The organism is Streptomyces sp. RG80, from assembly GCF_040446465.1.
GTDB lineage: Bacteria > Actinomycetota > Actinomycetes > Streptomycetales > Streptomycetaceae > Streptomyces.
This window is the reverse complement of the sequence record NZ_JBEAAJ010000009.1, coordinates 342067-398121: the sequence shown is the minus strand read 5'-3', so window position 1 is coordinate 398121 and position 56055 is coordinate 342067. Positions and strand designations below refer to the sequence as shown.

51 protein-coding genes and 1 tRNA gene (2 of these 52 cut by a window edge) are annotated in these 56055 nt (G+C 71.8%); 22 read left to right on the top strand and 30 right to left on the bottom strand.

Features of this window, described 5'->3' with window-relative positions; genetic code table 11:
- Positions 1-209, bottom strand: partial view of a YidH family protein gene (locus tag ABKA17_RS31555; protein ID WP_353695702.1) — the 5' portion only. Its footprint begins 184 nt before the window's first position; 209 of the gene's 393 nt are visible here — the first part of the coding sequence; the start codon lies at positions 207-209; its stop codon lies beyond the left edge, outside the window.
- A 63-nt stretch (positions 210-272) separates the two neighbouring features.
- Between ABKA17_RS31555 and ABKA17_RS31550 the strand changes: the two genes are divergently transcribed.
- A complete protein-coding gene (locus ABKA17_RS31550) occupies positions 273-1043 on the top strand; it encodes a hypothetical protein (protein WP_353695701.1) in 771 nt (256 codons plus the stop codon).
- Here the strand turns inward: ABKA17_RS31550 and ABKA17_RS31545 are convergent.
- Both ABKA17_RS31545 and ABKA17_RS31540 read right to left on the bottom strand, forming a co-directional pair.
- Positions 1025-1540: an NUDIX hydrolase gene (locus ABKA17_RS31545; RefSeq protein WP_353695700.1), complete on the bottom strand. Its 516-nt coding sequence runs from the start codon at positions 1538-1540 to the stop codon at positions 1025-1027. The two genes, ABKA17_RS31550 and ABKA17_RS31545, sit on opposite strands and share 19 nt — an antisense overlap.
- A 61-nt stretch (positions 1541-1601) precedes the next feature.
- Positions 1602-2498 carry a DMT family transporter gene (locus ABKA17_RS31540; RefSeq protein WP_353695699.1) on the bottom strand — a complete coding sequence of 299 codons (897 nt, stop codon included), beginning with the start codon at positions 2496-2498 and terminating at the stop codon, positions 1602-1604.
- A gap of 357 nt (positions 2499-2855) precedes the next feature.
- Between ABKA17_RS31540 and ABKA17_RS31535 the strand changes: the two genes are divergently transcribed.
- The 4 genes from ABKA17_RS31535 to ABKA17_RS31520 all read left to right on the top strand — a co-directional run bounded on the left by ABKA17_RS31535 (position 2856) and on the right by ABKA17_RS31520 (position 6861).
- Entirely contained in the window at positions 2856-3806 is a 951-nt protein-coding gene (locus tag ABKA17_RS31535) for an amino acid adenylation domain-containing protein (RefSeq protein ID WP_353695698.1), read from the top strand.
- A 79-nt stretch (positions 3807-3885) separates the two neighbouring features.
- Entirely contained in the window at positions 3886-5415 is a 1530-nt protein-coding gene (locus ABKA17_RS31530) for an APC family permease (protein ID WP_353695697.1), read from the top strand.
- A 110-nt stretch (positions 5416-5525) separates the two neighbouring features.
- Positions 5526-6251 carry a molybdopterin-dependent oxidoreductase gene (locus tag ABKA17_RS31525; protein WP_353695696.1) on the top strand — a complete coding sequence of 242 codons (726 nt, stop codon included), beginning with the start codon at positions 5526-5528 and terminating at the stop codon, positions 6249-6251.
- The gene (locus tag ABKA17_RS31520; RefSeq protein WP_353695695.1) at positions 6235-6861 is read left to right on the top strand and encodes a cytochrome b/b6 domain-containing protein; all 627 of its coding nucleotides are present in this window, start codon (positions 6235-6237) and stop codon (positions 6859-6861) included. The genes ABKA17_RS31525 and ABKA17_RS31520 overlap by 17 nt, the downstream gene beginning before the upstream one ends.
- Here the strand turns inward: ABKA17_RS31520 and ABKA17_RS31515 are convergent.
- The 5 genes from ABKA17_RS31515 to ABKA17_RS31495 all read right to left on the bottom strand — a co-directional run bounded on the left by ABKA17_RS31515 (position 6772) and on the right by ABKA17_RS31495 (position 11775).
- Complete coding sequence (locus ABKA17_RS31515; protein WP_353695694.1) at positions 6772-7890, bottom strand: hypothetical protein; 1119 nt, start codon at positions 7888-7890, stop codon at positions 6772-6774. The genes ABKA17_RS31520 and ABKA17_RS31515 overlap by 90 nt on opposite strands.
- Positions 7891-8024: 134 nt before the next feature.
- Positions 8025-9053 (bottom strand): L-idonate 5-dehydrogenase, encoded by a 1029-nt coding sequence (locus ABKA17_RS31510; protein ID WP_353695693.1) that lies wholly within the window; start codon positions 9051-9053, stop codon positions 8025-8027.
- Entirely contained in the window at positions 9053-9811 is a 759-nt protein-coding gene (locus ABKA17_RS31505; RefSeq protein WP_353695692.1) for an SDR family oxidoreductase, read from the bottom strand. Before ABKA17_RS31505 ends, ABKA17_RS31510 begins: the two co-directional genes overlap by 1 nt.
- A gap of 10 nt (positions 9812-9821) precedes the next feature.
- Positions 9822-11219, bottom strand: a complete 1398-nt coding sequence (locus tag ABKA17_RS31500; protein ID WP_353695691.1) for a GntP family permease — start codon at positions 11217-11219, stop codon at positions 9822-9824.
- 49 nt (positions 11220-11268) lie between these two features.
- A complete protein-coding gene (locus ABKA17_RS31495; protein ID WP_353695690.1) occupies positions 11269-11775 on the bottom strand; it encodes a gluconokinase in 507 nt (168 codons plus the stop codon).
- A 137-nt stretch (positions 11776-11912) separates the two neighbouring features.
- Here ABKA17_RS31495 and ABKA17_RS31490 point away from each other — a divergent pair, with 137 nt between their 5' ends.
- Entirely contained in the window at positions 11913-12614 is a 702-nt protein-coding gene (locus ABKA17_RS31490) for a FadR/GntR family transcriptional regulator (protein ID WP_353695689.1), read from the top strand.
- Position 12615: 1 nt separating this feature from the next.
- On the opposite strand, the gene ABKA17_RS31485 is transcribed toward ABKA17_RS31490, so the two are convergent.
- From ABKA17_RS31485 to ABKA17_RS31465, 5 genes are all read right to left on the bottom strand, one after another.
- Complete coding sequence (locus ABKA17_RS31485; RefSeq protein WP_353695688.1) at positions 12616-12993, bottom strand: YchJ family protein; 378 nt, start codon at positions 12991-12993, stop codon at positions 12616-12618.
- A 19-nt stretch (positions 12994-13012) separates the two neighbouring features.
- Complete coding sequence (locus ABKA17_RS31480) at positions 13013-14356, bottom strand: M1 family metallopeptidase (protein WP_353695687.1); 1344 nt, start codon at positions 14354-14356, stop codon at positions 13013-13015.
- A 74-nt stretch (positions 14357-14430) separates the two neighbouring features.
- On the bottom strand, positions 14431-18282 hold the full coding sequence (locus ABKA17_RS31475; protein ID WP_353695686.1) for a Pls/PosA family non-ribosomal peptide synthetase: 3852 nt from the start codon (positions 18280-18282) through the stop codon (positions 14431-14433).
- A gap of 264 nt (positions 18283-18546) precedes the next feature.
- Positions 18547-20088, bottom strand: a complete 1542-nt coding sequence (locus tag ABKA17_RS31470; protein ID WP_353695685.1) for a pectate lyase family protein — start codon at positions 20086-20088, stop codon at positions 18547-18549.
- Positions 20089-20244: 156 nt separating this feature from the next.
- A tRNA-Leu gene (locus ABKA17_RS31465) sits at positions 20245-20332 on the bottom strand.
- Between the two features lie 187 nt (positions 20333-20519).
- Between ABKA17_RS31465 and ABKA17_RS31460 the strand changes: the two genes are divergently transcribed.
- The 3 genes from ABKA17_RS31460 (at position 20520) to ABKA17_RS31450 (ending at position 23172) form a co-directional block, all read left to right on the top strand.
- On the top strand, positions 20520-21845 hold the full coding sequence (locus ABKA17_RS31460) for a M20/M25/M40 family metallo-hydrolase (protein WP_353695684.1): 1326 nt from the start codon (positions 20520-20522) through the stop codon (positions 21843-21845).
- A gap of 158 nt (positions 21846-22003) precedes the next feature.
- Complete coding sequence (chpH, locus tag ABKA17_RS31455; RefSeq protein ID WP_046256631.1) at positions 22004-22237, top strand: chaplin ChpH; 234 nt, start codon at positions 22004-22006, stop codon at positions 22235-22237.
- A gap of 140 nt (positions 22238-22377) precedes the next feature.
- Positions 22378-23172, top strand: coding sequence for a chaplin (locus ABKA17_RS31450; protein WP_353695683.1), 795 nt, complete (start codon positions 22378-22380; stop codon positions 23170-23172).
- 67 nt (positions 23173-23239) lie between these two features.
- Here the strand turns inward: ABKA17_RS31450 and ABKA17_RS31445 are convergent, their stop codons facing one another.
- Positions 23240-23428: a DUF5703 family protein gene (locus ABKA17_RS31445; RefSeq protein ID WP_030053310.1), complete on the bottom strand. Its 189-nt coding sequence runs from the start codon at positions 23426-23428 to the stop codon at positions 23240-23242.
- A 47-nt stretch (positions 23429-23475) separates the two neighbouring features.
- Here ABKA17_RS31445 and ABKA17_RS31440 point away from each other — a divergent pair, with 47 nt between their 5' ends.
- Positions 23476-24177: a hypothetical protein gene (locus ABKA17_RS31440; protein ID WP_353695682.1), complete on the top strand. Its 702-nt coding sequence runs from the start codon at positions 23476-23478 to the stop codon at positions 24175-24177.
- A 193-nt stretch (positions 24178-24370) separates the two neighbouring features.
- Here the strand turns inward: ABKA17_RS31440 and ABKA17_RS31435 are convergent, their stop codons facing one another.
- Both ABKA17_RS31435 and ABKA17_RS31430 read right to left on the bottom strand, forming a co-directional pair.
- Entirely contained in the window at positions 24371-26638 is a 2268-nt protein-coding gene (locus ABKA17_RS31435; protein ID WP_353695681.1) for a helix-hairpin-helix domain-containing protein, read from the bottom strand.
- Positions 26635-27618, bottom strand: a complete 984-nt coding sequence (locus tag ABKA17_RS31430; protein ID WP_353695680.1) for an aldo/keto reductase — start codon at positions 27616-27618, stop codon at positions 26635-26637. Before ABKA17_RS31430 ends, ABKA17_RS31435 begins: the two co-directional genes overlap by 4 nt.
- Before the next feature lie 178 nt (positions 27619-27796).
- Between ABKA17_RS31430 and ABKA17_RS31425 the strand changes: the two genes are divergently transcribed.
- Positions 27797-28852 carry an LLM class F420-dependent oxidoreductase gene (locus ABKA17_RS31425; RefSeq protein ID WP_353695679.1) on the top strand — a complete coding sequence of 352 codons (1056 nt, stop codon included), beginning with the start codon at positions 27797-27799 and terminating at the stop codon, positions 28850-28852.
- 235 nt (positions 28853-29087) lie between these two features.
- Positions 29088-29876 carry a ferritin-like domain-containing protein gene (locus ABKA17_RS31420; protein ID WP_353695678.1) on the top strand — a complete coding sequence of 263 codons (789 nt, stop codon included), beginning with the start codon at positions 29088-29090 and terminating at the stop codon, positions 29874-29876.
- 29 nt (positions 29877-29905) lie between these two features.
- On the opposite strand, the gene corA is transcribed toward ABKA17_RS31420, so the two are convergent.
- Positions 29906-30901: a magnesium/cobalt transporter CorA gene (gene corA, locus ABKA17_RS31415; protein ID WP_353695677.1), complete on the bottom strand. Its 996-nt coding sequence runs from the start codon at positions 30899-30901 to the stop codon at positions 29906-29908.
- A 62-nt stretch (positions 30902-30963) separates the two neighbouring features.
- Between corA and ABKA17_RS31410 the strand changes: the two genes are divergently transcribed.
- The 4 genes from ABKA17_RS31410 to mshC all read left to right on the top strand — a co-directional run bounded on the left by ABKA17_RS31410 (position 30964) and on the right by mshC (position 34405).
- The gene (locus ABKA17_RS31410) at positions 30964-31650 is read left to right on the top strand and encodes a histidine phosphatase family protein (protein WP_353695676.1); all 687 of its coding nucleotides are present in this window, start codon (positions 30964-30966) and stop codon (positions 31648-31650) included.
- A 67-nt stretch (positions 31651-31717) separates the two neighbouring features.
- Entirely contained in the window at positions 31718-32308 is a 591-nt protein-coding gene (locus ABKA17_RS31405; RefSeq protein WP_353695675.1) for a DUF3090 domain-containing protein, read from the top strand.
- The gene (locus tag ABKA17_RS31400; protein ID WP_353695674.1) at positions 32272-33081 is read left to right on the top strand and encodes an SCO1664 family protein; all 810 of its coding nucleotides are present in this window, start codon (positions 32272-32274) and stop codon (positions 33079-33081) included. Before ABKA17_RS31405 ends, ABKA17_RS31400 begins: the two co-directional genes overlap by 37 nt.
- 94 nt (positions 33082-33175) lie before the next feature.
- Positions 33176-34405 (top strand): cysteine--1-D-myo-inosityl 2-amino-2-deoxy-alpha-D-glucopyranoside ligase, encoded by a 1230-nt coding sequence (mshC, locus tag ABKA17_RS31395; RefSeq protein ID WP_353695673.1) that lies wholly within the window; start codon positions 33176-33178, stop codon positions 34403-34405.
- A gap of 74 nt (positions 34406-34479) precedes the next feature.
- Here the strand turns inward: mshC and ABKA17_RS31390 are convergent, their stop codons facing one another.
- Both ABKA17_RS31390 and ABKA17_RS31385 read right to left on the bottom strand, forming a co-directional pair.
- Positions 34480-35088, bottom strand: coding sequence for a hypothetical protein (locus ABKA17_RS31390; RefSeq protein WP_353695672.1), 609 nt, complete (start codon positions 35086-35088; stop codon positions 34480-34482).
- Between the two features lie 49 nt (positions 35089-35137).
- A complete protein-coding gene (locus tag ABKA17_RS31385; protein ID WP_353695671.1) occupies positions 35138-36868 on the bottom strand; it encodes a S8 family peptidase in 1731 nt (576 codons plus the stop codon).
- A gap of 281 nt (positions 36869-37149) precedes the next feature.
- On the opposite strand from ABKA17_RS31385, the gene ABKA17_RS31380 reads away from it, so the two are divergent.
- Complete coding sequence (locus ABKA17_RS31380) at positions 37150-38106, top strand: SMP-30/gluconolactonase/LRE family protein (RefSeq protein WP_353695670.1); 957 nt, start codon at positions 37150-37152, stop codon at positions 38104-38106.
- A gap of 46 nt (positions 38107-38152) precedes the next feature.
- Here ABKA17_RS31380 and ABKA17_RS31375 read toward each other — a convergent pair whose 3' ends face one another.
- Positions 38153-39145 (bottom strand): PAC2 family protein, encoded by a 993-nt coding sequence (locus tag ABKA17_RS31375; RefSeq protein WP_353695669.1) that lies wholly within the window; start codon positions 39143-39145, stop codon positions 38153-38155.
- Positions 39146-39451: 306 nt separating this feature from the next.
- Between ABKA17_RS31375 and ABKA17_RS31370 the strand changes: the two genes are divergently transcribed.
- Positions 39452-41923, top strand: a complete 2472-nt coding sequence (locus ABKA17_RS31370) for an NACHT domain-containing protein (RefSeq protein ID WP_353695668.1) — start codon at positions 39452-39454, stop codon at positions 41921-41923.
- 1 nt (position 41924) lies between these two features.
- Here ABKA17_RS31370 and ABKA17_RS31365 read toward each other — a convergent pair whose 3' ends face one another.
- The 7 genes from ABKA17_RS31365 to ABKA17_RS31335 form a co-directional block, all read right to left on the bottom strand.
- Complete coding sequence (locus tag ABKA17_RS31365) at positions 41925-42596, bottom strand: FadR/GntR family transcriptional regulator (protein ID WP_353695667.1); 672 nt, start codon at positions 42594-42596, stop codon at positions 41925-41927.
- A 120-nt stretch (positions 42597-42716) separates the two neighbouring features.
- A complete protein-coding gene (locus ABKA17_RS31360; protein ID WP_353695666.1) occupies positions 42717-44012 on the bottom strand; it encodes an amidohydrolase in 1296 nt (431 codons plus the stop codon).
- Entirely contained in the window at positions 44009-44773 is a 765-nt protein-coding gene (locus tag ABKA17_RS31355; protein ID WP_353695665.1) for a nucleoside phosphorylase, read from the bottom strand. The genes ABKA17_RS31360 and ABKA17_RS31355 overlap by 4 nt, the downstream gene beginning before the upstream one ends.
- Positions 44770-45636, bottom strand: a complete 867-nt coding sequence (locus ABKA17_RS31350; protein WP_353695664.1) for an ABC transporter permease — start codon at positions 45634-45636, stop codon at positions 44770-44772. The genes ABKA17_RS31355 and ABKA17_RS31350 overlap by 4 nt, the downstream gene beginning before the upstream one ends.
- Positions 45636-46673 (bottom strand): ABC transporter permease, encoded by a 1038-nt coding sequence (locus ABKA17_RS31345; RefSeq protein ID WP_353695663.1) that lies wholly within the window; start codon positions 46671-46673, stop codon positions 45636-45638. Before ABKA17_RS31345 ends, ABKA17_RS31350 begins: the two co-directional genes overlap by 1 nt.
- Position 46674: 1 nt before the next feature.
- Entirely contained in the window at positions 46675-48204 is a 1530-nt protein-coding gene (locus ABKA17_RS31340) for an ABC transporter ATP-binding protein (RefSeq protein WP_353695662.1), read from the bottom strand.
- Entirely contained in the window at positions 48185-49234 is a 1050-nt protein-coding gene (locus ABKA17_RS31335; RefSeq protein ID WP_353695661.1) for a BMP family ABC transporter substrate-binding protein, read from the bottom strand. The genes ABKA17_RS31340 and ABKA17_RS31335 overlap by 20 nt, the downstream gene beginning before the upstream one ends.
- Before the next feature lie 313 nt (positions 49235-49547).
- On the opposite strand from ABKA17_RS31335, the gene mtnA reads away from it, so the two are divergent.
- Positions 49548-50579 carry an S-methyl-5-thioribose-1-phosphate isomerase gene (gene mtnA, locus ABKA17_RS31330; protein WP_353695660.1) on the top strand — a complete coding sequence of 344 codons (1032 nt, stop codon included), beginning with the start codon at positions 49548-49550 and terminating at the stop codon, positions 50577-50579.
- Positions 50580-50647: 68 nt separating this feature from the next.
- Here mtnA and mtnB read toward each other — a convergent pair whose 3' ends face one another.
- The 3 genes from mtnB to ABKA17_RS31315 are packed head-to-tail and all read right to left on the bottom strand — an operon-like array spanning position 50648 to position 52583.
- Complete coding sequence (mtnB, locus tag ABKA17_RS31325) at positions 50648-51256, bottom strand: methylthioribulose 1-phosphate dehydratase (protein ID WP_353695659.1); 609 nt, start codon at positions 51254-51256, stop codon at positions 50648-50650.
- Positions 51253-51987, bottom strand: coding sequence for an acireductone synthase (gene mtnC, locus ABKA17_RS31320; RefSeq protein WP_353695658.1), 735 nt, complete (start codon positions 51985-51987; stop codon positions 51253-51255). Before mtnC ends, mtnB begins: the two co-directional genes overlap by 4 nt.
- Positions 51984-52583 carry a 1,2-dihydroxy-3-keto-5-methylthiopentene dioxygenase gene (locus ABKA17_RS31315; RefSeq protein WP_353695657.1) on the bottom strand — a complete coding sequence of 200 codons (600 nt, stop codon included), beginning with the start codon at positions 52581-52583 and terminating at the stop codon, positions 51984-51986. Before ABKA17_RS31315 ends, mtnC begins: the two co-directional genes overlap by 4 nt.
- Before the next feature lie 512 nt (positions 52584-53095).
- Here ABKA17_RS31315 and ABKA17_RS31310 point away from each other — a divergent pair.
- The 3 genes in view from ABKA17_RS31310 to ABKA17_RS31300 are tightly spaced (at most 25 nt apart) and all read left to right on the top strand, a layout consistent with a single transcriptional unit that may run on beyond the window.
- On the top strand, positions 53096-54193 hold the full coding sequence (locus ABKA17_RS31310; RefSeq protein ID WP_353695656.1) for a substrate-binding domain-containing protein: 1098 nt from the start codon (positions 53096-53098) through the stop codon (positions 54191-54193).
- Positions 54180-55727 (top strand): sugar ABC transporter ATP-binding protein, encoded by a 1548-nt coding sequence (locus ABKA17_RS31305; RefSeq protein WP_353695655.1) that lies wholly within the window; start codon positions 54180-54182, stop codon positions 55725-55727. Before ABKA17_RS31310 ends, ABKA17_RS31305 begins: the two co-directional genes overlap by 14 nt.
- Before the next feature lie 25 nt (positions 55728-55752).
- Positions 55753-56055, top strand: partial view of an ABC transporter permease gene (locus ABKA17_RS31300; protein ID WP_353695654.1) — the start only. 768 nt of this gene lie beyond the right edge of the window; only the first 303 of its 1071 coding nucleotides appear in the window; it begins with the start codon at positions 55753-55755; its stop codon lies beyond the right edge, outside the window.

The following is a 56055-nucleotide window of genomic DNA, read 5'->3' as shown; positions in this document are numbered from 1 at the left end:
AGCGCCAGCCCGACCCGCCAGGCCCAGCGCAGATCCGGCAGGAACTGATCGACGGCGAAACCCCCGCCGATGAGCGCCAGGGCGGTCCGCAGCCACGCCAGGAAGGTGCGCTCGTTGGCCAGCGAGAACCGGTAGTCGGGCGTACTCCCCTCCTCCCGAACCACCTCGGGCGCGAACCACAGCCGGACGTTCCGCACAAAACCAGTCACGGGCCGACCCTACCGGGGCCCTGACGAGGGGCGTTGTCAGTGCCGCCCGTTACGGTTCGGGGCATGGATCTTCCCCCGTCGCTGACCGGATACGCGGTGCCCGGGCACGGCATCGCGCCGGCCGAGCACCTCGTCGAGGCGCCCGGGTTCTGGCCCGCGTACTACCTCCCGGTCTTCGACGAGTTCGTGGCGGAGCCCGAGCTGTTCGGCGCCGACTCGGCGGACGTCGACGAGGCCATGTCCGACCTGCACTGCGCGGAGGAGACATGGCCGGCGTTCCGCATACCCCTGGCCGGCGGGCATGTGCTGTGGATCGTCCACCGCAACTTCCCGGGCGAGGCCGGCACGGACTATCTGGTCACGCACCCCGACTGGGACCGGCACATGGATCTGGCCTCGCTCGACGGCCATTTCAGCGGACCCGGACTGTCCTGGCCGGAGCTGCTCGCCGTGGCGGAGTCGGCCCCGGCGGAGGCGGAGGGCGTACGCGACCCGGATCTGCGGCTGCTTCTGCTGCTCCCCGCGTTCGGCGACGCGGACACGCCCGAGGCGGAGGCGGTGGAGCGGATCGCCGGCGCGCTGCGGGCGGTCGGGGTGGCCGGGGAGGCGGCGTCCGAAGTCGCGGAGAAACTCCTGGACCACCAGTTCTGGGACCCGCCCACCTGGACGGTGCCGGGTGCCGGCCCGCTCAGCGGCGGTACGTCCGGGCCCGGTGTGCTGCCCGTGTGCGACGGGGCGTGGAGCCCGCGTACGGTGCAGCTCGGCCGGGGGATCAGCGCGGCGCAGGCACGTGCCCTGGCCGCCGCGCTCACGGGTCAGCCGGTCGCCCGGTAGGCGCGGAGCCGCTCGTACGCGTCCAGCCCGTCCGGCACCCACTCCCACTCGCCGAGCCGCCGCTCGACCTCCTCCTCCGGCAGGAAGTCGTACCAGGCGACCTCCTCGACCTGGGGGTTCACCGGCAGCTCGCACCGGACCTCGTAGACCGAGGACCACCAGGTCCTGCCGGCCCCGTCGTCGTACAGGAACTTGAAGAGGAACTCGGGGGCGGGGAGCCCGGAGACCCCGAGCTCCTCCTCGGCCTCCCGCAGGGCCGCGTCGTCGTAGGCCTCGCCCGCGCCGACGACTCCGCCGACCCACATGTCGTACAAGGAGGGGAAGACCAGCTTGTCCGGCGTACGGCGGTGGACGAAGAGGCGTCCCTCGGAGTCGCGGGCCTGGATGAACACGCACCGATGCCGTAGTCCCTCGGTGTACGCCGCACCGCGCGGCGACTGTCCGACGACCCGGTCGTCCTCGTCGACGATGTCGAGAATCTCGTCAGCAGAACTCATGGACCCATCCAAGCAGCCCCTCGTCCCGGGGCCGCGGGCCAGGTCGCGGGGTCCGGCCCGCTCAGCTCGGCTGGAGGTTCCGTGACCGTGCCGGTCGCTCCGGCGTCCCGCAGGGCATCGCCGGGTGCAGGCCCAGCAGCACGATGCCCACCACGACCGCCGCGAGGCCCGCCGCCTCCCAGACCAGGGCGCCCGTGTCGGTGCGCAGGCGGTCGCCGAGGAAGCCCACGCCGCAGATGATGCCGGCGAGGGGCTGGGCGGCGGTGAGGGCCGGCAGGGACATCCGCAGGGACGCCGTCTCGAAGGCGCTCTGGACCAGGACGAGCCCGGTGACGCCGAGGGCCAGCACGGCGTAGGGCTGCCAGCCGGTCAGCAGTTCCACCAGGCCGCCGGAGGAGAAGCGCTGGCCGCTCACCCGGGTCAGGGCGTCCTGGACGCCGTAGAGCAGGCCGGCGGCGACCGCCAGCAGGGCCGGGCCCGCGACCAGGCGGGAGCGCTTCGCGTACGTCGTCAGGAGCAGCGCGAGGCCGATCATCGCGCCGATGATCAGCCAGTGCCGGAAGGGGTCGGCGACCGCCGTGCCGCCGCGCGGCTCGCCCGCGACGATGAACGCCGTCACCCCGCCCGCGAGGAGCAGCAGGCCCGCCCAGCCCTGGCGGCCCAGCGACTGCTTGGTCTGGTGGCGGGAGAGGGCCATCGCGAACAGCAGGTTCGTCGCCAGCAGTGGCTCCACCAGGGAGATCTCGCCCTGTCCCAGCGCGATCGCGCCGAGCACCATGCCGGCCACCATCAGCGCGATACCGCCGAGCCAGCGCGGCACCCGCATCAGGTCCAGGAGCAGCCGGGGCGAGAGGAAGTCGTTCAGGGGTGCCCGCTGAGCGGCGTTCTGCTGGAGGACGAAACCGAAGCCCAGGCAGGAGGCGGCGCTCACGGCGAGAACCAGAACAAGAACCGACACGCTGCGTACCTCGATCACTGGGCCGGGCTGCGGGGCGGGTTAGGGGCCGACTGTAGCGCCCCCGGGCCCGGCTTGCTCCCCGGAGTACCCGGAACCGGGTGGTTGACTCGGTCACCCCGTACGACCGTCCCGCCATGTTCCGACGGCGGGCCCCGCAGCGCCATGGCGTACGCCACACGCACGCCCCGATCCCCGCCGTCGGTGATCACAACTGCCCCATCCGTAACGGAAGTTGAACCGTGTAACACCCGCTCCAGCCTTGACGGGAACCATTGGCTGCCGGTTTGCTGTCCGTGACCAGTTGCCCACACAACCGAACTACGACGTCGAGCAACGTCGCGTGAGGAAGTCTCCGCGGTGTCTCCACCCCCGCCACCACTGGGCCGCAGCCGCAGACGCGCGGCCCAGGCCTTCGACGCCGCCCTCGACGACGCCGAACTCGCCTCTGCCCGCGCCGCGTTGGCCCAGGGCCGCTGGCAGGCCGCCCGTTCCCTGCTCGCCCACTCCGGCGACGACTGGGACCTGCGCGGCCACCGCGTGACCGTCCTCGCCCTGGAGCCCTACAGCGCCGCCTGGACCCGCGACTGGCTGCTCGCCGAACCCGAGTCCGCCGACGCCGCCGTCCTGCTCGCCCTCGCCCAGGTCCAGCGTGCCCTGCGCGGCAAGGAGAAGCCGGACCGCGCCCGCGAGGCCTGCCGTACCGCGGCCGAGCGGGCCCCCGCCGACCCCACCCCCTGGCTCGGCATGCTCATGCTGGAGAAGGGCACGGTCGGCGCCGGGAACGCCGTCCGGATCTTCGACGAGGTCCGCAGCCGCTACGCCGACCACCACCACGCCCACCACCTGATGGTCGCCCGGCTCGCCGAGCACCGCGCCGACACCGGCCCGGACCCCCTCCACGAGGTCTACGACTTCGCGAACTGGGCCGCCGAGCAGGCCCCGGCCGACTCCCCGCTCGCGATCCTCCCGGTCATCGCGCACGCCGAGCGCTACCGCGTCCTCGCCACCGCGGGCCACGAGCCCCCCGACCCGGTCGCCTCGGGGCACTGGGTGGGGCGCCGGGCCCGCCAGGTGATGAAGGCCGCCTTCGACTGGTGGCTGGAGTGGGAGCACGAGGGCCACCCCCGCCGCCTGGTCGACCTCAACTTCCTCGCCCACGCCAAGGTCTGCGAGGGCCGGGGCGCCGAGGCCGCCGCCCTGTTCCACCGCATCGGCGAGCACGCCACCCCGAGCCCCTGGTCGTACCCCGACCGGGACCCCTCAGCCGCCTTCCGCGCCGCCCGCGACAGCGCGCTCGGCACGACGTGAGGCCCCCGACACCGCCCGACGCCCCCGACACCACCCCCCAGCCTCCGACGCCCCCTTCCCCGAAAAGGACGGTCCCCCCGTGACAACCGACAGTTCGAGCCCGAGCAGAACCGACGGCATCAGTACCTTCAAGGGTCAGGAACGGGCCCTGCGCGCCGACCGCCTCGGCACCGGGGGCCTGCTGCTCTCGGTGCTCGCGGCGACCGCCCCCCTCATGGTGGTCGCGGGTGTCATGCCCACTACATTCGCGGTGATGGGCATCGTCGGACAGCCCCTACTCTTCGTCCTCCTCGGCGTGATCCTCGTCCTCTTCGGCATCGGCTACGCCGAGATGAGCCGGCACGTCCACAACGCCGGCGCCTTCTACGCGTACATCTCCCGCGGCCTCGGCGGCACCGCCGGCGCGGGCGCCGCCATGGTCGCCCTCGTCGCCTACAACGCCCTCCAGGTCGGCATCTACGGCATCTTCGGCTTCGAGGTCTCCGGCCTCTTCGCCACCTACGCCGAGATGGACGTCGCCTGGTGGATACCGGCCCTGGTGGCCGCGCTCGTCGTCGGCGCGCTGGGCTGGCTGAAGATCGACGTCAACGCGAAGGTGCTCGGCGTCCTGCTGGTCATCGAGGTGGTCCTGGTGGTCATCTTCGACATCGCCGCCGTCGCCGACCCCGGCAAGGAGGGCCTGTCCCTGCACGCCTTCAACCCGGACACCCTCACCGGCGCGGGCGTCGGCACCGCCCTGTGCTTCTGCATCGCCGCCTTCCTCGGCTTCGAGCAGGCCCCCGTGTACGCCGAGGAGACCAGCCGCCCGCATGTGCTGGTGCCCCGCGTGATGTTCCTGGCCGTCGGCGGGGTCGCCGTCTTCTTCGCGCTCAGCAGCTGGGCCCTCACCGTCGCCACCGGCCCCTCGGCGATCGTCGGCGAGTCGCAGAAGCAGAGCGCCGGGCTGCTCTTCGGCCTCACCGAGTCCCGGCTCGGCGGCACCTTCACCGACGTCCTGCACATCCTCTTCGTGACCGGCATGTTCGCCGCGATGCTCAGCTTCCACAACGTCGTGGCCCGCTACGCCTTCGCCATGGGCCGCGAGGGACTCCTCCCCGGCGCCTTCGGCCGTACCACCGGCACCAGCGGCGCCCCCGGCACCGGGTCCCTGCTCCAGACGGTCGTCTCGGTGGTGGTCGTGGTCGCCTTCGCGGTCGCCGACGACAAGCCGACCGGCGACCCGACCGTCCCCGTCCTGCACCTGTTCACCTGGTTCGGCAACATCGGCGCCCTCGGGGTGATCGTGCTGATGGCGGCGGCCTCCTTCTCCGTGGTCGTCTTCTTCGCCCGGCGCGGTGCCGTCGGCGCCCAGGCCTGGCGCCTGGTCACCTCCGCCCTCGCCGGCCTCGCCCTGCTCGTGATCGCCGGCTACACGGTGAAGGACTTCGACGTCCTGGTCGGCTCCGGCCCCGGCTCGTCCCTGAGCTGGGTCCTGCCCGGCATCATCGGCCTGGCGCTGCTCGTCGGCGTGGTCCAGGGCCTGCTTCTGCGCGCCCGCTCACCCGAGGCGCACGCCCGGATCGGCCTGGGCAACGAGGCGTTCCAGCTGGACAAGGCGGCCTCCTCCTAGGGGCTCGGAAGGCGGCGTCCCCTTAAGAGGGCGTGAGAAGTGGTTACGGAAGTCTGACGGGCACCCGCGAATCCTGGTCCACCGAGGGTCGCGGGTGTTCGAATGAGAAGGTGAACTCCGGACAACCCGAGGAGCAGGGCAGGCCCATCGGCCGCCGTGTCCTCCTCGGCACCCTCGGCCTGGGCGCGCTGGGCGTGGTCGCCGCGCCCACCCTGCAACGCGGCCTGGAGGCCTTCCTCGGCAGCGCGGCCGACAAGGACCCCACCGGCCTCACCGGCCTGCTCCCCAACGGCGGCGGCTTCCGCTACTACTCGGTCGCCTCCTCCGTACCCCACAAGAACGCCTCGGACTACCGCCTCAAGATCGACGGCCTCGTCGACCGCCCGGCCACCTACACCCTCCGCGACCTGCGGGCCATGCCTCAGACCCGGATGGTCAAGGACGTCCAGTGCGTCACCGGCTGGCGCGTCCCGGACACCCCGTTCGAGGGCGTCCGCCTGTCCCGGCTGCTCGACGCCGCCGGAGTCCAGGCCAAGGGCACGGCTATCCGGTTCGACTGTTTCGACGGCACGTACACCGAGAGCCTCACCCTCGACCAGGCCCGCCGCGCCGACGTCCTGGTCGCCCTGCGCATGCAGGACAAGGACATCGGCCACAGCCACGGCGGCCCGGTCCGCCTCTATGTGGCGCCGATGTACTTCTACAAGTCCGCCAAGTGGCTCTCCGGCATCACCGTCACCGAGGACGTGGAACCGGGCTACTGGGAGCGGCGCGGCTACGACGTCGACGCCTGGGTCGGCAAGTCGAACGGGCGGGACGATGAGCCTACGAGCTGAAGCCCCCGCACCCGAGTCGTCCCGCGTCCGGCGCTTCGGCCGCAGCCAGCGCTGGGTGCACCGCACGACGGCCGCCCTGATGGGCGTCTGCGTCCTCACCGCGGCCTGTCTCTACCTCCCCCAGCTCGCCGAACTCGTCGGCCGCCGCGAGCTGGTGGTCCGCCTCCACGAGTGGTCCGGCCTCGCCCTGCCGCTTCCCGTCCTGGCCGGTCTCGTCTCCCGGCACTTCCGCGCCGACCTGCGCTTCCTGAACCGCTTCGGCCCGCACGACCGGACCTGGCTGCGCGCCGCCCTGCACCGCGACAAGCGGCCCTCGGCCCGCCCGGCGGGGAAGTTCAACGCCGGGCAGAAGGTCTACGCGGCGTGGATCGCCGGCGCGACCCTGGTGATGCTCGGCACCGGACTGCTGATGTGGTTCACCCACCTCACCCCGATCCAGTGGCGTACCAGCGCGACCTTCGTCCACGACTGGCTGGCCCTGACGATCGGCATCGTCCTCGCCGGCCACATCGGCATGGCACTAGGGGACCCGGAGGCCCGGCGCGGCCTCAGGACGGGCACGGTGAGCCGGGAGTGGGCCGAGCGGGAGCACTCCCTGTGGCGCCACTGACCCGCTCGGCGCGCCCGGCCCGGACACGACGGGAGCGGGCGCCACGACGCTGAGGGCGTCCTTCGCCCGCACCTCCACGCCCCCGAACCGGACGGCCACGTCGACGACCTTCGGCAGCCCCTCCACCACCGGCACCACCACGTTCAGCAGCAGTCGGTCACCCGCCCGGGAGCCGAGGACCGGCGGCCCGTCCAGCTCCCGGCCGTCGACGAACACCCGCCCGTCCCGCAGCAGTTCGCCATGGTCGAAGTAGGTCCCGGCCAGCTCGACGCCGACCGTCTCCCCGGCCCGCGCCTGACCGTCGTCGCCCGCGTCCACCCGGGCGATCCGGTACGCGCACGCGGGCGGGGCTCCGGAAGCGGCCCTCAGCCGTACGGTCGCGCCGGGGTGCCGCCGATGGAAGTCGAGCAGCCCGCCCAGCACGGTGTACGCGGCACGCCCCTTGCAGGTGTCGGACCTCCCGGCGAGCACGGCGAAGTCCCGCGCCGCGGTCTCCCAGCTGCCGCCCTTGCCCTGTACGGCAAGACAGGCGGAGGCGAGCCCCCGCAGCAGCCGCCACTCGTCGTCCGCCGGTGTCCCGGGGATCACCGTGAGGGCGGTCCGGCACTCGGCGGGGGCGCGCAACCGGTCGTAGAGGCCGGACGGGTCCGGCACACCGTCCGTGTCCGGCGCGTCCGGGCCGGGCGGGAGCCAGGCGGGGACCTCGAGCGGGCGCTTGCTCGGCGAGGGCGTGGGCGTGGGAGCGGGCGTCGGCGTGGGGGAGACGTCGGGGCTGCGCAGCGGCCCGGGAACGGCGCTGGGGCTGATCACATGCCCGTCGGGCTTGGGCCGTGCCGAGACGCCGGGCGGGACGGGTGAGCCGGAACGGCCCGCCGGCACACTGCCCGACGGGGCGGCCGTGACGATCGTGCCCCCGCTGTCGCCCCTGCCCTGCGTGTCCCTCCCGTCACCGGTGAAGGCCGCGGCGGCCACCGCCACCGCTCCGACCACGAGCAGCCCCGAGATACGCACCCCGAGGGAAACCGCCATGACGCCCCCCGACACGGTCACCCCTGGGACGCCGTCCCCAGGGGTCTCCCATCATCGGGCCGACCGCGTCCACAGGGAAGCCGTATCGGCCCCGAAGTCGGTGCGCGGCCTCGGCCGCCCGCAGGGACCGGGACTCAGCCCTCGAAGTCCAGCAGCACCTTGCAGGACACACTCCGGTCCGCGGCCAGCGCGAACGCCGACGCCGCCTCCCGGACCGGCACCACCGCACTGACCAGCCCGTCGAACGACGGCTCGGCCGCGAGCAGTTCCAGCGCCGCGTCGAACTCCCCGTCGAAACGGAACGCCCCCCGCAGCTCGATCTCCCGGCTCACCACCAGGTTCCCGGCGAACGGCGACTGCCCCGGCGGCAACATCCCCAGCTGCACCACCACACCACCCCGCCGCACCAGCCGCAGACACGTGTCCAGCCCGGCCGCGACCCCGGAGGCCTCGACCGCCACGTCCACCTCACCCGGCCACCCGGCATCCGCAGGATCATCGGCCCGTACGAGGGTGTCGGCGCCGGCGACACCGGCGTACCGCAGCGCCTCCGGCAGCAGGTCCGTCACCGTGACCTTCGCCGCTCCGGCCGCCTTCGCCGCCGCGACCACCAGACACCCGATGGGCCCGGCACCGGTGACGAGGACGTGCTTGCCGGCGATGTCCCCGGCCCGCCGCACCGCGTGCAGCGCGACGGACAGGGGTTCGGCGAGGGCCGCCCGGCGCAGTTCCAGGCCCTTGGGGAGGGCCCTCAACTGTGCGGCGGGCACGACCACTTGGGCCGCGAACCCGCCCTGGACGTGCGGGAAGCGCGCCGCGCTGCCGAGGTAGCGGGTGTCCCGGCACACGTTCCGCCGCCCGTCGACGCACTCCGGACACACCCCGCAGGGCGTGGCGGGGTGCACCGCGACAGCCGTACCCGGCACCGGACCCGACGCCCCGTCGCCGTACGACACGACCGTGCCGACCACCTCGTGCCCGAGCACCATCGGCTCCCGGAGCCGGAAGTCGCCGACTCCGCCGTGCCGCCAGTAGTGCAGGTCGGAGCCGCAGACCCCGCCGTAACGGACGGCGACCAGCGCCTGCCCGGGGCCGGGTTCGGGGACCACCAACTCCTCGACCCGCAGGTCGTTCCGACCATGGATCACACAACCGAGGCTCATCACAGCACGCTCGTCATTCCGCCGTCGACGTACAGGATCTGTCCGCTGACGAAGTCCGCGGCGGGCGAGGCGAGGAAGAGCACGCCGCCCACCAGGTCCTCCGTGCGGCCCCAGCGGCCTGCCGGGGTCCGGCGGCGCACCCAGGCGCTGAACTCCTCGTCCTGGACCAGGGGTTGGGTCAGCTCGGTCTCGATGTAGCCCGGGCCGAGCCCGTTGACCTGGACGCCCTGCGGGCCCCAGTCGGCGCACATGCCCTTGGTGAGCATCTTCAGCGCGCCCTTGGTGGCCGCGTAGGGCGCGATGCCGGGGCGGACCACCTCGCTCTGCAACGAGCAGATGTTCACGATCTTGCCGTGGCCGCGTTCCGTCATCCGGCGGGCCGCTTCCCGGCCGACCAGGAAGGCGCTGGTCAGGTTGGTGTCGAGGATGCGGTGCCAGTCGGAGTCGGTGAACTCGAGGAGCGGGGCGCGCAGTTGCATGCCCGCGTTGTTGACCAGGATGTCGAGCGGGCCGACCCGGTCCTCGACGTCCGCGATCCCGGCGGCCACCGAGGCGCCGTCGGTGACGTCGAAGACGGCCGTGTGGACGTCCCCGGGGAGTTCGGCGGTGGCCTTGGTGAGCCGCTCGCGGTCGCGTCCGTTGAGGACGACCGTGCAGCCGGCCTCCGCGAGGCCCCGGGCCAGCGCGAGGCCGATGCCCCGGCTGGAGCCCGTGACCAGAGCGGTCCGACCGCTGATGTCGAACAGAGGGTGACTCATCCCCGTACCCCTAGATGATCAGCGAGAGGAGCAGGACGATGCCGCCCGCGACCACCGAGATGATCGTCTCCATGACGGACCAGGTCTTGATGGTCTGGCCGACGTTCAGGCCGAAGTACTCCTTGACCAGCCAGAACCCGGCGTCGTTGACATGGCTGAAGAAGAGTGAGCCGGCGCCGATGGCGAGGACCAGCAGGGCCGCGTGGGTCGTCGACATGTCGGCGGCCAGCGGGGCGACCAGTCCGGCCGCGGAGACCGTGGCCACCGTCGCGGAACCGGTCGCGAGGCGGATGGCCACCGCGATCAGCCAGGCGAGCAGCAGGGCCGGGATCGACCAGTCCTTGGAGATGTCCAGGATCATCGCGCCCACGCCGGTGTCGATCAGCGTCTGCTTGAAGCCGCCGCCCGCGCCGACGATGAGCAGGATGCCCGCGATGGGCGCGAGACCCTTCTCCACCAGGCCGGAGAGCCGGTCCTTGCCGAAGCCCGCGGGCCGCAGCAGCGTGAAGATGCCGAGCAGCACGGAGGCGAGCAGGGCGATCAGCGGCGAACCGATGACGTCGAAGACCCGCTGCGTGGTGTTCTCGGGGTCGTCGATGACGATGTCGACGAGCGCCTTGGAGAGCATCAGGATCACCGGCAGCATGATGGTGATCAGCGTGGCGCCGAAGCCGGGACGCTTCTCCAGGTCCTCCGAGGCGCGCTGGGGGATCATCTTGTCCGGGGCGGGGACATCGACCCAGCGGGCCGCGTACCGCGAGAACAGCGGACCGGCGATGATCACCGTCGGGATCGCGACGAGCACACCGAGAGCCAGGGTGACGCCCAGGTCGGCCTTGACCGCGTCGATCGCGACCAGCGGGCCGGGGTGCGGCGGGACCAGGCCGTGCATGACGGACAGACCGGCGAGGGCCGGGATGCCGATGCGCATCAGCGAGTAGTTGCCGCGCTTGGCGACCATCAGCACGACCGGGATCAGCAGGACGACGCCGACCTCGAAGAACAGCGGCAGACCGATCACCGAGGCGATCAGGACCATCGCCCACGGCATCGAACGGCCGCCCGCCCTGGCGAGGATCGTGTCGACGATCTGGTCGGCCCCTCCGGAGTCGGCGAGCATCTTGCCGAGGATCGCGCCGAGGGCGATGAGCACGCCCACGCCGGCGACCGTGGTGCCGAGCCCCGTGGTGAAGCTGGCGATGGCCTTGTCGAGCGGCGCTCCGGCGAACGCGCCCAGCGCCAGCGACCCGATGGTCAGCGACAGGAACGCGTGGAGCTTGAACTGGGTGATGAGCAAAACGATGACGGCGATGCCCGCCAGGACGGCGATGCCCAGCTGAGCGTGACCGGCCGAGGTGATCGGCTCGACCGGATCCGCTGCCAGCATCTCGACGCTGAGTCTGGTCACGGGGGTTTCCCTTGCAGGTACGGGGACGGGGAGGGGTGCTGCGGGGGTGCTACCGGAGCTCGGTCAGGGCCTTCGCGGCCCGGCCGGTGATCTCCTCGGGGCTGCCGGAGACATCCACCACGACTCCCGCCTCGTCCTCCTGAAGGGGCTGGAGGGTGGCGAACTGGGAGTCGAGCAGCGCCGTCGGCATGAAGTGCCCCTGCCGATGGGACATCCGGTCCTCGATGAGGGCACGATCACCCGCGAGGTGCACGAAGACGAGCCCGGGAGCGGCGGTCCGGAGCCGGTCGCGGTACGACCGCTTCAGCGCCGAGCAGCTGACCACCCCGCCGAGTCCCGCCCGGCCGTGCGCCCAGTCACCGATGGCATCGAGCCACGGCCACCGGTCGTCGTCGGTGAGCGGGGTACCGGCCGACATCTTGGCGATATTGGCCGGCGGGTGGAAGTCGTCGCCCTCGGCGTACGGGACGCCGAGCCGGGCGGCGAGCAGGGGACCGATGGTGGTCTTGCCGGTGCCCGCTACGCCCATCACCACGACGACATGAGGGGTGTTCATCGCTTCCTCGCTGTCTTCTTCGACGGATGTCGACTGATGTCGACGCCACTGAAACCCATTAGGTACGACGAATTCAAGAGCCTGTGACAAATAAGTCTGACTTTTTGAGTCCGTGACCTGCCGCGTACGCTGAGTGCATGAGCACATCGGGCCGGGGCCTGCACGGACAAGTACTGGAGACCCTCGGTCCCGCGATCACCGCGGGCGAGTACCCGCCGGGCAGCGTTCTGCGCACCGACGAACTGGCCCAGCAGTTCGACGTCTCCCGTTCGGTGATGCGCGAGGCGGTCCGGGTCCTGGAGTCCATGCACCTGGTCGAGTCCCGCCGCCGCGTGGGCGTGACGGTCCGCCCCGAGGCCGAGTGGAACGTCTACGACCCGCAGGTCATCCGCTGGCGCCTGGCCGGCGCGGACCGCCCCCGGCAGCTGCGCTCGCTGACGGTCCTGCGCTCGGCGATCGAGCCGGTCGCGGCGGGCCTGGCGGCCAAGTACGCCACGGCGGAGCAGTGCGCCCAGCTCACCGAGTGCGCGCTGGGCATGGTCGCCCACTCACGCGGCCACCAGCTGGAGGGCTATCTCGTCCACGACATGGCCTTCCACCGCGTCATCCTCACGGCCTCCGGCAACGAGATGTTCGCCCGCCTCGGAGACGTCGTCGCCGAGGTCCTCGCCGGCCGCACCCATCACGAGGTCATGTTCGAGGACCCCGACCCCGCGGCGGTCACCCTGCACGTCCAGGTCGCCGAGGCGGTCCGCGCGGGCGACGCGGTCCGCGCCGAGACCCTGACCCGCGAGATCACCGTGGGCGCGCTCCAGGAACTGGACATCCTGGCGCCCTGACTCACCCCTCGAGGAACTCCCCGTCCACGTACACCCAGGCCCCGTCCACCCGCTCGAACCGGCTCCGCTCGTGCAGCGAGCCGCCGCGGAAGGACGCCCGGAAGGTCACCGTCCCCACCGAGTGGAACGCCGAGCCGTCGCTCGTGCCGAGGATCTCCAGCCCGGTCCAGCGCGTACCGGAGTCCAGATCGAGCCGCGCGGGCCGGGTCCGGGGGTGCCAGGTGCGCAGCAGATAGGCACCGTCCTGCCGCACGAACGCGCAGTACCGGGACCGCATCAGCGCCTCGGCGGTCGGCGCGGCCGCTGAACCGGAGTGGAACCGGCCGCAGCACTTGTCGTAGGGCTCGGGCAGGCCGCAGGGGCAGGAACGCGTACTCATGGGAGGCATTCTCCCGGCCCTAGCCGGCCGCCCGCGTCACCGGCACCGGCAGCGGCGGCAGCGCCGTCCCGTGCACCCACGCCTGGAACACCTCGTCCAGCGGCTCGGTCGAGAAGCGGGAGGCGTGCGCGGTGAACGTCGTCGTGGTCACCGCGCCGTTGCGGTGCAGGCTCGCCCAGCCGCGCAGCATCCGGAAGAAGGCCACGTCGCCCATCGCGCAGCGCACCGCGTGCACGGTCAGTCCGCCCCGCTCGTAGAGCCGGTCGTCGAACATCGACTTGCGCCCCGGATCGGCCAGCTTGAGGTCCTGCGGCAGGGACGACAGCAACCGGTGCGCGGCGCCCGCGAGTTGCTGCGCCGTCCGCCCGCCCGACCGCTCCGACCACAGCCATTCGGCGTACTTCGCGAACCCCTCGTTCAGCCAGATGTGCCGCCAGTCCGCGATCGACACGCTGTTGCCGAACCACTGGTGCGCCAGCTCGTGCGCGACCAGCCGCTCCGAACCCCGCGCCCCGTCCACGTGGTTGGCGCCGAACAGCGACAACCCCTGTGCCTCGACGGGCACATCGAGCTCCTCCTCCGTCACCACGACCGCGTACTCGTCGAACGGATACGAGCCGAACAGCTCCTGGAAGAGGTCCATCATCTGCGGCTGGCGCGCGAAGTCCCGCGAGAACTGGGGGAGCAGGTGCGCCGGGATGTGCCCGTGCTGCGGCACCCCGCCGAGCCCCGGGTCGCCCAGCAGCACCGTCTGGTACTTGCCGATCGACAGCCCCACCAGATAACTGGACGTCGGTGCCGACTGCTCGTACACCCACGTCGTCGTCGACGCCTTCGTGGTCCGGGTCAGCAGCCGGCCACCCGCCACCACCGCGTACGCGGACGGCGTGGTGATCGAGATCTGGTACGAGGCCTTGTCCGCGGGCCGGTCGTTGCACGGGTACCAGGACGGCGCCCCGATCGGCTGGCTCGCCACCAGCGCCCCGTCCTCCAGCTCCTCCCAACCGAGCCCGCCCCACGGGCTGTTCACCGGCTTGGGGTTGCCCGCCCAGTGCACCTCGACCGTGAACGCGGCCCCGGGCCGCACCGGCTTCGCGGGGCGGATCCGCAGCTTGCCACCGCGGTGCGTGTAGTGCGGCTGACGGCCGTCCACCCGCACCCGCCCGACCCTGAAGTCGGCGAGGTTCAGGAAGAACTCGCTCAGCGGCGACCGTCCCGCTATGGCGTTGATCCGGGCCGTGCCCGACAGCCGGTTCGGGCCCGGGCGGTAGTCCAGCGCGAGCTCGTACCGGTGCACCCGGTACCGCGCGTCACCGTTCTCCGGGAAATACGGGTCCGAACCCGCCGACTGCTGAACCGCCACCGCTGTGTCTACTCCCTGCGCCATATCGCCACTCCGCTCCGGTGCACCGCCCTCCCGTACCGAGTGGCCCGCGCTCAGGGACGCCATGCCTCGATCGGGTTGCCGAGCCAACGGGTGTCGTCCGGAACGGACTCCGCGGCCATGACGAGCGACGCGGGACCCAGGGTCGTCCGGGCCCCGATCATGCTGCCGGGCAGCACGATCCCGCCAGGACCCAGCGTCGCGCCCTCACGGAGGACCACAGTATCCGTCCGCAAGATCCGGTCGTGGAAGAGGTGCGTCTGGAGCACACAGCCCCGGTTCACGGTGGCCGCGTCCTCCAGGGTCACCAGATCGGTCTCCGGCAGCCAGTAGCTCTCCACCCAGACGCCCTTGCCGACCCGCGCCCCGAGCCCCCGCAGCCACGCCGTCATCAGCGGCGTACCGGGCACCGAACCGGCCAGCCACGGCACCGCAACGACCTCGACGAACGTGTCCGCGAGCTCGTTGCGCCACACGAAGGAGCTCCACAGCGGATGCTCCCCGCTGCGGTGCCGCCCGACGAGCAGCCACTTCGCCACGACGGAGACCAGTCCGGCCACGGCGCCCGCCACGAGCAGCACCAGGCCCGACAGCGCCCACGCCCAGACCCCCAGCGCACACAGCGCGGCCACCGTCAGCACCCCGATCGCCGCCGAGCAGAACACCGGCACGATCCGGCACAGCTCCACCAGACCGCGCGCCCACAGCAGCCGCGCCGGCGGGTCGTACGTCCGGCTCTGGTCGCCGTCGGCGGCCGCCCGGGGCAGCTTCACCGGCGGCAGCCCCAGATACGAGCTGCCCTTCTTCGCCTTCTTCGGCGTCGCCGACAGCACCCCGACCAGCCCGCCGTCCGGCACGGACCGCCCCGGCGCGGTCATCCCCGAGTTCCCGAGGAACGCCCGCCGCCCGATCTCGGCCCGCCCGATCCGCATCCAGCCACCACCGAGCTCGTACGGCGCGGTGAGCGTGTCGTCGGCCAGGAACGCGCCCTCGCCGACCGTCGTCAGGCTCGGCAGCGCGAGCACCGTCGACACCTCGGCGCCCCGCCCGATCCGCATCCCGAGCAGCCGCAGCCACACCGGCGTGACCAGCCCGGCGTACAGCGGGAACAGGGTCTCGCGCGAGCGGTCCATCAGCTGGGTGACGGTCCAGGCCTGCCAGCCGACCCGGCTGTGGGTCGGGTACGTGCCCTCACCGAGCCCCAGGCTCAGCAGCCGTACGGAGATCAGCAGCAGCACTGCGTAGGCCAGTCCGAACGCCAGCGTCGCCGGTACGAGCGCGAGCAGGGCGCCCTGGAGCGGCCGGCCCGGCGTGAAGAACTCCCGGCCGACCAGGAACGCGGCCACCCCGGCGAGCACCGGCAGCGCGGAGAGCGCGAAGCCCGTCACGCCGTACATCACCCGCCAGTACGTGCCCTTGCGCGGCCGCTCCTTGGGCCAGTTCCGCTTGGCCTTGCCCAGCTTGACCGCGGGCGCGCCCGCCCAGCGCTGACCGGTGGGGATCTGCCCGGTGACCGCCGAGCCCGGCGCCACCTCGGCCCGCTTGCCGACCCGCGCGCCCGGGAAGAGCATGCTGCGCGTGCCGACGACCGCGTGCGCACCGACCTTGACCTGCCCGACCTCAAGCCGGTCGCCGTCCAGCCACCAGCCGGAGAGGTCCACCTCGGACTCCACGGCCGCGCCCCGGCCCAGCTTGAGCATGCCGGTCACCGGCGGCAGCGAGTGCAGGTCCACGTCCGGACCGACCTTGGCGCCCAGCGCCCGCGCGTACCGCTCCAGCCACGACCCGGTCAGCGAGGTCGCCCCGCTGAACTCCGCCAGCCGCTCGGCCGCCCACAGCCGCAGATGCACGCTCCCACCGCGCGGATAGCGACCGGGCTGCACCCCCTTGAGCAGCAGCCGCGCCCCGCCCGCCGCGATCGCGAGCCGCCCGGGCGGACTGAACAGCACCAGCGCCGCCGCGCCGACGAGCCACCAGGAGGCGCTCGGCAGCCAGGCGTACGGCAGGACGTTGCCCAGCGCGGCCAGCACCACCGTCCAGCGCAGCCCGAGCAGCGTGAACAGGGGGATCATGGCGAGGAGTTGGATCACCTGGGCACGCACCGGCACCGGAGCGACGACCCGCGCGGAACCGTCGCCCTGCGCGGACTCCTCAAGCCGCCGGGCCAACTTCCGCAGCACGGGCTGCTGGTAGATGTCGAGGACGGCCGCACTCGGGTAGCGGGCGCGCAGCCGCGTGGTCAGCTGGGCGGCGGCGAGACTGCTGCCGCCGATGGCGAAGAAGTCGTCGCGCGCGCTCGACACGGGGATGCCGAGCACCTCGCTCCACTGCTCGGCGAGCCAGGCCTCGGTGCCGTACAACTGCTCGGCGGGACCGGCGGTTTCGAGACCCTCCAGCGGCCAGGGCAGGGCGTTGCGGTCCACCTTGCCGCTGGTCCGGGTGGGCAGTTCGTCGACCGGCGCGAGCAACGGCACCAGGGCGGCGGGCAGTTCGGCACGCAGCTTCTCGACAGCGGTCGCGTGGTCCCAGCCGTCCTGCGTCACGACGTATCCGACGAGCAGCTGGTTGCCGCTGCGGGCGGTGCGCACGGCGGCGGCCGCTCCGGCGACACCGGGCAGCGCCTGGAGCGCGGCATCGACCTCACCCAGCTCGATCCGCCGCCCGCCGAGCTTGATCTGCTCGTCGGCCCGCCCGAGGAAGACCAGCCCCTCCGGCTCCGCCTTGACGAGGTCACCGCTGCGGTACGCCCGCTCCCAGCCCAGCGACTCGAGCGGCGCGTACTTCTCCGCGTCCTTCTCGGCGTCCAGATACCGCGCAAGGCCGACCCCGCCGATCACCAGCTGCCCGCTGCCGCCCATGGGCACCGGCTCCCCGGCCTCGTCGACGACGGCCAGCTCCCAGCCGTCCAGCGGCAGCCCGATCCGGATCGGCTCCTCACCGGACATGAGCGAGGCACAGGCCACCACGGTCGCCTCGGTCGGCCCGTACGTGTTCCAGACCTCCCGCCCCTCGGTCACCAGCCGCTGCGCCAGCTCCGGCGGACAGGCCTCACCACCGAAGATCAGCAGCCGAACGTCATTGAGGGTCTCCGGCTCCCAGAGCGCGGCGAGCGTCGGCACCGTGGAGACGACGGTGATCTCCTGCTCCACCAGCCAGGGCCCCAGATCGGCCCCGCTGCGGACCTGCGACCGGGGCACCGGCACCAGACAGGCCCCGTAGCGCCACGCCAGCCACATCTCCTCGCAGGACGCGTCGAAGGCGACCGACAGCCCCGCCATGACCCTGTCACCCGGACCTATGGGCTCGTCCGTGAGGAACAGCGCGGCCTCGGCGTCCACGAACGCGGCGGCGCTGCGATGGCTCACGGCGACGCCCTTGGGCTTGCCGGTGGAACCGGAGGTGAAGATGATCCAGGCGTCGTGCTCGACACCGGGCCGGGCGGCGGGAACCTCGCTGCGCCCGGTCACCGTCAGCTCGTGCCCGGCCCCGACGACGGCCCGTACCTCCGCCTCCCCGAACACCAGCTCGGCCCGCTCGTCCGGGTCCTCGGCGTCCACCGGAACATAGGCGGCACCTGCGGCGAGCACGGCGAGGATCGCGACGTAGAGGTCATTGGTGCCGGAGGGGACACGGACCCCCACCCGGTCGCCCAGGCCGACTCCGGCCCCGGCGAGCCGCTGCCGCAGCCGCTCCACCTCGACGGCCAGCGCGCGGTAGGTCAAGGACGTCGTTCCGTCGTCGAGAGCCGGCTCGTCCGGGTGCGACCGTACGGACGCGTCGAAGATGTCGACGAGCGTGCGCGGAGAGGCCGCGGACCCCCCGGAGAAACGTGCCGTATCACCGAACCGCTCGCGGATCTCGTCCTCGAGCAGGCCGAGAGCGCTGCCCTCGTGTATGGCTGCCATCGGTCCTCGCGTCTCGATCCCGGAGGCCTCCGGGGCGCTGGCGGGCCCGCAGGTCTGCCTGGGGTTGTCCGGCTACAGCTCGTAACAAGCCGGAAATTTTAGTACGACGCTAGGTTCGGGCTCCTTGAACGGCCACCGGGCAGGCCCGTTCGGGTGGCTCCCCGAACGGGCCTCGTGCCGTCTGACCTGCTGATCTTCACTGAGAGCGAGACATGTCCCACATTGGGCAAGAACCCTGTGAGTGACCGGCGTTCGACGCTTTGTTCACTGGGCGTATGTCTCGAGTTCGGCTATTTGCGGTGTGCCGTTCGCACCGGTGATCGAGAAAGTGAGCTTCTTCAGCGAGGTCTGCGGGAAGGTGATCGTGCCCGCTCCGCTGCCGGACTTCAGGACCGCGCCGGTGTCGCCGTTGAGGACCTGCCAGGAGCCGATGCGGCCGGCGGCGGACGAGGTCTCCTTGACGACGATCCTCGAGACGCCGGTGGCGGAGCCCCACTTGATCGAGACATGGCCGGTGGAGCCGCTCGGCGACCAGTACGTGCTCGCGTCACCGTCCCGGACATTGCCGTAACTCGTGCCGTCGGCCTTGCTGGAGCCGTCGGATCCGGCGCCGATGCTGAGGTTGGTGCCGGCGGGCGCGGTGGGGGTCGCCGTAGGCGTTGTGGTCGCGGTCGGCGTCGCGGTCGGCGTGGGTGTCGTCGCCGTGCAGTTGCCGTCCGACACCGCGAGGCCCGTGCCCGCGCCCGCCGTCCTCGCCACGATGGCGGGGACGCAGGAGGCCTGGTCGAGCGGGTACGCGTACGGGATGCTCACCGAGGTGTTGGAGACCGGGTTCGGACCGGCGGGGTGGTTCTCCTCGCCCTCGCTCGACCAGGTCACATTGTCGAAGACGTTGCCGCCGACCTGCCAGGAGCCCAACTCGTCGGTGTAGAAGGTGCCGAGGACGTCCTTGGAGTCCTCGAAGTAGTTGTTGTCCACTCTCGCTCTGGCGCCCGCCCGGGAGTTGATGCCGGACTCGTTCAGGCTCACGTAGTGGTTGTTGTACATGTGGGCCGTCCCGCCGCGCAGCAGGGGAGCGCGGGAGTCGATGTTCTCGTACCGGTTGTGGTGGAAGGTGACGTACCCGTTCGTCAGGTCGCTCTCGCTGGAACCGATGAGACCGCCGCGCCCCGAGTTGCGCAGCACGCTGTACGACAGGGTCACGTACTGCGTGTTGTCCTTCATGTCGAACAGGCCGTCGTAGCCCTCCGATTCGCCGCCCGAGGCGATCAGGGTGGCGTGGTCGACCCAGACGTTGCGCACATCGCTCTCCATGCCGATGGCGTCACCGCCGTTGGAGGTGGGCGAGCCCGACTTCTTGACGTTCTGGACCTTCACGTTCTGGATGACGATGTTGCTCGACTGGCGGATGTGGATGCCGAGTTGGTCGAAGACGGCACCGCTGCCCACACCGACGAGCGTGACGTTGCTGATCTGCTTGAGCTCGATCACACCGGCGGCCGTGTTGCAGCTGTCGCCCGAGACCTTCGCGGTGTTGCCGTGGTTGATCGTCCCCTCGACCTCGATGACGATCGGCGTGCTGCTGCTGGCCCGGCCGCACAGGGCCTGGTGAATCTGTGTGCCGGTGGTGGCCCGTACGGTCGTCCCGCCCGCGCCGCCGGTGGTCCCGCCGTTCTGGGTCGCGTAACCGGTGGCGGCCGCCGTGGCCGCCGAGGCCTCCGGCATCACCAGTACCGCGCCGGTCGCGACCGCCAGGCCCAGCCCGGCCATCGCGGCGTACAGCCTTGGTGCACGTGCTCGTCTCATCCGCTTCGTCCCTGTTCGTCCCTGAATAAGGGGTGCTGGATGGTGCAGTGTCAGGGAGTGGTGACCGCGGAGGGCCGCGAAGTGGCCGACTCGGCGGGGGAGATTTCGCAGAGGTGCGGGAAAAGCAAAAAACCCCTGATCAACAGGGGTTTCAGCTGGTGTCCGAGGGGGGACTTGAACCCCCACGCCCGATAAAGGGCACTAGCACCTCAAGCTAGCGCGTCTGCCATTCCGCCACCCGGACAAGGTGTCTGTCGTGCGGGGTTTCCCCCGCGGCGACAGAGGAAACATTACCAGGCTTTCGAGGTGCCCCGATCACCCCCTCGCCCCGGCGTGAACGCCGTGTGACGGGCCGGGTCCGGTCTTGGGCGCGGCCCGCCGGAGAGAGAGGATGAGGGGAACCACCAGCAGTGACAGCGGGAGGAACCACCGTGAGCGGGACGGACACGACCAGGCACGTCACCGGCGAGGACGAGGTCGTGGACCTCTGCCGCGAGCTCATCCAGATCGACACCAGCAACTACGGCGACCACTCCGGCCCTGGCGAGCGCAAGGCGGCCGAATACGTCGCCGAGAAGCTCGCCGAGGTGGGTCTCGAACCGCAGATCTTCGAATCGCACCAGGGCCGCGCCTCCACGGTCGCCCGTATCGAGGGCGAGGACCCCTCCAGGCCGGCCCTCCTCATCCACGGGCACACCGACGTCGTACCGGCCAACGCGGCGGACTGGACCCACCACCCCTTCTCCGGCGAGGTCGCCGACGGGTGCGTGTGGGGGCGGGGCGCGGTCGACATGAAGGACATGGACGCGATGACCCTCGCGGTCGTCCGCGACCGGCTGCGCAGCGGCCGCAAGCCCCCGCGCGACATCGTCCTCGCCTTCCTCGCCGACGAGGAGGCGGGAGGCACCTACGGCGCCCGGCACCTCGTGGACAAGCACCCCGGCCTCTTCGAGGGCGTCACCGAGGCGATCGGCGAGGTCGGCGGGTTCTCCTTCACCGTCAACGAGAACCTGCGGCTGTACCTGGTGGAGACCGCCCAGAAGGGCATGCACTGGATGCGGCTGACCGTGGACGGCACCGCGGGCCACGGTTCGATGACCAACAACGACAACGCCATCACCGAGCTCTGCGAGGCCGTCGGCAGGCTCGGGCGGCACAAGTGGCCGGTGCGGGTCACCAAGACGGTGCGGTCCTTCCTGGACGAGCTCTCCGACGCGCTCGGCACCGAACTGGACCCCGAGAACATGGACGAGACCCTCGCCAAGCTCGGCGGCATCGCCAAGATGGTCGGCGCGACGCTGCGGAACTCGGCGGCGCCCACCATGCTCGGCGCCGGCTACAAGGTCAACGTCATCCCCGGCCAGGCCACCGCCCACGTCGACGGGCGCTTCCTGCCCGGCTACGAGGAGGAGTTCCTCGCCGACCTCGACCGCATCCTCGGCCCGCGGGTGCGCCGCGAGGACGTGCACGGCGACAAGGCGCTGGAGACCGACTTCGACGGCAAGCTCGTCGACGCCATGCAGGTCGCCCTGAGCGCCGAGGACCCGATCGCCCGCGCCGTGCCCTACATGCTCTCCGGCGGCACCGACGCCAAGTCCTTCGACGACCTCGGCATCCGTTGCTTCGGCTTCGCGCCCCTGCAGCTGCCGCCGGAGCTCGACTTCGCCGGGATGTTCCACGGCATCGACGAGCGCGTGCCGGTGGAGGGGCTCAAGTTCGGTGTGCGGGTGCTCGACCGGTTCATCGACGCGTCCTGACAGCGGTAAGCCGGGAATTGACGCCGGTATTCGACAGCCCGTGCGGAAGCGAATGAGAAGGGTGAATGGACTCATAGGCTCGTAGCTTCATTACTCCCTCCTCGTTACAGGTGATGCGATCGGCAACACGAGATCGCTTTTGCCAACAAGGAGGAATAATGATCAAGAAGGTCGTCGCCGCTGCGGCTGCCACTGGTGGCCTCGTTCTCGCGGGTGCGGGCCTCGCCGTCGCCGACTCCGGCGCCCAGGGTGCCGCTGTGCACTCCCCGGGTGTCCTGTCCGGCAACGTCGTTCAGGTGCCGGTGCACATCCCGGTGAACGTCTGCGGCAACACGGTCTCCGTGATCGGGCTGCTGAACCCCGCCTTCGGCAACACCTGCATCAACAAGTGACGCCGACCCCCGGAGGGACATTCCTCTGAGGGGCGTTTACACGACCGTCGGCCTCGGAGCGCGCGCCATGCGCTCCGGGGCCGACCGGTCTTTTCACGAGGATTGCAGGTCGGAATCCAAAAGGCAGGGGGAATTCAGGAATGCGACAGGTGACCCGCAAGGGCCTGATGACGGTGGCCGCCGCGACCGGGGTGATCGCCGCCGCGGGAGGCGCCGCCCACGCGGACTCGGCCGCGAGCGGATCGAGCTCGAACTCGCCCGGCGTGCTGTCGGGCAACACGGTGCAGGCGCCGGTGCACGCGCCGGTGAACGTGTGCGGCAACACGGTCGACGTGGTCGGGGTGCTCAACCCGGCGATGGGCAACAAGTGCGCCAACCAGAGCGGATCGTCCGGCGGATACGGCGACGACGGCGGGTACGGGGGTGGCTCCGGCGGCAGCGGCTCGTCGTCCGGCGGGCACGCCAGTGACTCACCGGGCGTCGGCTCGGGCAACCACGTCGAGGCGCCGGTGCACGTCCCGGTGAACGTCTGCGGCAACAGCGTCGACATCATCGGCATCGGCAACCCCACCACGGGCAACGACTGCGGCTACGGCGGTGACGCGGGCGGCGGGAACCCCGGCACGCCTCCCGGCGGCGACCACCAGACGCCGCCCCCCGGCGGCCCCGACCAGCCGAACAACCCGGGCACCCCCGGCAACCCCGTGGAACCGGGCACCCCCGGGACCCCGGGCACGCCGCCCGCCACGGGCGGCGAGACGCCTGGCTCGCCCGGTGGCAACCACCCCGGTGGGCAGACGGTCACCCAGCCGCACGGCGACGCCCAGCTCGCCAGCACCGGCAGTGACCTGCCGCTCGGCCTCGCCCTACCGGCCGGAGCGGGCGCGCTGCTGGCGGGCGCGGTGCTGTACCGCAAGGCACGCGCCTCTGCGTAGCAGGGACCGCGTGAAACGGAGCGGGCCCCGCCGACGCGGGGCCCGCTCCGTTTCTCATGCCCTCATCTCACCAGGTGGCGCGTACCTGGCGGATGATCCTGCGGCGCAGCCGCACCTTGCGGCTTCCGTCACGCAGCAGGCTCAGGCGGTCCAATTCCCAGTGTCCGTACTCGGCATGGTCCGTCAGCAGACGTGTGGCGTCCTTGCGGGAGACCCCGCGCGGTACGTACACGTCGACAAATTCGTATTCCGGCATCGCATCTATTGTGCGGGCTGGGGCCCGGTACGGATAGCGTCTGCACTATGTCTGATGCTGTGCAGCCCACCGCTGCCGAGGTACGCGCCGCCGCCGAGGCGGTCAAGACCGCGCTCGACCGCCACCTGGCCGCGGTCGAGCGCCGGTCGGGGGAGGACGACCCGGCCGTCTACGAAGCGTTCAACGAACTCGCCGCGGCCGCCGAGGTGTACGACGAGCTGCTCTACGACCGCTACGACGAGGTCACGCCCTTCGAGATCCCCGGCACCGAGGAACTGCCTCCTTACGCGGGCCCCGAGGAGCCGCACGCCGTGAGTGTGCTGATCCGCCGTGACTACGCGGTGGCCGAGCCGCAGCGGCTGCTGGCCCAGGCCCAGCGGGTCGAGGCGGCGGACTACGAGGACGGCGCGGAGGCCTCCGGCACCGTGCACGGAGCGTTGGGCATCCTGTTCGGAGAGTTCGAGCCGGACGAGATCGCCTCCCGGCACAAGGAGTTCGGCCTGGAGGAGGGCGACTCCACGCTGTGGGTGACCGCGGCGGACGAGCAGACGGATCCCGGGGAATGGCTGGACGGGCCGTTCGAGCAGGTGGACCCGCAACGGGTGGTCTGCCGTTTCGACGTCAGCGCGGTGTTCGACGACGAACTCGACGGCACCGACGACCCTGACGACACCGAGGACGAGCTGGACGACATCGACACGGAACTGGACGAGGACGAGGATCTGGAGCCCTTGGACGCGGAACGCTAGCGCTGGGCCCGGACGGCGGCGGTCACGGAGGGATTCCGTGGCCGCCGCCGTCGGCGTGTGCGGGGCGTGTTCGGTGCGTCCGCGCTGTGGGTCTTGCGGCCGGTGGGCGACCGCGGGTGGTCGGGGGCTTGTCGCGCGGTTCCCCGCGCCCCTGGGTGGGTGACCCCGCCGCGGATTCCGAAGCGCCGGCGCGTCAGCCAGAGGTCGGCACCTGCGGGGCGAGCAGTACCGGGAGGCGAGTGGTGCGTGGCTTTGCCTGGATCTCGGCCACGGCCCTCGGCAGGGCCTGGTCCGCGCCGTGGACCACGGAGAGGTGGCGGGCCGCCCGGCCGAAGGCCGTGTAGACCCAGGGGCGGCTGAGGGCCTGGGCGGCGTCTCCCGGCAGCACCACGACCACCGCCGGCCAGCGACCGCCCGCCGCCTGGTGTGCCGTCAGCGCCCAGCCGTGGCGTACGGACTGCTCGACCCGCTCCTTCGGTACGACGACGTCCTCGCCGGCGCACGACAGGTGCAGGCCCTCCGCGTCGGCCTTCAGCACCTGGCCCGGCAGGGTACGGCCCGGCGTGGGGGAGTAGGCGACGCGATCGCCCGGGTCGAAACCGCCGAAGCGGCCGGGACCGGGGTTGAGACGCTCCTTGAGGGCCGCGTTGAGAGCTCGGGTGCCCGCCGCGCCGCCGTGCCCCGGCGTGATCACCTGGGTCTCCTCGGCCGGGATGCCGATCGCCCGGGGCACCGAGTCGGCGACCAGCTGCACGGTCCGGTGCACGGCCTCGCCCGCGTCCCGCACCGGCACGATCACGACCTCCTTGCCGGGAGCCTCGACCTGGTTCAGCTCGCCGATGCCGATCCCGGAGACCAGCTCACCGAGGGGTCCCGGGTCCGGGCGCCGGGAGGCGACCTGGGGACAGATCCGCGCCGCGAGCAGGTCGCCGAACACCCGTCCCGGCCCCGCCGACCACAGCACCCCCGGATCCCCGGCCAGCACCAGCCGGGCCCCGTCCGGCAACGACTCCGTCAGCAGCGCCGCCGTCTCCACGTCCAGCTGAGGTGCGTCGAGGACGACGAGAAGGTCCAGGTCGAGAGCCCCCTCGGCGTCCCGGCCGGGGCCCTCGACGCCGGAGAGGAGCCCGGCGACAGTGGTGACCGTGGCCGCGGAGGCCGACGCCGCGAACCGGTCCCGGCCCAGTGGACCGTGGGCCGCCGCCCAGGCCCGCAGCCCGAGCTCGCCGGCCGCGCCCAGCAGGGCCGCAGGTTCCGCCAGGGACGCCTCGCCACCGGTGTGCAGGACCAGGCCGTTGCCCGCCACCGCGCGGATCAGCTCACCGGCGGAACCCTGTGCGGCATCGGCGGCACGCTCCCAGTCCTCGGCCGAACCGTCCTGCTTCGGTACGGAGTTGATCAGCCGGGCCAGTCCGTCGGCGAGGCTCTCCTCGGCGAGCGCGTACCGCTCCAGACCGACCAGGACACGGACCGGGCGCTCCTCACCCTCCTCGGGCTCCGGGGCCCGAGGGTCGAGGGCGTCCTGGAAGACCAGCGCCTCGGCCTCCGCGAGGGTGCTCTGTACCGCCGTGTCGGCGTCCGGCACGCCCTGCTTGCCCAGCGCGGTGACGAGCGTGGGCAGTTCGAGAGCCGTGTGACCGGCCACGGCCGCCTGCTCCAGCAGCCAGACGGTCACCGCCCGGCCCCGCCGCTCGTCGTCCGGAGCGCACTCCGGGCCGAGCAGCGCCCGCGCGAACCCGTCGGCCTGCTCGGGCCGTACACCGGGGACCCGCAGCAACTGCCAGGGATCCTCGCGCAGTTGCTCGGCGGCGCCTTCTCCGAGGGCCGTGGCGATCTGCGGGACGAGGGAGTCCGGGGCACCGCCGTCGGACAGGACGCGGCGGACGGACTCGAGGGTCTGCGCCGCGGGCGCCGCGGGTGCGTCGGCCGCCATCGGCTGGGGGCGCCGGGCGGGCTCGGGCGCGGGGCGGCGCGGTGCCTCGGGCTCGGCGAAGACGTTCGCCACCGGCTTGGCCCCGCTCTCGACGGCCCGCACGGCGGCCAGCAGATCGGCGGCCGTCCCACTGAGCTTGGTGCCGGCCGCGACGGGCCCCTGCCGCTCGGCCTTCCGCCGGGCGATCCGCTCCCGCTCGAGCTTCTGCGCCGCGAGCTCGGCCTGCGCCTCGGACAGCTGGGCCGCGGCTTCACCGTCGCCCGTGGCCGGGGTGGTCTCCTCGCCGTCGGTCGCGGAAGTCCCGCCCTGGCCCGCGCTGTCGGCCTCGTCTTCGCTCGCGGCCTGGGCCTCGTCGGAGTCGGGCTCGGTGTCGGTGTCGTCGGCCGTCCCGTTCCCGTCGGCTTCGACCACCGTGCCACCGGCTCCGGCCTCCGCGACCGGCGTGCCCTCGGCCTTCTCGGTCGACGCCTCCGCGGTCGACGCCACCTCGGGCTCGGTCTCCTCCGTGGGCTCCGGCTCCGTGCTCACAGCGTGCTCCAGTCGTGATCGGGATAGCGGTGCACGGGCGCCGACACATCGTCGAGGGCCCGGCAGATCTCGTCAGGAAGACTAAGGGCCTCCACTGACAATGCCGCCGTGAGCTGGTGCGCGTTGCGCGCGCCGACGATGGGCGCGGCCACGCCGGGCCGGTCGCGGACCCAGGCGAGGGCCACCTGGAGCGGGGTCACGGCGAGTCCGTCGGCCGCCGTCTGGACGGCGTCCACGATGCGGCTCGCCGTGTCGTCGAGGTACGGCGCGACGAAGGGGGCGAGGTGTTCGGAGGCGCCGCGGGAGTCGGCCGGGGTGCCGCCCCGGTACTTGCCCGTCAGCACCCCGCGGCCCAGCGGGGAGGAGGGGAGCAGCCCGATGCCCAGGTCCAGCGCGGCGGGCAGCACCTCGCGCTCCACGCCACGCTGGAGCAGGGAGTACTCCAGCTGGGTCGCGGCCAGCCGGGTCCGGGTCCCCGGGGCCGCCTGCTGCCAGGTCGCGGCCTTGGCGAGCTGCCAGCCGCAGAAGTTGGAGACGGCGGCATAGCGCGCCCGCCCGCTGCTGACCGCGAGGTCGAGCGCCTGGAGGGTCTCCTCCAGCGGGGTCTCGGGGTCGTAGGCGTGGATGTGCCACACGTCGACGTAGTCCGTGCCGAGCCGGGCGAGTGAGGCGTCCAGCGCGGAGAGCAGATGGCCGCGCGAGCCGTCGAAGCGCCGGTCCGGGTCGGGCACGCTGCCGGCCTTGGTCGAGATGACCAGGTCGCGGCGCGGGATCAGGCCTTCTATGAGACGGCCGAGCAGATACTCGGACTCTCCGTCGCCGTACACGTCCGCGGTGTCGACGAGGGTCCCGCCCGCCTCCCAGAACGTCTTCAAGAGGTCCGCGGCGTCGAGCTCGTCGGTGTCCCTGCCCCAGGTGAGGGTGCCGAGTCCGATACGGGACACGCGCAGGCCGGTGCGGCCGAGATGCCTCTGCTCCATGAACGCCGACATTACTGGCCTGAACCAGCGGTGTGGGGGCCTGTGGACAACCAGTTTCCCGGACCGACACACGCGTTCATGTGGGCCGAAGAACACGACCGCGAGCTGCCCCGATCCGCATGCCCCGCGCTAAGGTCGGGAAACCAGGGACGTTACTGATGGGTAAGGGGAATCGGCCATGCAGCTCGGCATCAACCTCGGCTACTGGGGCGCCGGAATGGACGGCGACAATCTCGCCGTCGCCCAGGAGGCGGACCGACTCGGGTACGCCGTGTGCTGGGCCGCCGAGGCCTACGGGTCCGACGCGGCCACCGTGCTCAGCTGGGTGGCGGCGCAGACCGAACGCATCGACGTCGGCTCGGCCATCTTCCAGATCCCGGCCCGCCAGCCGGCCATGACCGCGATGACCGCCGCCACCCTCGACTCCCTCTCCGGCGGCCGCTTCCGCCTCGGCCTCGGCGTCTCCGGACCGCAGGTCTCCGAGGGCTGGTACGGCGTCAAGTTCGACAAGCCGCTGGCACGCACGCGTGAGTACGTCGAGATCGTCCGTAAGGCGATGACGCGCGAGCGCCTGTCGTACGAGGGGCAGCACTGGACGCTGCCGCTGCCCGGCGGCCCGGGCAAGCCGCTCAAGCTGACCGTGCACCCGGAGCGCGAGCACATCCCGCTCTACATCGCCGCGATCGGGCCGAAGAACCTCGAGCAGACCGGTGAGATCGCCGACGGCGCCCTCCTCATCTTCCCGTCCGCCGAGCACCTCGAGGAGACGACGCTCAAGCACCTGCGCGCCGGACGCGAGAAGGCCGGCAAGACCCTCGACGGGTTCGACGTCCACCCCACGCTCCCGCTCGCCCTCGGCGACGACAAGGACGTGGCCACGCTCGCCGACACCTTCCGCCCCTACACCGCGCTGTACGTCGGCGGCATGGGTAGCGCCAAGCAGAACTTCTACAACCAGCTGGCCCAGCGCATGGGTTACGAGGCGGCGGCCGCCGAGGTGCAGGAGAAGTACCTCTCCGGCGACAAGCAGGGCGCCGCGGCCGCCATCCCGCACGACCTGATCGACAAGACGACGCTGCTGGGCTCCGTGGACCGCATCGCGGACCGGATGAAGGAGTACGCGGCGGCCGGTGTCACCACGCTGAGCCTCGCGCCCGCGGGCTTCACGCTCGACGAGCGGATCGCCGCGCTGCGCGCCGGGTCCGAGTCCCTGGAGCGGGCCGGACTGGCGTAACGCGCGCGGGGAACCGGCGGAGATTTCCGCGGCCGTGGTGGGGGCTCGGGGGTCTTCCCCGCCACGGCCGTCACGCGGAACAACGCGCCCGCGCCCGTGCGGTTACGCCCCCGTCGTGATCCGAGGGGTCCTCCTTTTGGCGGAGTTGTCCGACACAGCTGTTGCAGCACCTCTCGCGCCGCATTTGACTCGTTCTTTGCGGAGTGCCGCGGAGTCCCGCAGAGAGGTGCCCACGATGCTTTCGGCCAAGAGTCTGTTCCAGGAGATCCTCGACAACGACGAGTCCTTCCGCCTGTTCTGCTCCATCGCGGCCGGCGGGGAGTCGCAGGGCGGCTGGGAGAACGCCCGCATCGCCGCGCTCGTCCCGGACAGCGAGCGCGCCCTCGCCCCCAAGATCACCCGGCATGGCGCGGACGAGGACAAGCACGGGCGGATCTTCAACGCCCTGATGAAGAAGCGTGGCCTCGAACCCGTCCCCGTACCGCCCGACACCGACTACACGATGCTCCTGGAGCGCGGCGGTATCGGGCTCTCCCACGACAAACTCAAGGCCGACCAGTCCCTGACCGTGCGGGACATCGTCACCTACCTCTCCCACAGCCGGGTCACCGAACAGCGCGCCTCCGAGCAGATGGAGCTGCTGCGCAGGCACTTCGCCGACCACCCCGACCTCGGCCGCGCGGTGAAGATGATCTCCCACGACGAGGACAACCACCTCGCCTACTGCCACGAGGAGTTGCTGCGGTTCGCGTACGCGGGCCATGGCCGGGACATCCAGCGGACGCTGCGGGAGTGCGCGCTCGCCGAGATCCGGGTCTACCGGGACGTCAGCCTCGCGGTCATGGCCCACATGGGCCGCATCCTGGGCTGGTCGACGGCGAAGTCGGCCGTCCTCGCGGCGGGCATCCACGGGGTGTACGCCTATGAACGCGCCGTGGGCTGGCGCCGGATGGTCTCCCTGAGGATGCCGGAGCGGCGCGACGCACTCGGCGGACCGGCCCCCTCGGCCCCCGAGTTCGCCTGAACCCCGCGACCGCGTCCTGAGCCGGGGCGCTACAGCCAGCCCCGGCTCTTGAACAGTCGGTACAGCAGGACCTCCAGGACGGCCATGAGCGCGACCACCGCCGGATACGACCACACCCAATGCAGCTCCGGCATGTGCTCGAAGTTCATCCCGTAGATCCCCGCGATCATCGTGGGGACCGCGGCCATGGCCGCCCACGCGGAGATCTTCCGCATGTCGTCGTTCTGCCGGACGCTCATCTGCGCCAGGTGCGCCGACAGGATGTCCGACACCAGCCGGTCCAGGCCCTCCACCGACTCGTTCACGCGCGTGAGGTGGTCGTTGACGTCCCGGAAGAACGGCCGCGCCTTCTCGTTCACGAACGGCACCCCCGAGCCGAACTGACCGACGGCGGCCAGCCGGGTCAGCGGCAGCGCCAGCGGGCCGGTGGCCCGGCGGAACTCCAGGATCTGCCGTTTGAAGGTGTAGATCCGGGACGCGGTGTGGCGCGAGCCGCCGCCGTCCGGTGAGAAGACCTCCGTCTCCAGCTCCTCCAGGTCCGTCTGGAGTTCCGTCGCCACGTCCAGGTAGTGGTCGACGACGGCGTCGGAGATGGCGTACAGCACCGCCGTGGGGCCCTTGCCGAGCAACTGCGGCTCCTGCTCCAGGCGCTGCCGCACGGCCTTCAGCGGGGAGCCCTCGCCGTGCCGGACGGTCACCACGAAGGAGTCGCCGAGGAAGAGCATGACCTCGCCGGTGGAGACCTGGTCGCTGTCCGGCTCGTAGACGACCGGCTTGAGGACCAGGAAGAGCGAGTCGTCGTAGACCTCCAGCTTGGGCCGCTGGTGGGCCTTCAGGGCGTCCTCGACCGCCAGCGGGTGCAGCCCGAACTCCCGGGTGACGAGGTCGAACTCCCTCTCCGACGGCTCGTGCAGCCCGATCCAGACGAACCCGCCCGCCGCCCGCGCCGCGTCCAGCGCGTCCGACAGGTCCTCGGGGCCGTCCGTGCGGTGCCCGTCGTGATAGATGGCACAGTCGACGATCACGGTGCGTATTCTCCCGCCACTCGCAAGCCACCGCACGCGTGCGTGCGCCTACCCTGGGCCGCATGCCCACGTTGATCCTCGTCCGGCACGGACGATCCACCGCCAACACCGAGGGACTGCTCGCCGGGTGGACGCCCGGTGTCGCCCTGGACGAGCGCGGGACCGCGCAGGCCGCCGGACTGCCCGGGCGCCTCGCCGAGGTGCCGATCTCCGAGGTGGTCAGCAGCCCGTTGCAGCGCTGCCAGGAAACGATTCAGCCGCTCCTCGACGCCCGCCCCGAGCTCACCCCGCACACCGACGAGCGGATCGGGGAGTGCCACTACGGCGACTGGTCCGGCCGCAAGCTCGCCGAGCTCATGGACGAGCCGCTGATGGAGGTCGTGCAGGCGCATCCCTCTGCGGCCGCCTTCCCCGGCGGCGAGTCGATGCGGGCGATGCAGACCCGCGCGGCCGAGGCCGTACGCGAGTGGAACGCGCGCGTGGAGCGCGACCACGGGGCCGACGCCGTCTATCTGATGTGCTCGCACGGCGACATCATCAAGTCGCTCGTCGCGGACGCGCTCGGACTTCATCTAGACCTCTTCCAGCGGATCTCCGTCGAACCGTGTTCCATCACCGCGATCCGTTACACCCGTCTGCGCCCGTTTCTCGTACGCCTCGGCGACACCGGTGATTTCACCTCGCTCGCCCCGCGCACGGAGCCGTCCGGCGGTGACGCCACGGTCGGTGGTGGTGCGGGCGCACCGTGATCGTCGGGCGCAGTAGGGTGAAGCGGTCGAAGCAGCGCCGTACCCACGATTCCAATGGAGACAGGACGTGTCCCGTCAGGTGTTCCTCTATGACCCACCGGAGCGTTTCGTGGCCGGCACGGTCGGACTGCCCGGGCGCCGTACGTTCTTCCTCCAGGCCTCCGCCGGCTCCCGGGTGACCAGCGTGGCCCTGGAGAAGACCCAGGTCGCCGCGCTCGCCGAGCGGATGGACGAGCTGCTGGACGAGGTGGTGCGGCGCAGCGGCGGCAGCGCCTCCGTCCCGGCCATGGCGCCCACCGAGATCTCCGACGCCGCCCCGCTGGACTCCCCCGTCGAGGAGGAGTTCCGCGTCGGCACCATGGCGCTCGCCTGGGACGGCGAGGAGCAGCGCATGATCGTCGAGGCCCAGGCCCTCGTCGAACTGGACGCCGACTCCGAGGAGGACCTCGCCGAGGCCGAGGAGCGGCTCCTGCAGGACGAGGAGAACGGCCCGCCGATGCTGCGGGTCCGGCTCACCGGCGCGCAGGCGAGAGCCTTCGCCAAGCGTGCCCTGGACGTCGTCAACGCCGGGCGGCCGCCGTGCCCGCTGTGCAGTCTCCCGCTCGACCCGGAAGGACACGTATGTCCGCGCCAGAACGGATACCGCCGCGGAGCGTGACCACGGCAGAGCTGCTCACCCACGGTGAGCTGACGGTACGCGGACAGATCCGGGACGCCTCCAACGCGGTGCTGCACTGCGCTGTCACCCACGAAGGCGAAGAGGCCCTGTGCGTCTACAAACCCGTACGCGGCGAGCGCCCGCTCTGGGACTTCCCCGACGGCACCCTCGCCCAGCGTGAGGTCGCCGCCTACGAGGTCTCCGAGGCGACCGGCTGGGGGCTCGTACCGCCCACCGTGCTGCGCGACGGACCGTACGGCGAGGGCATGGTCCAGCTGTGGATCGAGGCCGAGCCCGGCCCCGAGCTGCTGGCGCTCGTCGACGCCAAGGAGCCGGGACCGGGCTGGAAGGCCATCGGGTTCGCCGAGGTCGGCGACGGAAAGACCGCGCTGCTGGTGCACGCCGACGACGAGCGGCTGCGGCGCCTGTCCGTGCTCGACGCCGTGATCAACAACGCCGATCGCAAGGGCGGCCATCTGCTGCCCGCCGGGGACCGGCTGTACGGCATCGACCACGGCGTGACCTTCAACACCGAGAACAAGCTGCGCACCCTGCTGTGGGGCTGGGCGGGGGAGCCGCTGCCGGGGGACGCCGTCGACGTACTGAAGGGCCTCAAGGAGGCCCTGACGGGCGGGCTGGCCACCCGGCTGGCCGAACTGATCACCCCGGCCGAACTGGACGCCACGCGCGCGCGTGTGGAGTCCCTGCTGTCCACCGGCAAGCACCCGGAGCCGAGCGGCGAGTGGCCGGCCATTCCCTGGCCGCCGGTCTAGCGGCACAATGGCCGGTATCGCACAAGAAGGCCTTACCGGCCATCCCACCCGGTCCGGTTCGTATACGGAACATCAGTCCGGTTAGGCTCATGACATGCATGCCTGGCCCGCTTCCGAGGTCCCCGCCCTGCCTGGTCAGGGCCGCGACCTGAGGATCCACGACACCGCGACCGGCGGTCTGGTCCCCCTCGACCCCGGTCCCGTCGCCCGTCTCTACGTCTGCGGCATCACGCCGTACGACGCGACCCACATGGGACACGCGGCGACCTACAACGCGTTCGACCTCGTGCAGCGCGTGTGGCTCGACACCAAGCGCCAGGTTCACTACGTCCAGAACGTCACCGACATCGACGACCCGCTGCTGGAGCGCGCGCAGCGGGACAGCGTCGACTGGGCCGCCCTCGCCGAGAAGGAGACGACCCTCTTCCGCGAGGACATGACGGCCCTCAGGATGCTGCCCCCGCAGCACTACATCGGCGCGGTCGAGGCGATACCCGGCATCGTCCCGCTGGTCGAACGGCTGCGGGACGCGGGCGCCGCGTACGAGCTCGAAGGGGACGTCTACTTCTCCGTCGAGTCCGACCCCAACTTCGGCAAGGTGTCCAACCTGGACGCGGCCGCCATGCGGCTGCTGTCCGCCGAGCGCGGCGGCGACCCGGACCGTCCGGGCAAGAAGAACCCGCTCGACCCGATGCTGTGGATGGCCGCCCGCGAGGGCGAACCGAGCTGGGACGGCAGCTCGCTGGGCCGCGGCCGGCCCGGCTGGCACATCGAGTGCGTCGCCATCGCCCTCGACCACCTCGGCATGACGTTCGACGTCCAGGGCGGCGGCTCCGACCTCGCCTTCCCGCACCACGAGATGGGCGCCTCGCACGCCCAGGTGCTCACCGGCGAGTTCCCCATGGCCAAGGCGTATGTCCACGCCGGCATGGTCGCCCTGCACGGCGAGAAGATGTCCAAGTCCAAGGGCAACCTGGTCTTCGTCTCCAAGCTGCGCTACGACGGCGTCGACCCGGCCGCGATCCGGCTCGCCCTGCTCGCCCACCACTACCGGACCGACTGGGAGTGGACCGACCAGGTGCTTCAGGACGCCGTCGCACGGCTCGGCGCCTGGCGCGCGGCCGTCTCCCGGCCCGACGGGCCCTCCGCCGACGCCCTGGTCGAGGAGATCCGCGAGGCCCTCGCGAACGACCTCGACACCCCCACCGCGCTCGCCGCCGTGGACCGCTGGGCCGCCCTCCAGCAGGCACAGGGCGGCACGGACGAGGGCGCCCCCGGACTCGTGTCGCGAGCCGTGGACGCGTTGCTGGGCGTCGCCCTGTAGGCACCCGGTACCCGAAAGGGCGCTTCCTCCGCGCGGAGGAAGCGCCCTTCGTGCTGTCAGCTACCGGCTACCGGTCAGACGCGCTGGATCCGGACGCTGCGCAGGACGCTCGGCGACTGCGTGTCCCAGATGCCGATCACCTGGTGGCCGAAGGCGAAGGCCTGCTGGATCTGCTGGTGGATCTGCGGGTTGGGGTTGTTGAGGACCCGGAACTGGTTGTTGATGCGCAGGAAGATCTGGTGCGGCTGCCCCTGGAGCGGGTGGACGATGTCGATGAAGCCGTTCGCCACACCCGAGGCGAGAGCCTGCGCCTGCACCTGCTGGACGACCTGCTGCACCGCCGACAGCGCGACCTGCTGGAGCTGCTGCTGCATCTGCTGCTCCTGCTGCTGCGCCTGCTGGTCCTGCTGCTGGCCGTAGCCCTGCTGCTGGCCCAGCTGCTGCAACAGCTGCTGGTACGGCTGCTGCTGGCCGAGGTTCTGGAGCTGCTCCAGCGAGCCGCCGCCCATGCCGGAGCCCTGCTGACCGAACGGCTGCTGACCGAAGCCCTGCTGGCCCTGGCCGAAGCCCTGCTGACCGAACGGCTGCTGCTGTTGCTGCTGGTACGGCGAGGTGCTCGGGAACTGCTGTCCCTGCTGTCCCTGTTGTTGTCCCAGTTGGCTCATCTGCGGGGTGGTGCTCATGCGGGTGCCACCTTCCCTTGATGGTTGGGCCCTTGATGGTGGGGATGCGTCAGCCCGTGACGACCAGGCCGACTATCTCGTCGTCCGCGAACCACACGCGGACATCGGGCCGTCCCCCCGCGAACGCGGCGTGCACTGCCTGGCGGATCTCGGGGGACGGGTGGTTCAGGTTCCGCCAGCCGCCGGCCACGAACAGCCGGAGCCTCGGCGGGAGTTCACGCGGATACGGCAGGAGCTCGTCCCAGTACTTCTCGGCCGGGCCCGAGCCGACCGCGTGCGGCAGCAGATGGGTCACCGCCGCCTTGATGTCGGGCCGGCTGCCGATCCGCTGCGAGGCGGGCCGGCCCGGTGCGTCCGTCTGCGGGGACCCGGTCGCCCGCAACACCGCTCGGGCGCGCTCCGGGGACATCGGCGGCTGGGCGGCCGCCTTGAGCATCCCCTGCAACGCGGCCAGGGCGCCGACCACCATCGGGGACGCCGAGGAGGTCCCGGAGAACGTGTCCGTGTACCAGGCGATCTCCTCGGGACCGCCCTGGAGGTCGCCGGGCCTGTCCCAGAAACCGCCGGTGGTGGTGACCTCGCGGCCCCAGCCCTGGGCGTCCACGCGGGCGCCGTAGTTGGAGAACGCGAGCCGGGACCGGTCCGGGCCGTGATCGCGGCCGTGCGTGCCGGGCGGCGGGGCGCCCGCGCCGACCAGGACGGCACCGGAGGACGGGTTGGACGGGTTGAACGGGTTGCGCCACGCCTGGGGGAACTCGTCGGGGCGGCGCTCGTAGACCGCGTCGTCGAGGGACTCGCCGCCGTTGCCGGCGGCCGCCACGACGATCACGCCCTTGGCGGTGGCGTGGCGGACGGCCGCGAAGTCGTCCGGCCACCACTCGAGCGCGATGTAGCCGCGCTGGTCGTCGCGTTCGGCGAACTCCGTCCGCGGTCCCGGTCGGTGGAGTTCGATCAGGACGATGTCGCCGGGGCCGAGCCGGTCCGCCGCCGCGTGGATCGCGGCCGCGGTGCCGATGCCCTGGAAGGACGCGGCCGCGGTGACCGCCTCCGGCACGATGCCGGTGACGCCGTGCTCGCCCTGGTCGCCGCCGAGCACCCCGATCACGGCGGTGCCGTGGTTGCGCCAGGCGATGTCGGTCAGCGGGGTGCCGACCACGACCCCGGCCAGCTTGGCGGCCAGGTCCTCGTGGCCCAGCTGCCAGGAACCCTCGACGTCGATCACGGTCACGCCCCGACCGGTCCCGCCGGGCCGCTGCCAGGCCCAGTGGGCGTCGATCCCCTCGGGCGCCGGCCGCAGATAGCCCTGCCGGCCGCTGAAGTCCGGTGTGACCGGGGCGCCTTCCTTGAGCCGGGCGCTCTCCTCGCCGACCTGCCCGAGGGTGGCCGGTACGGCGGGCGGCTTCACGTACGCCGTGTCGATGCCCGGCAGCGCGGCGATCCGCGAGCGCAGTTCCTCGGCACGAGTGCGGTCGCCGCGCACCCGGTAGAACAGTGCGAGGTCGGGGACGTCACCGTCGCCCGCCGTCGCCGACTGCCGCACCCTCTCCTCGCTTCCGAACAGCGGCTCCAGAGCGAGCTGTTCGTCGCCGAGGAACATGTTCAGGGCCGAGACGTCGGCGCCCGCCGCCGAGCGCACACCGTCGGCCCGGGCGCGCAGCCCGGCCTCCGGACTCGCTACGACGATCAGCTCCTGTTCGGCCCCTCGATAGGTGAATCCCGCTCCGTCGGGCCCCGGCCCGGAAGCCCCCGGGCCCTGCGCCGGTTCTGCCTGGTCGGTCATCGGGTACCGCTCCCTTCGGTCCTTGCGGGTGCCTGGTTGCGGATGGCGCGGGACGCCTCCCGGTGGAACAACCAAGCACTCCCGGGCGCCCTCGTCCACCCCGTCTTCGCCAACTCGGTTTGAAAGAAGTTGAATTGGGTAACGGGTGCAATCCGTCCTGAAACAGATGTCACGCAGCAATCCGGCCAAAGGCTGCGGAGGCCACTGGCATGTGATGGGGTGGGAGCGTCTGTTGACCGATCGGCCGGCCAACTGCCGGCCCCCTGGCAGAAGGACGCACAGTGGCACCCACAGACCGTTCCTTCGCACGTCGAAGACTCCTCACCGCGACCGCGGCGCTGACGGGAGCAGCGCTGCTCGGCGGCACGGCCCACGCGGCCGAGACACAGAAGGCCGCCTGGCCCGACCAGTTCCCCCTGCCGGACGGCTTCCAGCCCGAGGGCATCACCATCGGCAACAAGCCCTTCGGCTACTTCGGTTCGCTCCTCAACGGCGACATCTACCGGGCGAGCCTCGCCACCGGCCGGGGCTCGGCGATCAGCAAGGGCCTCGGCGACGGGCACCAGACCGTGGGCCTGAAGATCGACTGCCACGGCCGGCGGCTCTTCCTCGCCGGCGGCGGCAGCGGCGAGATCCGCACGGTGGACGCCCGCTCCGGCGAGATCGAGAAGGTGTACGCCACCGGCGGCACCTTCGTGAACGACGTGATCCTCACCCCGGGCGCCGCCTGGTTCACCGACTCCTTCAAGCCGCAGCTCTACAAGCTGAACCTCGGCAGGCACGACGAGCCCAAGGGCGTCGAGACCGTGCCCCTGACCGGCGACTGGCTCCAGGGCGACGACTTCACCGCCAACGGCATCGAGCGCACCCCCGACGGCCGCGCCCTGCTCGTGGTGAACGCCTTCGCCGACGGCGGCGCCCTGGAACGCGTCGACCCGCGCACGGGAGCCGCCCGTGCCGTGGACCTCGGCGGAGCCAAGATCCCCAACGGGGACGGCCTGTTGCTGCTCGGCAGGACCCTGTACGTCGTCCAGCAGGCGCAGAACGCGATCGACGTGTTCCGGCTGAACGCCGCCGGCACCAAGGGCACGGCGATCACCCGCATCACCGACCCGCGCTTCCGCATCCCGACCACCGCGGCGGCCTGGGGCGAGCGGATCTATCTGCCCAACGCCCGCTTCGACGTGGACCCGACGCCCACCACCGAGTACGACGTGGTGGCGATCCCCCGGGTGTGACCGAGAGGAGGGCGGTGCGTGTCGTACGCGCCGCCCTCCTCGTCGCTCAGTCCTCCGACGGGTCCGCCGGACCCTCGTCGTCCGTGCCGCTCGGCTTCGGCGGCTTGGGCGGCCGGGTACGACCGCTGGGGTTGTCCCGCAGATACGACGTACCGTCGCCGCCCTCGGTCGCGTGCCCGCCCGGCGAGGGCGGACCGCCGCCGTCCCGTCTGCGCAGATACCGCTCGAACTCGCGGGCGATCGCCTCGCCCGACGCCTCCGGCAGCTCCGCGGTGTCCCGGGCCTCCTCCAGCGTCTGCACGTACTCGGCGACCTCGCTGTCCTCAGCGGCCAGCTGGTCCACGCCCACCTGCCAGGCGCGCGCGTCCTCGGGCAGCTCGCCCAGCGGGATGCGCACGTCGATGAGATCCTCGAGCCGGTTCAGCAGCGCCAGCGTCGCCTTCGGGTTGGGCGGCTGCGACACGTAGTGCGGTACGGCCGCCCAGAGGCTGACCGCCGGCACGCCCGCGTGCGTGCACGCCTCCTGGAGGACGCCGACGATGCCCGTGGGGCCCTCGTACTTGGTCTCCTCCAGGTCCATCCGCTGGGCCAGGTCCGGATCCGACGTGGTCCCGCTGATCGGGACCGGACGCGTGTGCGGGGTGTCGCCGAGCAGGGCGCCCAGGATCACGACCAGCTCCACGCCCAGTTCGTGGGCGAAGCCGAGAAGCTCGTTGCAGAACGAGCGCCAGCGCATGGACGGTTCGATACCTCGGACCAGTACGAGATCACGCGGCTTGTCGCCGCCGACGCGCACCACCGAGAGGCGGGTCGTCGGCCATGTGATCTTCCTGACTCCGGCGTCCATCCACACCGTGGGCCGGTTCACCTGGAAGTCGTAGTAGTCCTCGGCGTCCAGCGCCGCGAACACCTCGCCCTTCCACTCCCTGTCCAGATGCGCGACCGCGGTGGAGGCGGCGTCGCCGGCATCGTTCCAGCCCTCGAACGCGGCCACCATGACCGGGTCGATCAGCTCGGGTACCCCCTCGAGCTCGATCACCCAGTGCCTCCTTCCGACGTGCCCTCACGTACGCCCCAACCTTACGGCGTCGGGCGGGGGCGTCCGCAGCCCCCTTGCACGGGGGAGTGAACGCATCACTGCCCCATTAGCCACCCCGGAACACCCCCCATTCCTCGGATCTGTGCCGGATCACCCCGCACGCCAGGCAGCACAGCTCCCCAGTGACCCGGGTAGACGTCGGATGACCATGAGAGCTCCGATGACCAGCGAGGTCGTTCACTCACTCGTGTGGCGGTACGGCGATCAGGGCGCCCGGAGGCGGCCCGGTACGCAACTCTTCGTCGGGTGAGCGGAGTTGCCCCAGGGGCGCGGGTACGGCGGGTCGGGATCGTGTACCTGGTCCTGTTCGGCACGGGAACGCTGGGGGCGCTGGTCGCCGCGCTGTATGTCCAGGACCCGGGGGCGGTGGTCGCCGCGCTCCTGCCGACCGGGGCGGGGGCGTATCTGGCGTGGAGCGCGTACCGGGCGGACCGGGCGGAGGCCGCCGTGGCCGAGAGCCCCGAGGCCGCGTCCGACCGGCTCGCCGACGCCGTACGACGGCAGTGGGAGACCGAGGCGCAGGTACGGCGGCTGGAGGACCCGTATCCGCTGCCGGTCTCCTGGGAGGCGGCCGACGCGGACCTGGCGCCGGCGGGCGGTGCCGGAGACATCGGCGCCGTGTTCGAAGGGCTGCCCGGGCGGCGGCTGCTGGTGCTCGGGGATCCCGGCTCGGGCAAGACGGTGCTGCTCGTACGGCTGCTGCTCGCGCTGCTCGGACGGCGGCGGGAGGGGGAGCCGGTGCCGGTGCTCTTCCCGCTCGCCTCCTGGGATCCGCGAGCCGAGGACCTGCGCGGCTGGATGGAGCGGCGGCTGGTGCAGGACCACGCGGAGTTGGGCGTGGTGGACGGGGGCGTCACCCGTGCCGCGCTGCTGCTGGAGCGGCGGCTCGTCCTGCCGGTGCTCGACGGCTTCGACGAACTCCCCGCCGCCGTGGGCGCGTCGGCGCTGCACGGCATCAACGAGGCGCTGCCGTACGGCTGCGGCATGGTCCTGTCGAGCCGCCCCGCCGAGTACCGGTCGGCCCTGCGGCCCCGCGACGGGGTGCCGGCGCGGCTCGCGGGCATGGCCGGCATCCGGCTCCTGCCGCTGGGCACCGAGGACGTGGCCAGGTATCTGCTGCGGGACGCGGGCGGCGCCGGGACGCGGGCCGGGGCGCGCTGGCGGCCGGTGATCGAGGCGCTGAGCACCCGGGCGCCGGTGGCACGGGCCCTCACCAGTCCGCTGATGGTGTCGCTGGCCAGAGTCGTGTACAACCCGCGGCCGGGGGAGGGGGCTGGGCCTCCGCCGGGACCCGCGCATGGTGCGCGCTCGGACGAGAGCGCGGGGCAACTGCCGGACCCGGCCGACCTGTTGCGCTGCCCCACCCGGGACGCGGTCGCCGCACATCTCTTCGAGGCCTTCGTCGACGCCGCGTACCGGCCGCATCCGCGGCGCCCCTGCCGGTGGACGGCGGACCGGGCGCGGGCCGCTCTCGGGTTTCTGGCCCGGCACATGGAGCGCGGGTTCGACGGGGCGGCGGAGGTGGCGTGGTGGAAGCTGCACGGGGTCGCGTCCGGGTTGCTGCCGCGGGTACTGGCGGGCGTGCTGCTCGGCGGGCTGGCGTGGCTGGTCGAGGGGGCGACCATGGAGGTGATCTTCCACTTCACCCGCGACCCGCTCTACGCCCCGTCCTGGGACGACCGCGGCGGGCTCGGCGTGCTGGCCGGATGTCTGTGCGGAGGCCTGGTCGGCGGGCTGGCGGCCGCCGCGGTCGCCGCCGGGTTGGGTTCGGTCGCCGCGCTCGGACACCTCACGCCCGCACTGGTCCTGGAGCGGCTGGCGGACGACGGATCGCTGGTGCTGGCCGGACTGATCAGCTGCGGGCTCGCGGTCGGCCACCGGCCGGCGCTGCGCCCGCCGGCCGCCTGGGACCGGCGAGTGGTCCTCACGGGCGCGGCGACGGTCTCGCTGTACGTGGCGGCGTACGGGAACGCCTGCGGAGTCATCAGCACGGTCGTGCTCACGGCCGCGGCCGCCGCCGTGGGAGTCGATGGCGCTCCGGCGCCCCGCAGCCCCGTCGCCCGGGTCCGCTGGGTGTGGAGCCGCCGGGGCCTGGCCATGGGACTGCTGGCCGGTGCCCTCATGGGCGGTGTGTGTCTGGTCGAGGGCCTGCTCACGGGCGTGCTCGGCGGGGACGCCGACCACTACTACATCGCCCCGTCCGATCCGGTCGGGGCCCTGTGGCAGGCATGGCGGCAGGGCGCCCTGCTCGCGTTCGTCTGCCTGCTCGTCCAGGGGATCCGGGCCGTCCCCGTGGACGTCGCAGGACCGGCCGACGCGGCCGCGCTGCTCCGCAACGACCGCCGCACACTGGCCACCTGCACGGTGGCGGCGACGCTGCTCGGCGCCGCCGTGTTCGGCGCCCAGGACCTGACCATGATCACCGTAGCCCGGATCTGGTTCCCGGACGCGCTGTTCACCGACGGATACGGCTGGCTCTATCTGACCGGGCTGATCCCCGCGCTGCTCATGGGGCTGGCCGCGGGCCTGCGCCAGACCGCCTGGAGCCGCTACGCCGTGGCCCGCTGCCAGTTGACACTGCGCGCCGGACTGCCCCACGACCTGATGGCCTTCCTCGCCGACGCCCATGAACAGCGCGGCGTGCTGCGCCGGGCCGGGGCCGTCTACCAGTTCCGCCACATCGAGCTGCAACACCATCTCGCGGGCCCGGAACGCTAGTTCACAGCGAGGCCCGCAGCCACTGCTCCACGCTCGCGATGTGGACCGTCGCCCACGACCGAGCCGCCTCCGCGTCACGGTCCCGAAGCGCGGCGAGGATCATGCGGTGCTCGTGCAGGGTGCGGCTGACCGCGTCCTCCTGGGTCAGGCCACGCCAGACCCTCGCCCGGGTAGTGGGACCTGACAGGCCGTCAAGAAGTGAGCAGAGGACGGAGTTGCCGGAGCTCTGCACGATGCCCCGGTGGAAGTCGAGGTCGCAGGCGACGAGTTCCTCCACCGAGGGCGCCTCACCGAGCTTGTCCAACTGGGCGGAGAGCGCGTCCAGTTGCTGCTCGCTGATCCGCAGGGCCGCCATCGAGGTCGCGGCCGGCTCCAGGATGCGGCGGACGGCCAGGAACTCCAGGACGGTGTCGTCGCGGTGGAAGTCGACGACGAAACTCAGCGCCTCCAGCAAAAGCTGCGGGTCCAGGCTCGTCACATACGTGCCGTCGCCCTGCCGCACATCCAGGATCCGGATCAGCGACAGGGCGCGCACCGCCTCGCGCAGGGAGTTGCGGGACAGCCCCAGCTCGGAGGCGAGCTCGCTCTCCTTCGGGAGCCGGTCGCCGGGGCGCAGGGCACCCGAGACGATCATGCCCTTGATCTTCTCGATCGCCTCGTCGGTGACTGCCATGGCCGGCCTCCCTGTGGTTCACAATCGCCTGTGCGGGACATACGACGTGCCCGTAAAGACATCCGATGTCTTTCGCCATTATGGGGGCCCGTCGGCCGAACGGGGCACGAAATGCCCCGCTCAGACAAGTGCCTCCAGCTCGGCGATCACCGCCCGCTCGTCGAGCGTCGTCAGCACACGGTCCCGCATGAGCACCCTCCCGTCGACGACGGTGTCCCGCACGTCCGCCGAGTGCGCGGCGTACGCCAGCGTCGACCACGGGTCGTGCGACGGCCGCAGATGCGGCGCGTCCAGGTCGAGCACGATCACATCGGCCCGCTTCCCGGCCTCCAGCGACCCCAGGTGCTCCCCGAGCCCCAGCGCCCGCGCGCCCTCGATCGTCGCCATCCGTACGGCCTGCTCGGCACCGACCGCGGTCGGGTCACCGCCCGCCTTGTGCACCAGCGCCGCCTGCCGCACCGCCCCCAGCACGTCCAGCGTGTTGGAGCTGACGGCCCCGTCCGTACCCAGCCCGACGGTCACCCCGGCGCTCAGCAACCGCGGCACCGGAGCGATCCCGCAGCCCAACTTCAGGTTGGACACGGGACAGTGGGCGACCGACGTCCCGGTGCGGGCCAGCGCGGCGATCTCCGGTCCCGTGAGGTCCACGGCGTGCGCGAGCAGCACGTCCGGGCCGAGCAGCCCGAGCGAGTCGAGCAACTCCACCGGCCGCTTGCCGTACTTGACCTCGACGGTGGCGACCTCGGTCGCGTTCTCCGCGGCGTGGATGTGCACCAGGGCCCCGAACTCCCGGGCCAGTGCGAACACTTCGGTCAGCTGGTCGGGGTTCAGGGTGTACGTGGAGTGCGCGAAGACGACCGGCCGGGTCCCCGACTGTGCGGCGCCCCCGGCCTCCAGGTCGCGGCGCGCCCACTCCAGGCGGTCCTCGTGGGCGAGGCCGTCCGGCGGCTCCGGCACGTCCATGAAGGTCGGTCCGGTGTGCAGCCGCCAGCCCGTCTCGCGGGCCGCCCGCTCGGCCGCCTCGTGGAACCAGTACATGTCGAGCGCGGACGTCACCCCCGCCCGTACGCTCTCGGCGACCGCCAGCCGCACCGCCGCCGCCACGTTCCGCGGCGTCAGCAGCTCGGCCTCCCACTTCAGCACCCGCTCCAGGAACCCCTTGAGGGTGACGTCGTCGGCGCGGCCGCGCAGCAGGGTCATCGCGAGGTGGGTGTGCGTGTTGACCAGACCCGGCAGGACGAGACAGCCCGCGGCGTCGATGGACTCGGTGGCCGTGAAGCGCGTACCCAGCTCCTCGGCGCGGCCCACGGCGACGATCTCGCCCTCGTGGACGGCGACCGCCCCGTCCCGTACGACGGTTCCGTCCTCGTCGACGGTCAGGACGTCACCGCCGTGGATCAGCAGATCGACGCTCATACGGCGTCCCCCGGCCGGTACTCCTGCGCCAGCAGCCGCAGCGCCTCCAGCGACACCACCGCGCCCCGCTCGACGCCCGCCGCGACGACCTCCCGGTGCGGGTCGTACCCGCCGGTGGCCGCCTCGTCGACCAGCTCGTCGGCGTTCGCCCCGTCGATGACCAGCACACCGCCCGCGACGAGCCCGCGCAGTGACGCCGTCACCAGCAGCGCGGACAGCTCCATCTCGATGGCGGCGAGGCCGGCACCGTCGTAGGAGAAGAGCGGGAGGAGGCCGGGCTGGAAGGCCGCCCGGGTCCAGACGATGCCCCGGTGGTGCGGGGCGTTCGCCTCGCGGGCCGCGCGCTGGAGCGCGATGACCGCCTCGGGGGAGGAGACCGCCGGGTACTCCGGTGGCAGCAGCTGCTGGGTGACGCCGTCGTCGCGGACGGCCGCCTCGGCGATGACGAGGTCGCCGTCGCCGATGCCGGGCCTCATCGCGCCCGCCGTGCCGAACCGCAGGAAGGTGCGCACGCCCGCGTCCGCGAGTTCCTGGAACAGCAGGATCGCGCCCGGTCCGCCCACCCCGTGCGAGGCGACGACCACCGGCAGGCCCTTCCAACTGCCGCTGAACACACGGTATTCGCGGTGGTACGAGACCTCCTCGGCACCGTCGAGCAGCGCGGCGACGGCCGCGGCGCGCACCGGGTCGCCGACGACGACCGCGTGCGCCGGCAGGCCGGTGCGGGGTATGCGGGTGATGGGCAGCAGGTCCTGGGTCATGCGGCGGCTCCGGTGGACGGGCGGGTACGGCGACGGCGCGCCGTGGTGAGGAAGAGGGCGCCGAGCGTGACGACGTACGGCGCGGCGTCGGTCGCCTGCTGCGGCAGGCCGAGGCCCTGGAGGCGGAACCCGGCGGCTTCGGCGAGGCCGAAGAGCAGGGCGGCGAGCAGGACGCCGAGGGGCAGGGCGCGGCCGAGCATGACGGAGACCACGGCGATCCAGCCACGGCCCGCGGTCATGTTCTCGGTGAACAACGTGACGTTGCCGAGGGCGAGTTGGGCCCCGGCCAGACCGCACAGGACACCCGAGATCAGCACGGCCGCGTACCTGTACTTCGCCGGGTTCACCCCGAGCGTGGCCGCCGCGTCCGGCGCCTCGCCGACCCCGCGCAGCCTGAGCCCCCACACATGCCGGGACAGCATCACCGCGGCCACGGCGACCGCCGCCCACGCCAGATAGGCGAGCGGGCTGAAACCGCCGACGAGCGGCAGGCCGGCGAGGGTCGGGTCGTCGAAGGTGCCCTGCACACCGAAGACCGTACGCAACAGGAAGCTGGTCAGGCCGACGGCCAGCAGGTTCATCGCGATGCCCAGCACCACCGCGTCCCCGCGCAGAGTCACCGTTCCGACCGCGAGGATCAGCGAGTACGCGGCCGCGGCCAAGGCCGCCGCGAGTACTCCCAGCCAGGGGCTGCCGGTGAACCAGCTCGTCGCCACGGCCGTGAAGCAGCCCATCAGCATCATGCCCTCGAGGCCGATGTTGAAGACGCCCGCACGCTCGCACAGGGCTCCGCCGAGGGCGGCGAGAAGGATGGGGGTGAGCGCGCGCAGCGCCGACATCAACAGATCACCGTCGAAGAACATCACACGGCCGCCTTTCGCCTGAACCAGCCCCCGGGGAAGCTCAGTCGGGCCGCCAGGAACACGATCACGATTCCCTGCAACACCTGCGTCAGCTCGCGCGGCACCTCGGTCGTACGCTCCATCGCGAGCCCGCCGACCGAAAGGACGGCGAAGAAGAACGACGCGATCACCGTGCCCAGCGGCGCGGCGGCCGCCAGCAGCGCGGCCGTGAGTCCCGTCCAGGTGTAGCCCGGTGCGGTCAGCGAGCCGTCGACGAAGCGGTACGGGAAGCTCAACACCCCGATGGCGCCCACGAGTCCGGCGGTCGCTCCCGACACGGACATCAACTTCAGGGTCAGACCCCGGCGTTCGACACCCGCGTAGGCGGAGAAGCGCGCGTTGAGACCGGTCATCCGTATCTCGTACCCGAACGCGGTGCGCCGGTCCGTGAACCAGTACGCGGCCGCCGCGAGGACGACCAGAACCAGGCCCAGGGTGACCGTGGAGTCGCCGAACGCGGGCAGCGCCACCCCGTCGGGCAGAGCCCGGGTCTGCGGGAGGCTGGAGCCCGGCTCCTTGAGGGGGTAGCGCGCCAGGTAGGAGGCGAGCGAGACCGCCGGGTAGCTCAGCAGGAGGCTGCTGACCAGGAGCGGGACGCCGAAGTGGTTCTCGCACAGGGCGGCGAGGGTGGCGTAGGCGGCGCCCGCCGCCATGCCGGCCAGCAGGGCGAGTACGACGGTGAGGGGCGCGGGCAGCGGTGAGTACAGGCCGGTCACGGCCGCCGTGATGCCGCCGAGGACCATCTGGCCGTCGCCGCCGAGGTTGATGAGCCCGGCGCGCAGCGGGATCGCCAGGGCGAGGGCCATGCCGAGCACGCTGGTGACGGTGGTGAGCGTGGCCCCGATGCCGTCGGCGCCGAGGGAGCCGGTGAGGACCGCCTCGTAGGCCGCGACCGGGTCCGCGCCGGTGCCGAGCAGGAAGAGCGCGCCGATGAGGACGCCCGCGAGCACGGAGAAGGTGATGGGGGAGCGCAGGGCTCCGGTTATCCGGTCGTTCATGTCAGTCGACGGCCTCCACAGTGACCTGGGCGCCTGCCATGGCCAGCCCCAGCGTCCGTTCGTCCGCCTCGTCCTTGTCGTAGGTCGCGGTGATGCGGCCCTCGTACATGACCAGCACCCGGTCGGCGAGGCCGCGGATCTCGCTCAGTTCGGCGGAGACGAGGAGCACGGCGTGACCGGCGTCGCGGTAGGCGATCAGCTGGTCGTGGATGTTCTGGATCGCGCCGATATCGACGCCGCGCGTGGGCTGCTCGACGAGCAACAGTGGGGCGTCGTGGGCGAGTTCGCGGCCGATCAGCAGTTTCTGCAGATTGCCGCCGGAGAGCGCGGTCGCGGGGACCTCGGGGCTCGACGCCTTGATGCCGAACCGCTCGATCAGCCGCTGTGCGTGCGCCCGGACCGACGTCGGCGGCAGCAGTCCGCGGGAGGACAGGGACGTACGGTGATGGCCCATCGCCAGGTTGTCGGCGACGGACGCGGCAGGCGCCGTACCGACCGCGTGGCGGTCCTCCGGGACGTACGCCAGGCCCTTGAGGCGGCGCTCGGTGGCCGAGGCGTGGGTGATGTCGTCGCCGCCGAGCCCGACCCGCCCGGCGGTGGTGGGCCGTAGCCCGGCCAGTGCCTCGATCAGTTCGCTCTGCCCGTTGCCCGCGACGCCCGCGATGCCGACGATCTCGCCCGCTCGTACGGTGAGCGTGGCCTCGTGCACCGCGTCGGTGGCGAGGCCGGTCACGTCGAGCACCACGTCACCGGGGCTGCCGGGGGCGTGGACACGGTCCAGTTCGACCGCGCGGCCGGTCATCGCGGCCGCGATCTCGTCGGCGGAGGTCTCCGCGGTGACCAGCCGCGCGACCACCCGGCCGTCCCGCAGGACGGTCACGCGGTCGCTGCCTTCGAGGACCTCGCGTAGCTTGTGCGTGACAAGGATCACCGTACGGCCCTGCGCGGCCAGCGACTTGAGCACCGCGAACAGGGCGTCCGCCTCGGCGGGCGTGAGGACGGCGGTCGGCTCGTCGAGGATCAGCGTGCGGGCACCGCGGTGCAGCAGCTTCAGGATCTCCACGCGCTGGCGCAGACCGACCGGCAGCTCGCCCACCCGGGCGTCCGGATCCACGGCCAGCCCGTGCTCCGCGGCGAGCTCGCGCACCCGGCGGCGGGCCGCGGCGCGGTCCACCAGGCCGAAGCGGCGCGGCTCGGCGGCGTAGACGACGTTCTCGGCGACCGTGAGCGAGTCGAACAGCTTGAAGCTCTGGTGGACCATGCCGAGCCCGGCGGCCATGGCGTCGGCCGGGCTGGCGAAGCGCACGTCCTGGCCGTCGACGCGGATCGAGCCGGCGTCGGCGCGCTCCAGCCCGAAGAGGACCGACATGAGCGTGGACTTGCCCGCGCCGTTCTCGCCCATCAGGGCGTGGATCTCGCCGTGGCGGACGCCGAGGTCGACGGAGTCGTTGGCGAGCGTGCCGGGGAACCGCTTGGTGATTCCCCGGAGCTCGACGGCGAGGCTCTGGGCGTCAGCCGGCGGCCGGGTCATCGACCGTCAGCTTCCCGGACACGATCTGGTCGCGCAGCGCCTCGACCTTGGCGAGGACGTCCTTGTGGTCCGCGATCACGCACTTCGAGGAGTCCACGCCGGCCTCCAGACCGGTGAGGCTGATCCCGCCCTCCTTGAGGCCGTACGAGACGGTCGTGCCCGTCTTGCCGGCGAGGACCGACTCGATGCCCTTCTCCACGGCGACGTCCGTGCGCTTGATCACGTTGTCGACGACCGTGCCGGGTGCCGACGGGCACTGGTTGACGTCCACGCCGTACGCGAAGGCGCCCTTGGCCTTCGCGGCCTCGAAGACGCCGTAGTTGCCGGCCGCCGCGGCCGCCATGATCTGGTCGTAGCCCTTGGCGAGCAGGGTGTTCGCCTGCTCCTTGGCGCGGGCCGAGTCGTCGAAGGGGGACTGGCCGCCGACGAACCGGGTGTCGGTGGTGGTCTTCGCCGCGACCTTCTTGGCACCGGCCGCGAACGGGTCGCTGTAGCGGCGGAACTGGGGCGTGTCGAGCACGTCGACCGCGCCCACCTTGCCGGACCTGCTCAGCAGACCGGCCTCGGCGCCCGCGAGATAGACGCCCTCGTGCTCACGGAAGACCGCGCAGCTGACGTTCTTGAAGGTCTTGGTGGTGCAGGCGTCGATGATCAGGAACTGCTGCTTCGGGTTCTTCTGCGCCTGCTGCGCGACGAGGTCGGCGAACTCGAAGCCGACCAGCACGATGACGTCGGGCTTCGCGTCCACCGCGGCCTGGACGTTCTGCTGCTGGGAGGCGGTGTCCGTGGACTCGTAGACCTTCTGCGAGCCGTCGTGGCTCTTCGCCGCGTCCTTGATGCCGCTGACGGCGAGCTTCAGGAACTCGTTCTGGCCGACGGCGTCGGGGGTGACGAGGGTGAAGGACCTGCCGCCGGCGCCGGCGGCGGAGGAGTCGTCGTTCTTCGCGGCCGCGTTGCAGGCGGTGGCGGCGGTGAGCAGCACGGCGGTGGCGGCGGCCGTGCGCAGGGCACGACGGTTTCTGCGGAGCATCGGGGGACCTTCCGGATACGGCGGTGCACGCTCCGGCGGCAGCGCGCGGAGGGCGGAGAGGAGGGTGGAGAAGGGTGACGGGCAACGCTGGAACGGGGACGGGTCAGCGTCGACAGCCGTCACCGGCACACCGGCAGAAGTCGAGGAAACGGCGCTTGGTCAGCAGCACGGGCTTCCTCCTTCGTCTCGGTCTGCGGACTGATCGCTGGACAGTAGCATCCGTTTCCGGACACTTGCCCGACTGTCTCGAACTATGGTTCGCCCAGGTCATGTACGGTGGCGGAGACCACCGGAACATCAGGAGTGTCCCGATATGTCCCAGGAATTGCGCGCGGTCGACTGGACCGGAAACAGCCTCGCGCTCATAGACCAGACGCTGCTGCCGCATCGCACCGAGACGATGGATGTCCGCGATGTGGACACCCTCGTCGACGCCATCCAGCGCCTCGTGGTGCGCGGCGCGCCCGCGATAGGCGCGGCGGGCGCCTACGGCGTCGCCCTCGCGCTGGTGCAGGGCGAGCGCGAGGGCTGGTCGACGGACGAGGTGCGCGCCGCCGTCGCGCGTATCCGGGAGGCCCGGCCGACCGCCGTGAACCTGATGGTCTGCGTGGACCGCGTGATGACCCGCTTCGACGAGGGCCTCGACGCCGTCCTCGAGGAGGCCGTCGCCGTCCAGCGCGAGGACGTCCTGGCGAACCGGGCGATGGGCTCGTACGGCGCCGACTGGCTGCTCGAACGCGTCGGCGCCGAAAGGCCGTTGCGCATCCTGACCCACTGCAACACCGGCGCCCTCGCCACCGCCGGCTGGGGCACCGCGCTCGGCGTCATCCGCGAACTGCACAAGCGGGGACTGATCGAGGTCGTCTACGCCGACGAGACGCGCCCCCTGCTCCAGGGATCCCGCCTCACCGCCTGGGAGTTGGTCCAGGAGGGCATCCCGCACTACGTCCAGGCCGACGGGGCCGCCGCCGGCACCATCCTGCGCGGCGAGGTCGACGCGGCCGTCGTCGGCGCCGACCGCATCGCGGCCAACGGCGACACCGCGAACAAGGTCGGCACCGTGGGCGTCGCGCTGGCCTGCGCGGACGCCGGGATCCCGTTCCTGGTCGCGGCGCCCACGACGACGGTCGACCTCTCCACCAAGTCCGGCGACGACATCCACATCGAACTCCGTGGCGAGGCCGAGGTGTTGGAGTGGGGCGGCGTCCGCACGGCGCCCGCCGAGTCCCGCGGCCACAACCCCGCCTTCGACGTGACGCCGGGACGGCTGGTGACGGGGCTGGTGACCGAGCGGGGCGTGCTGGAGGTGTCGGCGGGCCAGGTGCCCGGCGAGTACCTGCGCTAGACCCCCGTACATCCTGATACGGCGAAGGCGGCCCGGTCGGTGTGACCGGGCCGCCTTTTGACGTGCCGTCAGCGCTGACTGAGCTCCAACTCCAGGAGCCACTCCACGACTTCGGTGTGATGCCGGGCCTGACGGGGATCCGAACCCCATACGTACAGTCCGTGCCCGGCGACCACCACGGCCGGCATCCGGGGGTCGCGAGCCGCCTCCAGACGGTCCCCGAGCACCTTCATGTCCTGGCTGTTGGCGATGACCGGCAGCGTCACCTCCACGTCGTGGGCGGGCTGCCCGACGCCCTTCAGCATCTCCAGGTCCCTGAAGACGATCCCGCCCGGCTCGCGCCGGCCCATGGCCACGGAGGCGACCGTGTGCACGTGCACCACCGCCCCGGCGCCGGTCAGCGCGGCCACGCGCGCGTGCAGCTCGGCCTCCGCGGACGGCTTGCCGCCCCGCACGGCGGCGCCCTGACCGTCGACCAACACCACGTCCGCGGGCGTCAGTTCACCCTTGTCGTGCCCGCTCGCGGTGACCGCGAGCCGCAGCGGCTCCCGGGTGAGCACCACGGACAGGTTGCCGGAGGTGCCCCGCATCCAGCCGAAGCCGGCGAAGCGCGCGGACTCGGCGGCGAGGACGGCCCCCGCCTCCTCCAGGTCCAGTTCGGTGATCTCGGCGGTCATACGGTGCTCCCGGTGGTGCTGATGGTGATCTCGTCGAACGCCCCCGCCTCGGCGTGGTCGCCGACGCCCTGCTCGTAGTACGGCTCCCCGGACCGCCGGATACCGACGGCGTGCCAGCCGGCAGCGCGGGCCGCGTCCAGCTCGCCGGGGCGGTCGGAGAGGAAGAGGAGCCTGGACGGCTCGACGCCGGCCGACTCCGCGATACGGCGGTACGACTCCGGCTCCTGCTTGGGTCCCGCGTTCTCGGTGTCGTACAGCCCGGAGACCAGCGAGGTCAGGTCGCCCTCCGGGCTGTTGGTGAACCACGCCCGCTGGGCCGCCACCGAGCCGGAGGAGTACACGTACAGCCCGGTCCCCGCCGCGTGCCAGGCGCGCAGCCTCGGTACGACGTCGTCGTAGAAGTGCGAGACGAGGTCGCCGCGGGCGAAGCCCTCGGACCAGATGACGCCCTGAAGGGTCTTCAGCGGCGTGGCCTTGCGGTCCTCGTCGAGCCAGGTGTTCAGGGCCTTCTCGATCGCGGCCGCGTCGGCCTGCGGGTCGCCGAGTTCCTCGCGGATCTGCGCGACCGCCCGTGCCACGTCCGGATCGTCGCCCCGCTCGGCCAGCAGCGTGGCGAACCGCGAGCGGGAGTACGGGTACAGGACGTCGACGACGAAGCCCGTGGCGCTCGTGGTGCCCTCGATGTCGAGCACCACAGCGTCCACGTCGTACGTCAGGTCCCGCAGGCTCACGCCGCGCCCTTGTCGGCCTCGTAGCCCGCCGCGATCGTGTCGTAGTCGGGGAAGCGGGAGGCGATGGTGGAGCCGGTGAAGTTGCCTATCCAGCCGTCCTCCTCGTGGAAGAAGCGGATCGCGGTGAACGACGGGTTGGTGCCCATGTCGAACCAGTGGGTGGTGCCGCGCGGCACGCCCAGCAGGTCGCCCTTCTCGCAGAAGACCGCGTTCACCTCGCCGTTCACGTGCAGGTAGAAGATGCCGGAGCCGGAGACGAAGAAGCGGACCTCGTCATCGTCGTCGTGCGTGTGCTCCTGGAGGAACTTCTCGCGCGCGGCCTTCGCCTTCGCCGGGAACTCCGGGTCGTCGCTCGGGTGCAGGCCGAGGACGTCGACGGTGGTGAAGCCCTCCTCGGCGTTCAGCTTCTCGATCTCCGGGCCGTACGCGGCGAACACCGTCTCGCTGTCGGCGTCGAACGGGACGTCCTCGCGGATCGGCCACTGCTCGTAGCGCACCCCCAGCGGCTTGAGGGCCGCGGCGATCTCGGCGGGGTCCGAGGTACGGCGGACCAGCGTCTCGGGGCCGGACTCGGACCAGGTGGTCAGCAGGGTCATGGGAGCAACTCCAGGAGTCTGGAAGGAAAGTCCGGATATCGAGACAAGCGCCGGACGGACGGGGGAGGAAGAGAGGCGACGGCGGGGACGGAGGGCGAGCAGCGGTCAGCCGCGACACAGCGCGCCGGGACAGCGCCGCATGCTGGGCATACGCGTCGCTTTCGCGCCAGGTGTCGTCATGAGGGCCTCGCTGTGCCGGGTCGGGTGCCGGTCCTGTGATGCTAACTCTTGCCTTGACCTGCACCGGGTGTGACGTAGTCGTTGTCTCACTTCCTGAGAAACCGCTTCCCATGCTTTGACGAATGGCTGAAATCGTTCTCATGATCTGCATATGAAGACGCTGCTGCTCGTACGGCGGCTGTACGTGGACCTGCTCCGGTCGACCACGGCCAGCTGTCGCTGACCCCTCCCGGAGCCCCGGTCTGCCCGCCCCCACATTCTGTGCGGTGGCGCATCCCCTTCGCCTGCTCCGGGCCGAGCAACCCCTCCCCTTTCCGTACCTGGAGCCCCTCATGTCCCGCACCCGTCTGTCCCTCGCCGCGCTCTCCCTCGCCTCGGTCTCCGCGCTCGTGCTGTCCGGCTGCTCGCAGTCCACGGACGCCTCGAAGGACACCGGCGACACGGCCGCCTCCGCCTCGGCCGCCACCGGCAAGAAGCCCGCCCCCTTCAGTGCGGGCGCGGTCAAGGTCGCCCTGGTCAGACAGAGCGGCGCCGGCGACTACTTCGAGCAGTGGGGCAACGGCGCCAAGGCGCAGGCCAAGGCCCTCGGCATCGACCTGACCGTGTACGACGCCCAGGCCGACAACGCCAAGCAGGCCACCGACCTGTCCTCCGCCATCAACTCCGGCGCGAAGGCGATCATCATCGACCACGGCTTCCCGGCGACCATCCAGCCGGAGATCGACAAGGCCGTGAAGAAGGGCATCAAGGTCGTCGTCTACGACGTCGAGACCGCCACGAAGGGCGTCGTCTCCACCAAGCAGGACGACGCGAGCATGGCGCAGGCCGTCCTCGACGTGATGGCCAAGGAGGTCGGCAAGAACGCCAAGGTCGGCTACGTCAACGTCGCCGGGTACGCCGCCCTCGACAAGCGGAACACCGTCTGGGCCAAGGAGGCCGCCGCCCATGGCTGGAAGCAGCAGTTCAAGGTCGGCAAGGTGACCGACTCCACGGCCACCGACAACGTTCCCCTCGTCTCCGCCGCGCTGACCCAGCACTCCGACGTGGCCGGTGTCTTCGCCCCCTACGACGAGCTCGCCAAGGGCACCGTCCTCGCCGTCCAGAACAAGAAGCTCCAGGACAAGGTGAAGGTCTTCGGCGCGGACGTCTCCAACGCCGACATCCAGCAGATGACCGCCGCCGACAGCCCGTGGGTGGCCACGGCGGGCACCGACCCGTCCGCGGTCGGCGCCGCCGTCGTCCGCACGACCGCGCTGGAGCTGGCCGGTCAGCTGAACAAGACCTCCGTCGAGTTCCCGGCCGTCGCCATCACCCAGGACTTCCTGCGCGAGAAGAAGATCGAGAACATGGACCAGCTGCGCACGGCGCTGCCCGCGCTGAACCTGTCCCAGGTCTCGACCGCGGACTGGATCTCGAATGTCGCCCACTGAGACGACCTTCGAGGCGACGGAGGGAGCCGTCCCGGCCGTCGGCCTGACCGACGTCAGCATGGCCTTCGGCGGCAAGACCGTCCTCGCCTCCGTCTCGCTCGACATCGCCCCGGGCAGCGTCGTCGCGCTGCTCGGCGCGAACGGCGCCGGCAAGTCCACGCTGATCAAGATCCTGTCGGGCGTCCACACGGACCACGGCGGCGAGGTACGGGTCGCGGGGGAGCCCGCCGCCCTCCAGTCGCCGCTCGCCGCACGGCAGTTGGGCATCCAGACCGTGCACCAGCGCATCGGCGAGGGCATCGTGCCCGGGCTCACGGTCGCCGAGAACCTCGTCTTCGAGGAACTGGCACAGACGCGGGGCAACCCGTTCCTGAACGGTGGCAGGCTGCTCGCCCGCGCCCGTGAGATCCAGGCGGGCCTCGGCCTGGACTGGAGCGACTCCCTCCTCAAGCGGGACGTCACCGAACTCGGCATCTCCGACCGCCAGTTGCTCATCCTCGCCCGGGCCCTGGCCACCCGCCCCCGACTGCTCATCCTCGACGAGCCGACCTCCGCGCTCTCCGCCACCGAGGCGGAGCGCCTGTTCGCGCTCGTCGAGAAGATGCGCGACGACGGCATCGCCGTGCTCTACGTCTCCCACCGCCTCGGCGAGATCGAGGCACTGGCCGACCGGCTGGTCGTCCTGCGAGACGGCCGTCTCACCGAGGACCAGGCCAAGCCCTTCGACTGGGACGCCGCCCTGCGCGCCATGCTCGCCCAGGCCCACGAGGCGACCACGGCCCGCCCCGTGCGCGAAGGCACCTCCGGCGACGTCGTGCTGTCCCTCCGGGGCGTCCGCCTCTTCGAGGGCCGCGCGCCCCTCGACCTCGACCTCCGCACCGGCGAAGTCACCGGCGTCGTGGGCCTGTTGGGCGCCGGCAAGACCGAGCTGGCCCGCGGCCTGTTCGGCGCCGAGCCCTTCGCCACGGGGACGGTCGAGCTGGACGGCAGGGCGTACGCGCCGCGCCGCCCCGCCGACGCCATCCGCGGCGGCATCCACCTGGTCCCCGAGGACCGGCACGCCGACGCGCTGGTCCCCGGCTGGTCGCTGGCCCAGAACATCTCGCTGCCGTTCCTGAAGTCGCTGTCCAGGGCGGGGCTCGTGCAGCGGGCCAGGGAGGACGCCCTGGGCCGCGACACCATCGAGGCGCTCGGCGTGGTCGCCCGTGACGAGCACAGCACCGTCGAGGAACTGTCCGGCGGAAACCAGCAGAAGGTCGTTGTCGGCCGCTGGCTCGCCGAGACACCCCGTGTCCTCATCCTGGACGAGCCGTTCCGAGGCGTGGACATCGGTGCCCGCCGGGACATCGGCCGCCGCGCCCGGGCACTGGCCGCCGAGGGCGCCGCCGTGCTCGTCCTGTCCGCCGACGTCGACGAGGTGCTGGAGGTCGCCGACCGGGTCGTCGTCCTCGCCGCCGGTGAGATCCACCTCGACGCGTACGGCGAAGACGCGGAACGCGACCGCGTGATCCAGACCATCTCGGCGTCGGTGTGACGCCCGCCGCTGAAGGAAGCACCCCATGACCACCACCAAGGGCACCAAGACGACCGAGGCCGCCGCCTCCGGCAAGGCGGCGACCCCGCCCGCCGCGGTCTCCGCCAGCACCGCTGCCCGCGTCCAGAACGCCGTCATCAAGTACGGCTTCATCTTCGTGACGGTCGCGCTGTTCCTGTACTTCGCGCTGAGCGAGGGCTCCTTCCGCGAGTCGGCGACCCTTCTCGACACCCTGCGCTATGTCTCCGTCGCCGCCATCCTCGGCCTCGGCGTCACGCTCACCATGGCCGTCGGCGGAATGGACATGTCCGTCGGCGCGGTCGCGGGC

Excerpts from the sequence above, each read along its gene's own strand:
- ABKA17_RS31340 (WP_353695662.1), bottom strand. The coding sequence starts at position 48,204 with ATGACCCGGCCGCCGGCTGACGCCCAGAGCCTCGCCGTCGAGCTCCGG.
- ABKA17_RS31515 (WP_353695694.1), bottom strand. The coding sequence starts at position 7,890 with ATGGCGGTTTCCCTCGGGGTGCGTATCTCGGGGCTGCTCGTGGTCGGA.
- ABKA17_RS31350 (WP_353695664.1), bottom strand. The coding sequence starts at position 45,636 with ATGTTCTTCGACGGTGATCTGTTGATGTCGGCGCTGCGCGCGCTCACC.
- ABKA17_RS31475 (WP_353695686.1), bottom strand. The coding sequence starts at position 18,282 with ATGGCAGCCATACACGAGGGCAGCGCTCTCGGCCTGCTCGAGGACGAG.
- ABKA17_RS31385 (WP_353695671.1), bottom strand. The coding sequence starts at position 36,868 with ATGACCGACCAGGCAGAACCGGCGCAGGGCCCGGGGGCTTCCGGGCCG.
- ABKA17_RS31430 (WP_353695680.1), bottom strand. The coding sequence starts at position 27,618 with ATGGAGCAGAGGCATCTCGGCCGCACCGGCCTGCGCGTGTCCCGTATC.
- ABKA17_RS31345 (WP_353695663.1), bottom strand. The coding sequence starts at position 46,673 with ATGAACGACCGGATAACCGGAGCCCTGCGCTCCCCCATCACCTTCTCC.
- ABKA17_RS31450 (WP_353695683.1), top strand. The coding sequence starts at position 22,378 with ATGCGACAGGTGACCCGCAAGGGCCTGATGACGGTGGCCGCCGCGACC.
- ABKA17_RS31485 (WP_353695688.1), bottom strand. The coding sequence starts at position 12,993 with ATGAGTACGCGTTCCTGCCCCTGCGGCCTGCCCGAGCCCTACGACAAG.
- ABKA17_RS31495 (WP_353695690.1), bottom strand. The coding sequence starts at position 11,775 with ATGAACACCCCTCATGTCGTCGTGGTGATGGGCGTAGCGGGCACCGGC.
- ABKA17_RS31445 (WP_030053310.1), bottom strand. The coding sequence starts at position 23,428 with ATGCCGGAATACGAATTTGTCGACGTGTACGTACCGCGCGGGGTCTCC.
- ABKA17_RS31410 (WP_353695676.1), top strand. The coding sequence starts at position 30,964 with ATGCCCACGTTGATCCTCGTCCGGCACGGACGATCCACCGCCAACACC.
- ABKA17_RS31490 (WP_353695689.1), top strand. The coding sequence starts at position 11,913 with ATGAGCACATCGGGCCGGGGCCTGCACGGACAAGTACTGGAGACCCTC.
- ABKA17_RS31360 (WP_353695666.1), bottom strand. The coding sequence starts at position 44,012 with ATGAGCGTCGATCTGCTGATCCACGGCGGTGACGTCCTGACCGTCGAC.
- chpH (WP_046256631.1), top strand. The coding sequence starts at position 22,004 with ATGATCAAGAAGGTCGTCGCCGCTGCGGCTGCCACTGGTGGCCTCGTT.
- ABKA17_RS31470 (WP_353695685.1), bottom strand. The coding sequence starts at position 20,088 with ATGAGACGAGCACGTGCACCAAGGCTGTACGCCGCGATGGCCGGGCTG.
- ABKA17_RS31400 (WP_353695674.1), top strand. The coding sequence starts at position 32,272 with ATGTCCGCGCCAGAACGGATACCGCCGCGGAGCGTGACCACGGCAGAG.
- mshC (WP_353695673.1), top strand. The coding sequence starts at position 33,176 with ATGCATGCCTGGCCCGCTTCCGAGGTCCCCGCCCTGCCTGGTCAGGGC.
- ABKA17_RS31305 (WP_353695655.1), top strand. The coding sequence starts at position 54,180 with ATGTCGCCCACTGAGACGACCTTCGAGGCGACGGAGGGAGCCGTCCCG.
- mtnA (WP_353695660.1), top strand. The coding sequence starts at position 49,548 with ATGTCCCAGGAATTGCGCGCGGTCGACTGGACCGGAAACAGCCTCGCG.
- ABKA17_RS31550 (WP_353695701.1), top strand. The coding sequence starts at position 273 with ATGGATCTTCCCCCGTCGCTGACCGGATACGCGGTGCCCGGGCACGGC.
- ABKA17_RS31355 (WP_353695665.1), bottom strand. The coding sequence starts at position 44,773 with ATGACCCAGGACCTGCTGCCCATCACCCGCATACCCCGCACCGGCCTG.
- ABKA17_RS31425 (WP_353695679.1), top strand. The coding sequence starts at position 27,797 with ATGCAGCTCGGCATCAACCTCGGCTACTGGGGCGCCGGAATGGACGGC.
- mtnB (WP_353695659.1), bottom strand. The coding sequence starts at position 51,256 with ATGACCGCCGAGATCACCGAACTGGACCTGGAGGAGGCGGGGGCCGTC.
- ABKA17_RS31335 (WP_353695661.1), bottom strand. The coding sequence starts at position 49,234 with ATGCTCCGCAGAAACCGTCGTGCCCTGCGCACGGCCGCCGCCACCGCC.
- ABKA17_RS31520 (WP_353695695.1), top strand. The coding sequence starts at position 6,235 with ATGAGCCTACGAGCTGAAGCCCCCGCACCCGAGTCGTCCCGCGTCCGG.
- ABKA17_RS31505 (WP_353695692.1), bottom strand. The coding sequence starts at position 9,811 with ATGAGTCACCCTCTGTTCGACATCAGCGGTCGGACCGCTCTGGTCACG.
- ABKA17_RS31440 (WP_353695682.1), top strand. The coding sequence starts at position 23,476 with ATGTCTGATGCTGTGCAGCCCACCGCTGCCGAGGTACGCGCCGCCGCC.
- ABKA17_RS31420 (WP_353695678.1), top strand. The coding sequence starts at position 29,088 with ATGCTTTCGGCCAAGAGTCTGTTCCAGGAGATCCTCGACAACGACGAG.
- ABKA17_RS31310 (WP_353695656.1), top strand. The coding sequence starts at position 53,096 with ATGTCCCGCACCCGTCTGTCCCTCGCCGCGCTCTCCCTCGCCTCGGTC.
- ABKA17_RS31315 (WP_353695657.1), bottom strand. The coding sequence starts at position 52,583 with ATGACCCTGCTGACCACCTGGTCCGAGTCCGGCCCCGAGACGCTGGTC.
- ABKA17_RS31390 (WP_353695672.1), bottom strand. The coding sequence starts at position 35,088 with ATGAGCACCACCCCGCAGATGAGCCAACTGGGACAACAACAGGGACAG.
- ABKA17_RS31365 (WP_353695667.1), bottom strand. The coding sequence starts at position 42,596 with ATGGCAGTCACCGACGAGGCGATCGAGAAGATCAAGGGCATGATCGTC.
- ABKA17_RS31545 (WP_353695700.1), bottom strand. The coding sequence starts at position 1,540 with ATGAGTTCTGCTGACGAGATTCTCGACATCGTCGACGAGGACGACCGG.
- ABKA17_RS31510 (WP_353695693.1), bottom strand. The coding sequence starts at position 9,053 with ATGAGCCTCGGTTGTGTGATCCATGGTCGGAACGACCTGCGGGTCGAG.